Here is a 57671-nt window from a genome sequence, read left to right as displayed (position 1 = left end):
AAGCAGCCGTATCTTTGCTCCTCCCTTTTTACATAATGTACTCTCGGAATCTCTCTGTGCCTGATTTTGTGAGATAATTTTTTGTCAGATGTGCACAAATTTATGAGGCGTACGTGGAACGTACGTTGATTAAATTTGGGCGCCTCTGGCGGAAAATCAGCCGCAAAGGCAGGCGCAGAGAGATTCCGAGAGTACATCATATCATTACGCAGCATATTATATCCTATCATACACACTATACGGACAGGCGGATCTGAATTTAAGGATCCGTCTGCCCCATCTCTGTCCGGCCGCCGCGCCGGCGATCCGGAGCGGCAGAGTCACATCGTGCAGCATTTTCTGCTGCTGAAATAACATCAGGCGCTCATTTTTCCCGGAATCATGTTATTTTTAGTCGAATCATGTATGATATATTATCAATATATGGAAAAAAATGGATAAATAAATTGACTTGACATAACTTCAATGTTAAAATGTTTTTATAATACATAAATGCGAATCGCCACAATTTTACCTGATGGCTGCGCCGTTTTTTTGGCATATTTCATATATATATTTGCGCTCCATAAAGCCAGCAGGGGAGAGGAACAAAAGGATGAAAATTATTAAGCAGACCAACCGGACCATTCTGTTTGACGTGATCAATCCGGAGCGCCTGGATTTGATCAATCTCATGGCAGGGATAGAGACCACGGGCAAGAGCCTGACGGACGAGAAGATCAAGGAGATCCACAGCCATCTGCTGGTCCACAGCTTCGACGAATTCTTAAAGAAGTTTGCCCCGACGATCTACAGTTATTTTGACGCGGAGAGCAAGCGGATGGTTTATACGCTGGAGCGTCCCATGGGGATTCCGGCGCAGTTTGTGAAGGAGATTGTCATTGACAGGAACAACGGTTTCTTAAAGACCTTCATGCGGCTGATTGATGAGAAGCGCAGCTCGAATAAACCGAACGTGACCTTTAACTATGATTCCATGCTGGAGATGCTGTCTCCTCAGAAGACATTAAGCGATATGAAGCGCTTAAGCAAGGACGTGAATTATCTGGCGAAGGAGAGCATGAAGCTGGAGAGCGATTCGCCGGCCAGGCTTAAGCGCTTAAAGCTTTTATCCAAGAAGATCAATGAGACGGAGAATTTTTATAATGAATTCCCGACGCAGATTGCCCTGATGATCGGCACGATCCGGGAGAATCTGGTCGCTATAGAGGCGGCCGGGCAAAAGGGCGGGGGAACTCCTGTTCCGGCTCTTCCCTATTTTGACGGCGAGGGCGAGATGAAGACCATTACGTTCAACCCGGCGGAGGGGGTTCCGCTTCTGGAGGCCGATGATCAGGCGACGGCGCTTCTGGTCTCGGAGATCGAGGATCGGTATGACTTAATCGAACAGCGGCGCAAGAACGCGGTGGGCGCTCCGGCAGAGCAGGAGAGCGGTGCGGACCGGGTGTCTTCCCTGATGCAGGAGCTGGTGGTTTCCGCCTTCACGAACAAGATGTCCTCCAAGCTGGCAGTGATGGAGACCGGCAAGAAGGTGGAGCTGTTCAACAACTACAGCGCGCTTTACAATACGTGGCAGAAGGATTTTATCAAGGTGGCGAAGCCCATCTTTGAGCGCATCCTGGGCGTAAAGGCGTTCTTTGATTCCTATACGCCGAAGATTAAGGGCATGGCGCCGTCCCTGCTGGTGACGAACCTGCCCATAGAGGAGCTGGTGGAGTCCCAGAATATGGAGAAGCTGAAGCTGTATCTGGAGACGGTGAACAATAAGACGGATTATACGGATACCATCTGGTTCGGCATCGTGCCGAGGATTGAGCTGCAGCGCGAGATGCCGCTCGACGATTATACGACGGAGATGACGCTTGATTTTGCGGAAAAATGGGGCTATTCCGGCGAGTATGACGAGGACGATCCGGTCTTCTTCTCCTCCATGGACACGCTGCAGAACCTCCTGGATGGGATTAAGAAATATAAGATACAGACGTTTTTCGGGTTTGAGACAGGGGAGGAGTCTACGTTTTCGAGGATGGCCACGGACGGGGCTGCCCCTTATATGGATAAGGCGGAGGAGATCGCGGGGAATGTATACGATGAATATGCCATTGCCTGTTTCCCGAATGTGACGGTGGTCCCGGAGGACAAGTCGAGAGTGGTCACCTCCAGGGGCGCGAGGCTTTCGGAGAACGGGACCGTGGAGTTCCCGAAGGGCCTGGAAAATGACGTGAAGTTCTGGATGAAGGGCGTTTATGTGGGCGCGGAGTTTGTGGCGGCCGGGATCGTGGCCGCGTGCCAGTGCCCCAATTTCCTGAAGACATACTTAAAGAAGGTTTACCCGGATTTCCCGGGCGTGCGGTTCGACCTGGAGGAGAATGAAAATGCGCTGCGCCTGCCGATCGTGTTTGCAAAGGAGATATCGGGCTTTACGAATGATGTGAAGGAGGAGATTGACCAGAACAAGTTTGGCTTTGTGTTCTCCTCTGATAATTATACGCTGGACGGCAAGATTGTCAGCGGCATTACGGTCATGAGCGCCAGAAGCATGCATATGGACCGCCGCACGTACCGGAGCGTTTTCCAGACCACCAGGCGCACCTACATTGAGCGCATGATGGCCGCGCAGCTCCGCAGCAAGGATGAGCGCAGTATCCGCGCGTATTTTGAGCCGAGCGGGCAGATCAGCGAGTGGATGAAATTCGGGACCTGGGATAATTCGATTATACGGGAGGGAGAGAGCGTGGAGCTTGAGAATATCGCGGAGGGCCTGTGCGATATCCGCATCGAGTCCAAGGGCGTGTCCGAGAGCTTTACGATCAATATTACGGAGAATGAATAGGCCTGTGGACCGGACAGGCGCAGCAGAGAGTTTTAAGCCCCGCTTGTGAAAGCTTCAGCGAGTAGATAGATAGTTCAGGTAAATAAGGAGAGGAGATTCAAATGGCTTTAACGACAGTGCAGGCAAACAGCTTAAAGATTGCGGATATCGCAGAGATCACGGAAGGCATTTCCTATGTGGAGTTCACATCCACGATTGACGAGCATTCCTATGCGCGTTCTTCGGATATCTACTGCACCCTGATGATTCAGGGCGTGATCAACATGGATTCCACGAAGAAGATTCTGGGCGACGAGTCCAAGAAGATGCTGGAGTGGTCTCTGGTGGCGTCCAACCATGCGGACTGCTACAAGGCAGTGGAGGTATCCTATACGCATAACGACGTAACGACCAAGTATAAATTCAGCCACGCCTTCCCGGTTTCCTACAAAGAGGAGAATGCGGATCAGGAGAAGAGATTCACCCTGGTGGTAAGGCAGAAGAAGGATCGTCTGGCTGATATTGTTGTAGAGTAAGAGAACGCGGCCGTCCGGTGCTTCCGGGCGGTGTCTGACGGGCGGGCAGCCCGGTTTCGGCGGCGGGGAGGAAAGCCGAGCCGCCGCCGCTTTCATAAGACGGGGCATTTATTTTTTGGAAAGCGCGGCAGCCCAGCCAGGCTGGGCCGCCGCGGAACAGTTGTATAGAAGGCTAGTCAGCACAGGAGAGGGTTTCGCTTTATGAATTCTCTCCTGAATGCGGTTAAGGATGGGAGGGCCATATGGCGGACCAGGGTGCGGTGAACCTTTTTATGGTGGTTTCCATGATTGCTTTGTGGGTGATGGTCGCTGGCCTTACGGGTATTCACATTGCGGAATATCTGAAAAAACGGACCCGGATGAGGGCTGTGATCCTGGACAGCCGGGGAGAGGCGCGGGACGAGCATGAGCTTGGAAAACAGAAGGAATTGCTGATAGGGAAATCTGCGCCTGCGAATCTGGTAAATATTGACTTTTCTGATTCCGCCTACGCCGCCTCGATCGAGGAGGATCACGCGGCTCTTGTGCGAAACGGCGCATACTGGTATGTCTGCGCAAGGGCGAACAACGGCATGGTGGGGCTTAAGCAAAAGGGCGGTGAACCGGTCTATAAGCTGCAGAAGGGGATTTTGTACCGGATTCAGCGAGGCGATACGATATATATTTCATATGAGAAGATTGTGATTCAATGAGGACGTTTGAGAGGATGCGGGATTGACATGGGCTTAATCAGGTGTGAAAACGGACATTTATTCAGCGAAAAGCGGTACGGGACCATCTGCCCGTACTGCAGTACGGCTGTGAATATAGCCAGGAAGAAGGGGGAGGATGTGGACGGCGTCCTGCGGGACACCACATATCTGGAGGAGCTGGAGGTGATGCATCCTGTGGTCGGATGGCTTGTCTGCATTGAGGGGCCTTCCAAGGGCAGGGATTACCGGATGATTGCGGAGAAGAATTTTATCGGCAGGAGTCCGGAGATGGACATCCGGATCCTGGGGGACAATCATATTTCCTATAAGAATCATGCCATTGTCTCTTATGACGGAAAGAAGCGGGCGACGTTTCTACTGCCCGGCGACGCGCAGGGGCTTGTCTACCTGAACGGGGAGGCAGTCTATGCGCCCACACAGATGGAGGCCTTTGACCAGATTGAGCTGGGAAAGAGCAAGCTTCTTTTTATCCCCCTCTGCGGGGCGAATTTCGAGTGGGAAGAGGAAGATGAGTAGACGTTACGGCAATGCCCAGACCATAGGCAGCCTTGTGCATCAGAATACGTATTTTATGACAAAGCAGGTCGGGGAGGGGTTTCTGGCTGTGCTGGCGGACGGCGCGATCGACAGCGTGACAGGGGCTTACGGCGCGATTCTGGCGTGTGAGACAGTGGCCAGGGGGTTTGTTTCCCTGGAGGATGTGGAAGGCCAGTTCACGGCGCAGTTTGCCCGCGCCGCCGCGCTTTTGCATGAGCGGATTTATAAGGGCCGCCCTCCGAGGGTTTCCCTGCTCGCCGCCTGCTTTATCGGGCATGATATGTATTACCGGAACGTGGGCGGGCTGTCCCTGGCGAGCTTTAACGGCAGGGAGCTGTCCCTGGCAAAGGAGGAGAGCGGAAGGCTGGACAGGAGAGGCATTACGACCCTTTTGTGCAGCCAGGGCGTATGGCAGGCCCTGACGGAGGTGGATGTGGAAAAGCTCCTGTCAGGCAGGGCGCATCCGTACAGGAAGGCCCAGAACATGATTGAAGCGGTGAACCGCCGGAATTTAAAGGATCAGAGAAGCGCATTGGCGGTGATTGTGGCGTGATACGCGCCGGCTTACCTGCGGATGGAAAAGAGGAACCATATGAGAAAGTTGAACAGCCAGTTCATTACCACATTTGTATCAGAGGCAGGCTTAAACGGGCAGAACGGGACATATTACGGCTTTGTGGAGATGGATCGCTATTATTGCATGGCTGTGGCCGAGGGCTATGACGGGGACGGCGGCCGGGAAAGCGCGAAGCTGGCGGTCGATGCGGCGATGGAGGCGTTTGTGCAGAAGCCCGGGATGTCGGCAGGGCGGATCCGGGCCTGCCTTAAGAGGGCGCACAGATGCCTGGCGGAACAGAGCGTGCGCATCCGGCTGAAGGCCGGGATCCTTGTGCTGGTCTCGGATTATACCCGCTTCCGGTACGGTGTGTGCGGCAATGTGATGCTTTATGCGTTTCGCAGCGCGGGGATCTACCATCAGAGCGTGACGCATACGGTGTACCAGAATATGTCCGGGCAGGCGGCAAAGGAGGGAACCGGACCGAAGGAGGAGACGGGGAATGTCGTCCATTATCTGGGCGGAAGCGGGAGGACGGCTGTCTCCGGCAGGCTGAGGCTTGAGGACGGGGATGTGCTGTTAGCCGTCACGGAAGGCTTCTGGAGCCGTATCAATAAGGTGGAAGTTCTGGACGCGTATGAGTCCATCCAGTCCGTGGAGGAGTTTCTGGGAGATCTGCAGGAGCTGTATCTGAGGGGCAGCACGGAGGGGATTCCCTGCTGCTGCCTGGCCGCGGTGGAGGTCAAAAAGGCGTATAAGGAAAACAGGGCCCTGAAAAAGAAGATCCTTACGTGGTGCCTGATTCTTTTCCTGATCCTTCTGGCCGTCTCCCTGATCGCGGCTGTGGTGTTCCGGGTCAGGCGGCGAAAGCAGCGGGAGGTACAGGATACGGTGGCCGTGTACGAAGAAACAGGGGATCAGTATATGGCTGATTTGAGCTGTACGCTGGCGAAGCAGGAGTATGAGAAGGCGGCGCAGGAAAGCAAAAAGATAAGTAAAAATGGAGAGAGGCTTGCAAAGGAAAAGGAGCTGTCGGAAAAGATTGGGCTCAGCGAGATGCTGAAGGAAGCGGACGACGCTTATGGCGCCCGCAGCTATGCCCAGGCCCGCGAAGGATATAAGAAGGTCCTGGAGCGGGCGAAGCAGTATAAGGAGCTGTCATCCCTGACAGGCGTGCTTGAGAGGCGGATGAAGCTTGCCGGGACCGGGATGGAGATTGACAATTATATGCAGGCCGCGGCCCTTAAGGAGGCGGAGGGAGATCTGGAGTCCGCCGCTGTTTTGTACGGCCGCGCGGAGGCGATGCTGCGGATCGTGGAGGATCCGGAGCTCTTAAAGGAGGCGCAGCTCGCCCTTCTGCGGATCGAGGGGCAGGCCAGGGAGGAGGCAAAGGCCGAGCGCGCGAAGGCGCGGGATGAGGTCATCATCGACGCGGATAAGGAGGCGGCTCTGAATGCGATCCTGGCAGGGGATCTGGAGACGGCCATTGCGCAGTATACGAAGATCAGGGATTCGTATATTGCCCTGGAGGACAATGAGAAGGCAGAGGAGACGACGCAGCTCATTCTGTCCCTGCAGAAGCAGGCCATGGAGGAAAAGGATCTGAAAGAGGATGCGATCGAGGAGGACAGGCAGGCGGCTTTTGACGCGATCCTGGCCGGAGATACGCAGGAGGCGCTCGCGCTTCTTGAGAAGGCGCGCGATGCATATACAGAGCTGGAGGATGCGGAGGGCGCGGCGGAGATGGAGCAGATGATCGCTTCCCTTAAGGCGCAGGATGCCCAGGATCCGGGAGAGGATACGCTTCCCGGGGACAGCGGGGAAGAGGACGGGGAAGCGGCCGGTCCCGCGGGAGAGACAGGGGATGGCCCGGCCCGGGGCGCGGGCAAAGAGGCAGCCGGCCGGGCGGGCGCCTCAGGGCGTAAGAACGCGCCCGGCGCGGATGAAAAGCGGCCCGGGCCGGGAGGTGACACGGATGGATGAGAGCTTTATCTATGAGCGCTTAAAGGCGCTGAGCGGCGGCCTGGAGCGGGAGGGCTACCGGGACATCAGCAAGGCGTTTGAGGAGGTCGTCCGCTATAACAGACAGGCGCTGAGGGAGCTGGAGACGAAGCTGAATGAGGAGCTTCGGGATATTTCAGAGCGCTTTTATCTGTACGGGGCCGTGGCAGCGGCCGGGGATACGCCGATTGTGAATGATTTTCTGTTTCCCATGGATGAAGGGAGCGAGCCGGAGAGCCTGGCCACCGTGTTCTGCCCATGCGCGAAGAGCCGGCTCAGGGAGCTGTTTGGCCAGCCTCATGAGCTGGAGATTCAGACGGACGCGGGAACCGTCACGCGAAAGGCGCGCTTTGCGCCGTGCAGGCGCTACCAGAGAAGGATCGGGGAGCTGCGCGATGTGTATTATGAGAACGGCGTTTACTGGAGGACGCCGTATCTGCCGTATGTGGATCGGTTCGCGGATGTCTTCTGCGAGGAGCAGGGGGCCGGGCCTGAAGGTGAAATTCGTTTCATCCGTATGAAGGATCTGGATCTTCCTCTGAGTCTCGGCCTTGTGCCTCTGTGGAATGTGGAGCCGGTAAAGCTCAAATGCACGGTGTTCCCCATCCCGGCGATTGACGAGCGGTATTTCTGCCATACCTTACGCCTGCCTTTCCCGCAGGACGGCTATGTGGTCCGCCGGGAGAGGGGGATCCGGAACATGTATATGAGCGCGCGGGGGATGGAGGTCATCACAGAGGAGCGGGGGCAGAAGGAGTTTGCTCTGTACCGGATCGCGGTCCGCCGGGATGTGAAGGTTCCCCATTATCCCCTGACCTCGAACATGCGCCGGATGCGCCATATTGACCGCCAGGCGGACAATGCGGCGGGCCGGCTCTGTACCAGGGCGGAGATAGGCCGCATCGCCTCTGTCTATGAGGCGTCGGAGGGCCTTAAGCTGGTGGAAATCCGGGAGGACAGACAGGGGAGCGCGGAGGGGGAAGGCGGCCGTTACCGCTTTGCCCCGCCGGGCCGGGAGCGCCTGTGCCTGGCGTTCCGGGCAGAGGAACGCGGGTTTCTCACAGAGGATCAGGTTTCCTTTCTCGCGGAGGAGGTGCAGGGCGCTTTTCCCCAGTTTGCGGTTACGGGGGAGATCGTATAGGGGCAGCCGGGCGCAGAGCGCCGCGGCGTATGGTTTACACGGGACGGGAAAGGGAGGTCAGGCATGAAACGGCTGTGGCAGGCGGCGATGGAGGTTCTGGAGAACGGCATACGGGAGAATGATCTGTTTTTTGACGTGACGGACACCAGTTCTCCTTATGGGGAGGCGACAGTGAAGAACGCCTACAGCCCCTTTGGGCCGGATGTGGGAACTGTGGCTGTGAACCCGTATTACAGCTATGAGGCGATTTTTACCCATCTGCTGAAGCCGGGGCGCGTCCCGGAGCTTACCCGCTTTTTGTGCGATCTGATCCTGCGCCATCTGTGGGAGACGGATGCCTGCGCCGGCATGGATCTGGAGGCGTTTTATGTGCGTTTTTTGGCGGAGGATATCCGAAACGGGGCGTTCGGCCCTGAATTTTTGGTCCGGGATTTTTCGGAAAAGGAGATCCGCCGGATCGCCTGGCATTACTTAAGGCTGTGCCGGACGGGGGATTATGAGCGGTGCTTCTGCGATGCGCTCTGCCGCCTGTACAGGAATGCATGGGTGAATATGCGGGAGGACGGGAGCCTGGTGCTGATTGTGAATGAGCCTGCTTCGCCGCTCCATGAGCGCAGAGTGACGGCGCTGCGGAGCGTGTTTCTGCAGGCGGGGAGGACGTGCCGCATTTTCTGGGATATCCCTCCCGGGATCGTGGAGTGTGAGGAGACGCCGCTCGGCGGCTTTGTATTGTTTTGAAAGTATGTTCGGTAAATGATGGTTTTGAAATGGCAGTTTTGGTTTAGTTGAGGGGGACGGGGTGTGTCGTACAGGTACAGGCTGTTTAAGGATGGCAGGCAGACGGGCGGGCGGCGTTATACGCTGGATGAGCTTCGGGAGATGGGAACCTTTATGCTGCGGGATCTCTGCGTGAGCGAGCGGATTATGACAAGATCAGCGGGCCTTGATCCGAAGCGCCTGAAGCGGGAGGAGCTGATTGAGCTGCTGTTCCGCTACAGAGGGAAGGAGGAGGAGCTCCTGGCGGATGATTTTTCCGAGGATTCTGTAAGCATCATAAAAAGCCTTTCGGCGCGGGCAAAGCTGGCCCCGGAGCGTCTGACTGCGCCGGGCCGTCTGGCTCTGAAGAGAGGAACGCCTGTTTCGGAGGCGGAGGACATCTTTCTGGAGCACGGTTTTTCCGGGACGCATTTTGTGGGGATCATCTCGGACGGGGACGGCGCGGTCCTGGCCGTGTTTGAGGTTCAGGAGAACCGGCTGACGCTGTCGCCGCGGCGGGTGTCGCCGTCCCTGGGCGCGGGTGTTTACCGGGATCTGAGCGTGCTGCTCTTTGACGCGCCCTCCAGCCTGCGGGTGATACGGGCTTACAACAGCCAGCGCGCCAATCCGGCGGGAGAGCGGGATCTGGCGGCGGCCATGGCGAGGCTTCCGATTCTGACCGTGGAGGAGCCGGGCGACTGCGGCGAACCGCTGACGATCGATTTCGGGGCGGGATATACCTGCGCCGCGTCCGGGGAGCCGGCCGGCATGGGTAAGGCCGGGATCCGCGCGGTCGTGTTTGAGGGGGGCAGCCGTTTATGCCCCAGTGCGGCGGCTGTCCGGCGCTGCGTGTCCGGGGAGGTAAGGTTCTGCTTCGGATATGAGGCCTGGCGGCTTTTGAAACAGGGAGGCTGCGCCGGGGGGATGACATTTTTCCACAGCCTGAAGCGGTATCTGTTTGAAGAGAGGACGCTGGAGGTGTGCGATGCGGACGGGAATGCGGCTCTTGTCTCCTCAGACGCGCTTCTGAAGGGATTTCTGGAATATCTGGTCGGCGTGGCTCAGGGGGAGCACGGGGTGAAATATAAAAAAATCTGCTTTCTGCTGCCGGAGAAGCGGGCGGGACTGGCGCTTGACCGTTTCCGGGCCCTGCTGCCGGATTATGAGGTGGAGGGCGTCTGCTCGGAATCCGTGAACAGTGTGTATGATGCGATCGCCCGGCAGGCGGGCTCTGCGGACGCCGGCTCTGCCCGGGTGCTGGCGTTTCACTGCGGAGCCGGTTCTTCGTCCCTGACGTCCTGCGAGTATGAGACGGATAACACGCGCGTGGCGTACCGGGTCTGTTTAAAGGAACGGTATTTAAACGGGGACAGCAGCTTTGGCGGAAACCGCCTGACGAGCCTCATTTTCATGTACCTGAAAATAAGGGTGATGCTTTCCGTGACGGGTTCAGAGGAGGAAGCGCTGGACGAGGGCTTTCTGGACGCGTATTCCCTGGTGGATCAGTACGGCGGCACGGAGAAGATCTACGAGCGCTTTACGGCCCTTTATGAGCGGGCGGAGGAGACGGTTCCCACCCGGTTCGGAAGGCTGCGTGAGTCAGCGGAATATAAACGCCAGAATTTCTACCGGCTCTGGCTTCTGGCGGAAGGGCTGAAAACCGCTTTTTTCTCCGGCGTGCCTGTGAACACGATTGCGCTGCCGGATCGCTTTGCGGCCATCAGCGCGGCGCATGTGCGCACGCCGGAGGGGCTTGCGGAGCGCCGCCTTGATTTCACGGTGCATAAGGATGCGCTGGAGCTTTTGCTGGCCCCGGAGATTTACCGTGTTGTGAAGCGTCTGATTGAGCCTCTGTGCGATGAGGACGGTATTCTGTCGGGATATGGGATCCGGTTTACGGGGATGAGCTGCCAGATCCCGCTGTTCCGCGATGCGCTCCGGGAGTTCACGGTGGGGCGCAGGGCCAGGGTAAAGAATGGGGCAGACGAGCTGAAGCTGCGCGCCTTAAACGGGGCGATTATTCGGGGACAGATGCAGGAGAGCGGGCGGATGATCCCTGCGCTTGAGAAGGAGGAGGCTGCGATCGCATATTCCGTTACCACGCAGGCCCACGACGGCTCCGTGGTGAGGATCGTGTCCGACAGGGACGCAGGCCGGGAGGTGTTCGGCTGCGTGACGCGTCATGCGGCTACCCGCAGAGTGGTTTTTGCGATCCGGGACGCGCTGGGAAATGCGGCCGGGGAGCGCGAGGTTTCCCTGGATATCCGGTTATTTGAGGAAACCACCTATGACAGACTTTTCGGGGCGTATCCGGCGTTCCTCCCGTATCAGGGGGATTTTGACTCGATTGGGGAGGATGAGATCCGCCTGTTTGTGTACCGGGAGAGGGACTGGGACTTCTGCGTGCTTCCGGCGGCGAGGAAGGGCGGGACATTAAGCGTCGGAGAGGTGTCCCGTTTCCTGTTTGACAATGAGAGTCCCGATTATTTCGGCGGGTGGCTGTGAGGTGTCCGCAGAGCTTGCCGGCCAGCGTAAAGTGCGCCAGCGGACGAACCCGGCAGGAGGGACCGCTGGCCTGGGAGGTTTGACATGGAGCTGAAACAGGTGTTTCCCATATTTGAAGAGGGGCGTATCCTCAAGCGGGATGCGCTTGATCTGCTCCGCGATTATGCCCCGGAATTCGCTTCCCTTCTGTTTGAGGAGCACGGGAGCGGGGTGATGGCCGGATTTCGCATACGGGAGCAGGGCGGAACGGTTTTTGTGGGCCCCGGCATCTTAAAGGACAGAGATTCCTTTTTCTGTATGCGCCGGGAGGCCGCGGTTTCGTTTGATCAGTACGGCCGTGCGGTGCGGATCGTGCTGAGAAGGATTGGAGAGCATATGTCTGCAGATTTCAGGGAGGAGCGCTATGAGCTGTCTCTGGAGCCCGTGAGGGAATCCGGGGAGGGGGAGTATGAGCTGGGACGCTTTTTGCTGGAGTCTGGGGCAAGGCTCAGGGCCGGGGAGGATTACAGGGATTTTCACGATTTGGTCACGGAATTCAATACGCTGAATCCGGTGCATATCCGCTATGCCTGCAGGGGCGGGCATACGCTTTCACCGCTTGTGATGCGTATGTACGGGAAAGGCGTGCTGCGCGCGCCCTCGGCAGAGATGGCGGACATTGCCTTTGGACTGGCCTGTTTAAACGGGGGGCATGTGTCCGGCGAGGCGATCCGGGAGTACCTGTCGGCAAAGGGAGAGACGGCGGGGCGCGGCGGCGGGAACCGGGAGCTGTATGAGGGGCTGGCGGGGATTTATGCAAGGCTTGTGTCCGGCGGCGGGGCGCGCCGCAGGCCAAAGCAGACAGGCGGGAAGACGCTGATTGAGTAAAGCGGGCGTGAGCAGAGCGCCGTATGCTGTGCAAAGCGGTCAGATAGGTAAGGAGGAGTTTGGTATGGGACAGTCGTATGTGGTGAATGGGGCCACGCTGAAGTGTATGCTGGGGGCGGCGCCTTCGACGCTGACGGTGCTGCCGGTAAACCGGGTGGAGATTAACGGGAAGGCAAAAGCAAATATCGGGGATTGTAAGCCGATGGTGAATATCAAGCCCTTTGGGACGTGCGCGAAGATGGCCCCGCCTGTGCCGTGTACGCCTATGGTGGCCGGGGTGTGGCTGAAAGGGAAGACGAATGTGACCGTGGGGGGCCTGCCGGCGCTGATGAGTGATTCGATGGCGATCTGCTCCTGCGGGGGCGGGATTATTAAGATACAGAAGGACGGACAGTAACAGCAGAATGGGCGCGGTGAAATTAAGCGGACATTTGTAAGGCCGGGAGGGTGGATCGTGGAGTACGGAGATGAGGATTTTATTGCCTGGATGGCGGTTTTGATTGAGAGCGAAGAGGAAGAGGACGAGGGAGAGGAGGAGGAAGATGATAATTGACGTGACCAGGCTGAGCGTCAGCCCTTTTGCTGTGGAAGGAATTGTGGAGATGAAGGTGGAGCAGTCCCTGAACCAGCATGCGTCCATGTATTTGAAAGGCATCATTCCCAAAGGGGCCGGGGACTCGGTTGTGACAGACACGGATGATTCGACGGAGATTACGGTTTCCGGATCCGGGGAGGTGATTTTTAAGGGGCTTGTGCAGGATATCAGGGCTTCCTTTGAGGGGCAGGTGTATTATCTGGAGGTGTGGGCCGTTTCCTTCAGCATTAAGGCTGACACGGAGGTGGTTTCGCGCTCGTTCCAGGATGCGGGCATGAATTACCAGCAGATTGCGGACAGCCTGGCGGCCGAGGGCGGCCTTTCGGCGGGTATGGAGACAGAGGCCCTGTCCGTGCGCAATCTTCTTCTCCAGTATCAGGAGACGAACTGGGAGTTTTTGAGGCGGATTGCCTCGCACAACAGCAGCGTGCTCCTGCCGTCCGTGACGGAGCCGGCCTTTTATTTCGGCATTCCGAAGGGAAACCAGAAGGGAAGCCTCCTGTCCTACCGTTTTTCCGTGGGGAAGAATCTGAGGCGCTACCGCAGGCATTCCGGGGCGGGGGTGGACGTGGCTCCGGCGGATTCGGTTGAATACATGGTGACAGCCGACGATTCCGTGCTGTCCATCGGCGATACGGTGGATTACGGGGACAATACGCTGTTTGTGCGGGAGGCGCGGCTTCATCTGGCGGACGCGGTGCTGACCTGTCAGTATGTGCTGTGCCCGGAGAACGGCTTAAAGGTCCCGTCTGCCTGGAACCGGCATATTACGGGGCTTACGCTGCCGGGGCGCGTGCTGGAGGTAAAGGATGACACCGTAAAGGTCCTGCTGTGTGTGGATGAGAGCCAGGACACGGCGGCGGCGTATGCATTTCCCTATATTACCCCTTACAGCGCGGAAAACCACACGGGCGTTTACCTGATGCCGGAGCCGGACGATGTGGTCTGCATCCAGTTCCCGACGGAGGATGAGAGCATGGCTGTGGCCCTGTCCTCATGGCGTCAGGCGGGAAGCGACCGGACGGTGAATCCGGATGTGAAGTATTTAAGGACACCCCATGACAAGGAGATCCGGATCAGCGAGACGGAGATCCTGATTACGGCCAAGACGGGCGGGCTTTATGTAAGGCTTGACGAGAACAACGGGATCGAGGTGTTTTCCCAGCACGGGATCATGGTGAATACGCTGTCCGGCATTGACGTGACGGCGGCAGGGCATATCTCGCTGTCAGCCGGGGGAAGCATGATCTTGAATTCCGGGCTGGGCGTGAGTATTAATTCCGGCCTGGGGATCGGGGCCAGGGCCGGCAAGGAGATCCATATGACGGCCGGGACGGACGCGGTTCTAAAGAGCGGCAAGGAGATGACGTTTACCGCCATGGAGAAGATGGGCATGGAGACGAAAAAGGAGCTGGTGGTCAATTCGGATAAGGATATGACCATTGCCAGCGAGAAGAAGATCTCCCTCGCGGCCAAGGGGGATATGGCCCAGAGCTCGGATAAGAAGATGAATATCAGCGCCAAATCGCAGGTGGGGATTTCGTGTAAGGCGAGTTCGATCAAGCTGAACGGGGCGATGGATCTGAAGGCGTCGAAGATTAAGGAGAATTAAGGCTGTGATTTAGGCTTTCAGAACCGTTATGGTTTAAATGGAGTTGGAGGTGGATTGTATGGGGCAGAAAGCAGTAAAGGGAGCAAAACCCGCAAAAAAGCCGCCTGTAAAGCCGTCTGGAAATAAACCGAACGGGGGATGCGGTTGTGAGACGTTTGAACAATGCATGATGCGGCAGCCCTATGGGGTGGATGTGTGGAGCGGACCGAAGAAGAGTCAGGCTATGGGGTGTATCGCATACAGCGAGAAGAAATGTGTCATAGACAACAGCAAGATCAAACCTAAGGTGGAGAAGGCTTTGAAGAGAAGAAGGCTTCCGTTTTATGCTGAACTCAGCGACCTTATTGATACGCAGGAGAAGAGCAAAGTGATGGTGTTTCCAGCTATCAATGAGGGGTATATTCAAAGAAACATGGGTAGTCTTGCTAAAAATATTCATAACACCGCTGATTTTACAAATTTCCAGAAGTCCATGATTCTGCGCGCAAACCTGGTAAGGAACGGGATGGTTATGAAGGAGGATCCGGACGAGGATATTGAGGAAGAGGTTTCTGTTAAGTTAAAGGAACTATTGCCGTACTGCGGTGAATATACGCCTGATATGTGGTCGGTTGACCATATACGTACCCGCTCAAAAGGGGGGTGTAACCGTTTCTGCAATGCGATGGTCATAACCTTTTATGATAATCAGATAAAAAGTGACAAAGGGCCGGGATGTCCCTGTATTTGTCCCCTTAAGGAAGACGAGACGCCGGGAGACGGCCAGAAGGTGCTTAATCATGAGAAGTGGAATAAAAAAAGATATGAACTTTATGAGTGTACGGAGTATTTTCTGGCCAGGGAAAACAATGTGAAAGGGTTGCCGGATAAGCCCAGCGGCATATGCGATCCTGCGCGTGACTGCAAACTGGATAATCCGTGCGAATGGCCGCCCCCCAAAAAAGCGGCGGAAGCATGACAGCCTGCGTATACGCCGGAAGAATATGTGGTCGGTTAGGCGTTAGAACGGGCATGGATAGGAATAGAGGGGGACAGAAAAGGCGATGGATGAACAGTTTCAGAAGGAGTATTTTGAGATAAAAAACGAGGTGCTTTTCGCGGCGAATAACTGGTATTTTTCTCATGCGGACGAGATGGCGGCTTCCTTTAGGGAGGCGCTTGTGAAGTCATGCGCGCGCGTGGTGCAAATGCAGGAAAAGGGTTTCCCGGCGATGGAGTATATGGAGATCACGATGCTGCGCACGAGGCTTATAAAGGGCGATTACCGTCTTCCCGTTATGGTTTATGGGACGGACTGGTATGCTGATCTTAAGCAGGCCCAAGCCGGGGAGGCAGACGGGAGCGGGCTCTTTTCGTTTTATGAATCTCTGATTCAGCAGACGGAGGGGCTTATTAAGAAATACCGCTCAAAGCTTCCGGAGCGCATGGGGGAGATCTGTATGTGTACAGCGGCAGATCTGTTCTGGAATTACGCCTACATGGCCGGGAGGAGAGCAGTCATGGGGTTTGAGCCGGCGGGAGCGGCTATCACGGATGAATTTCAGGTGCGGGTCTGTGAATATATGGGGTATGGGATTATATGCCGTCGCTATATGCCCAGAATGAAGCCCGGGGAGCTGAAAGAATGGTTCGGGAGAGGCCCGGGGGAGGATTACCAGTACCGGGATTACAGGGGATATGACTGCTCAGGCTGGGATTTTTCAGGGTTTGATCTGGCTGGATGCGATTTTTCCGGCTGTGTGCTGGACGGGTGCTGCTTCGAGAATGCTTCATTGTCCGGCGCATGGCTGTGCAATAGCTCGGCTAAAAACGCATCCTTTCAGAATGCCTGGCTGACAGGAGCGAAATTTGACGGATCGGACCTTGAAGGGGCTGTCTTTACAATGGCATACAGTATGTGCAGGGCGAATGAGGACGTCTGGCGTAAACCGGACTATCACCGGGCGAGCTTTGCAGGATGTAAATTGAAAAATGCGGATTTTACATTCACGAGGATTGAGGCGGCTGATTTTTCTGGGGCGGATTTGGAGGGCTGTCAGTTTAACGACGCGCATAGAACCTATTACGAGGTGGATGATGAGCAGAGGGAGAGGGCCGTATGGAATACTTTTTAATGAAGCCGTATCAGGGAGGACAGGCGATCCGGCAAGTGAACCATGATAAGGAAGTCATGGTCTTTCGAGTTACGAAAAAAGGGGACGCGCCGGATTTTACGATGCGGCCCCGCCCGCTAATCAGCAACCGTTTTAAGGAACTTTTGGAACAGTACCTGCCGGACATGGAATTTATCCCATGCGTGGAAGAGGAGACGGGAGAACCCCGGTTTTGGATGTTCCATCCAAAGGAGCAGCCGCCGGAGGAGGCGCAGTTTTCGCCGGACGGATCGGTCTGCGCGGTGCGGCCGATGGGACTGACGCCCATTTTCATGGTTCCCAATTATAAAAAGGTATCGTATGTGGTGAATCTGCCTCTGGCGGAAAGTCTTCTGAGGCGCGGTTATGTAAATATGGAGCTTGAGAGGATAGAGACAGTAGAGGCAGAGGCGGATGCCGGTTGAAAACAAGACCGCAGGTGTGAAAGGAAAGGAAAAATAATATTAAATTTCCGCCGGGAGAACGGGTTCCTTACGGCGGTTGGCTTCCAGATATAATGTGGACGGTTGATTATTATGATCGCATAGATTATTATCTGGCTAAAGGAACGGTCAAGCTGCCTGCTGAGCTCTGCGGCACTTGTGATGATAAACTTAATTGTAATCAAAAAGGAGGAGCCAATGAGCGATTTTGAAGACAGGCCCATAAGCCGGTTTTCCATCAATGGGCCGGCGCTGTGGGAGGGATGTATCCTGGCATCGTGCGTGAATGCGGTGATGCTTCCGGAGTATCCGTTTATCCTGACAGAGCATGAGTGGTCCGGCGGTATCTATGTGACGCGCGGCAGCGGCGGAGCGCAGGGAGCGCTTGTGTTTGACGAAAACCATAACCTGATTTTGGGAATGTTCCGCGATTTTGGCAGCGAGCGGAGCGAGCTGGTTGTCTCCGACGAGTACGCGGCGTTCCATTACGCGGGCGCGCCGGAGGAAACGCGGGAGATGGCTGAGGCCCTGTCCATACTGTTTGAGGCAGGCGACAGGGATCTGCCCTATGTGACCGCCGGATTCTGGGGAGAGGACGGCGCGGTTTTTTCCCATGACTCCCAGGAGGAATGGCTCCTGCACGGAGGCGATATCCTCACGTCCCAGATGATGCCTTTTGAGGAGGCCATGGAGTATTACCGGATCCAGGGTTCCATGGACAGCCGCAGAATGGAAATTGCAGAGCGCATCTGGCGGGAGCGGATCAAAAGCCGGGAAGGAGAGACAGCCGTGACAAAAGAGGAAGCTGAGATATTGGCCAGCACAGGCCCCTATAATATGGACGTGTGCGAAGAGGTGTTCGGGCAGTTTGGAGTAGTGTTTGAGTAATACAGTCTGGGGCAGTTTCTATATCTATGTGGAACCAGCAGAAAGCGCTGGCGCCTGGCAGGGTCTTTCAAGACCCTGAGCGCAGGTTCATGGGATATGGAAGCTGCCCCCGGCTTTTTTTGATGATATATGGAAATATTGATGATATATGGAAATTTTGATGATGTACGGAAATTTATACAAAAGATGGATCAATTCATTGACGCCTCATCTCTTCGATGTTACAATTGAACCAGTAAAATATAAATGCGGATCGCCGTGATGCTATCCGATGACCATGCTGCTGTCCGCTGTTTTGGGATGCATCTGCACGCCTTGCTTTGCGGTGTATCTGGCCAAAATTCACGTAACGCAGCTCTCTGCGCCGCGTTCATTTGGCGCAGGTTTCCCACAAAGCGGAACGCACATCCGGCAGGACGCATGTTAGACGCGCTCGAAAGCCTGAGGGGAAAGGGGGATGAACGATTAATAAAAAGAGAACATTTTCCGCATAAGCTGCCGGAACGGAGAGCAGACGTTGGGGGAGGTAATTGCATTATTTCAGACAGTCAAAAGACAAAACACAAACATACACCGGGGAAGGAAAATAATACAATGAAAAAAATGTTTACCAGGCGTTTGTTCATTTATATGCTGACAGCGCTCATTATCACCATCAGCACGATTTTTGTACTGCAGACCGTGAGCAGCCAGGAAGAGAATATGGCTTCCAGCCGGGATAAGCTGGACATGGTAAAAGCAAAGATTGTGAGCAATGAAACGAATATTGCAAGCCTTACTGAAAATCTGGGCGAAAATAATCTGGCGAAGACGAGGGCCTTTGCAGATATGCTTGCCATCGATCCGTCGATCAATGGCGATGCTGAAAAACTGAATGAGATTAAGGACAGGCTGATGGTGAATGAACTGCATATTATTGATGAGAATGGGATCATCACCGGCAGTACAATCGATGCCTATATTGGATTTGATATGAAAAGCGGCGAACAGTCCAATGCCTTTATGGTGATTGTCGATGATCCTTCGATCGAGATTGTGCAGGAGCCCCAGGTCAATGTGGCGGAGGGGGTTGTCATGCAGTATATCGGCGTGGCGAGAAAGGATGCAGGGGGGCTTATACAGGCAGGCGTGCGCCCCGAGGTTCTGGAGGCTATGCTGGCCGGGACAGAGATACATGAGGTTTTAAAGGATATCGATTTCGGCGCAGATGGCTACGTCTATGCCATCGAAGCGCAAAGCGGGGTGATCGCAGCGCACAGGAACGAAGGGCTGATCGGAACGCCGGCCACAGAAGCCGGATTTCCCGCCGGGTTTACAGGAAACGGGAAGGCGGTGATCGATGGGGTCAGGGGCTATTATGTGGCAGAGGCATATGGAGACTGGATCATCGGAACCTTTATGCCGTCTGACGAATACTACCATGCGCGCAAGGAGCAGACGCTGGTCGTGTCGCTCAGCATGCTGGTTATTTTCGGCGTGCTTCTGCTCATGATCAATCTCATGGTGGACCGAAAGATCGTCCGGGGAATCAACCGCATCAAAAGCTCCATGAAGGAGATCGCAGACGGGAATTTTGATATGACTGTTCATGAACGGGGAAATGCAGAATTCATGCAGCTCTCGGACAGCATCAATAAAATGGTGGGGAGTATCCGCCAGAACATGCAGGAGAACGGGCGGCTTCTGGAACAGCAGGAAAAGGATGTGGAGCATAACCGCGCCATGATCCGGAATGTGAAGAACGCATGCCTTGATCTGAATCAGGTATCAGGTAAGAACCAGAAAAATGCGGACAGCATTTATTATGGGACGGGCGAACAGGAGAAAGCGGTCGGGGATTTAAAGCAGATCATGGAACAGCTCACACAGGAGCTGAACGACAGCGTGAACACATCAAACGGGGTGATGGCAGCCACCCGGGAGACGACGGAAAAGATGGAGGAAACCAGGTCCCAGATCCGATTATTGAAAGAAGCGATGCAGAGAACGAGCGATATGTCAAGGGCGATTGAAAAAATTATTGATGAGATCAACTCTATCGCACAGCAGACGAAACTGCTTTCCGTGAATGCTTCCATTGAGGCGGCCAGGGCCGGCGAGATGGGAAAAGGCTTTACGGTCGTGGCGGCCCAGGTAGGGGAGCTTGCCGCCAGAAGCTCGCAGGCTGCAAAGGAAACGAATGAACTGATCACAAATTCGATCAGGGCCGCAGAAGAGGGAAAGCTCATTACGGATCAGACGGCCGAGGCGTTTGGCATTGTTTCTGAAAATGTCGGAAAGGCGAACCAAAATGTGGAACAGATCGCGGATATGGTCAGCCGCAATGTGGATATTGTGGCCAGCGCAGTGGGACAGATTGAGCGGATTTCCGGCGTTGTGGAAGAAAATGTGCGGATTTCGCAGGATACACAAAAGGCGTCGTCCCATATGGCGGATATTGCGGGCAAATTGATGGACATTATCCAGTAATGGTCTGTGCACAGCAGCGGGCTCTGCCCTGCGCAGTGCGGAGCATAATAGAAGCGCAGCAGGCGGGCGGAAAGCCGCCCCGTCTGAACAGCGCCGCAGAAGGGGGGATCGGTTTTCGGATTCCCGGCTTTTCTATTGACTTGCCGCCAAAAAGCTAGTATAATCCACACGGATTGATTGTCCGTGACAGAACCGAAAAACAACCGAAAAAGGAGAGAAAACGATGGCAAAGGTAGGAATTGTAATGGGAAGCGACTCAGATATGCCGGTGATGGCTCAGGCCGCGGATTTTCTGGAGAAGATGGGGATTGAGTTTGAGATGAGAGTCATCTCGGCGCACCGGGAGCCGGATATTTTCTTTGAATATGCAAAGAGCGCAGAGGCTAAGGGCTTTCAGGTGATCATAGCCGGGGCCGGAAAGGCCGCCCATCTCCCGGGCATGTGTGCGGCGCTGTTCCCGATGCCGGTGATCGGGGTTCCGATGAAAACCTCGGATTTAGGCGGGGTGGATTCCCTTTATTCGATTGTGCAGATGCCGTCAGGCATTCCGGTGGCGACCGTGGCTATCAACGGAGGAAAGAACGCCGGCATCCTGGCCGCGAAGATCCTGGCCGTCTCGGATGCGGAGATTCTGGCAAAGCTGAAGGCCTATTCGGAAGAGATGAAGAATGAGGTGGCGGGCAAGGACGAGACGCTTGCGCGGATCGGATATAAAGAATATACGGCACAGATGAAATAAGCAGGGTACAGAAAACGGACTGTAACGGTTGCGGACTGTACATATTTGGAGGACAGGGATGGATTACAGGAATGCTGGAGTAGATATTGAAGCCGGATACCGCTCTGTAGAGCTGATGAAGGAGCATGTGAAGAAAACGATGCGTCCGGAGGTGATGGGCGGACTGGGCGGCTTTTCAGGGGCGTTCAGCGCGGCGGCGCTTAAGGGCATGGAGGAGCCGGTTCTTCTGTCCGGGACGGACGGAGTGGGAACAAAGCTCAAGCTCGCCTTTCTGATGGATAAGCACGACACAGTGGGGATTGACTGCGTGGCCATGTGTGTGAACGATGTGGCGTGCGCGGGCGGAGAGCCCTTATTTTTCCTGGACTATATTGCATGCGGAAAAAATGTGCCGGAGAAGATAGCCGCGATTGTGAGCGGCGTGGCAGAGGGCTGCAGGCAGGCAGGGGCGGCCCTGATCGGCGGCGAGACGGCGGAGATGCCGGGCTTTTACCCGGAGGACGAGTACGATCTGGCGGGCTTTGCCGTGGGAGCGGCGGACAAAAAGGATCTGATCAGCGGGGACGCCTTAACCCCGGGCGATACGCTGATCGGCATGGCGTCCTCCGGCGTACACAGCAACGGTTTTTCGCTGGTGCGCAAGGTGTTTGAAACGGAGATGACAAGGGAGGGCCTGCATACCTGGTATGACGCGCTGGGCGGGACGCTGGGCGAGGCGCTGCTTGTCCCGACCAAGATATATGTAAAGGCCCTGAGAGCCGTGAAGGAGGCCGGCGTGACGGTCAAGGCGTGCAGCCATATCACAGGCGGCGGTTTTTATGAGAATGTACCGCGCATGCTGCGGGACGGCACGCATGCCGTGATTAAAAAGAGCAGCTATGAGATTCCGGCCATTTTCCGGCTTCTGGCCGAAAAAGGCGGGATCGAGGAGCAGATGATGTACAATACATTTAACATGGGAATCGGCATGGTGACAGCCGTTGCGCCGCAGGACGCGGATAAGGCGATGGAGGCCATGCGCGCGGCCGGCGAGGTTCCGTACATCATCGGTTATGTGGAGGCAGGAGAAAAGGGAGTGACCCTATGCTGAGAGTGGCAGTGATGGCGTCCGGAGGCGGTACGAACCTCCAGGCGATCCTGGACGCGATCCGGGACGGGGCCATAACGAACGCGCAGGTGACGGCTGTGATCTGCAATAATGCAGGCGCGTACGCCGTGGAGCGGGCCAGGCGGCACGGTATCCCGGCCTTTATCGTGAGCCCGGCGGCGTATGAGAGCCGGGAGGCGTTTAACGAGGCGCTCTTGCAGACCGTGGACGCATGCCGGCCGGATCTGGTCGTGCTGGCCGGATTCCTGGTAAAGATTCCGGCGCCAATGATCGAAACATACAGAAACCGGATCATTAACATCCATCCGTCCCTGATCCCGTCCTTCTGCGGCGTGGGTTATTACGGGTTAAAGGTTCACGAGGCGGCCCTGGCGCGGGGCGTCAAGCTGACGGGCGCTACGGTCCACTATGTGGACGAAGGGACGGACACCGGTCCGATTTTACTGCAGAAGGCCGTGGAGGTGCGGCAGGACGACACGCCGGAAAGCCTTCAGAGGCGCGTGATGGAGGAAGCTGAATGGGTGATTCTCCCGGAGGCGATCGACCGGATTGCCAATGGCCGGATATAAACACACAGAGGAGCATAGCATGAAGGTATTGATAGTAGGAAGCGGCGGCCGCGAGCACGCCATTGCCTGGAAGGTTTCAAAGAGCCCGAAGGCGGATAAGATATACTGCGCGCCGGGCAACGCCGGGATCGCGGAGTTTGCAGAGTGTGTGGAGATCGGCGCCATGGAATTTGACCGGCTGGCCGATTTTGCAGAGGAAAAGAAGATCGACTTAACAGTGATCGGCATGGACGACCCGCTGGTGGGCGGCGTGGTGGATGTATTTGAGTCAAGGGGCCTGCGCGTGTTCGGCCCGCGCAAATGTGCGGCCGTTCTCGAAGGCTCCAAGGCATTTTCCAAGGATTTGATGAAAAAATACCATATTCCAACCGCGGCGTATGAGGTCTTTGACGACGCCGGGGAGGCGCTTCAATATTTGAAGACAGCCCCTATGCCGACGGTGCTCAAGGCCGACGGCCTGGCGCTGGGAAAGGGCGTCCTCATCTGCCAGAACCGGGAGGAGGCCGAGGCCGGCGTGCGGGAGATCATGACAGATAAGAAATTCGGGGCGGCCGGCAATAAGATAGTGATTGAGGAATTCATGACCGGCCGCGAGGTATCGGTTCTGTCCTTTGTGGACGGGGAGACGATCCGGATCATGACCTCCTCTCAGGATCACAAGCGCGCCATGGACGGCGATCAGGGGCTGAACACAGGGGGGATGGGGACCTTTTCACCGAGCCCCTTTTACACGGACGAGGTGGACGCGTTCTGCAGGGAGCACATCTACCAGGCCACGGTTGACGCCATGAGGGCCGAGGGACGCGCCTTTAAGGGGATCATTTTCTTTGGCCTGATGCTGACCGAGCAGGGCCCGAAGGTGCTGGAATACAACGCCCGCTTCGGTGACCCGGAAACCCAGGTCGTGCTTCCGAGGATGAAAAACGACATTGTGGAGGTGTTTGAAGCCTGTGTGGACGGCACGCTCGACAAGATTGAACTGGCGTTTGAGGACAACGCGGCGGTCTGCGTGGTCCTGGCCTCGGACGGATATCCGGTGAAGTATGAAAAAGGCTTTGCGATCCGCGGCCTGGAGGCATTTCAGGGCAAAGAGGGCCGGTACGCGTTCCACGCGGGAACCAAATTTGGCGCGCATGGGGATATTGTGACAAACGGCGGCCGTGTTCTGGGGATAACGGCCCTTGGCAGCGATCTGAAAGAGGCCAGGGCCAATGCCTATGAGGCGGCGGAATGGGTCGATTTTGAAAATAAATACATGCGCCACGATATCGGGAAAGCGATTGATGAGGCATACATTAATTAAATTTGGGCGCATCTGGCGGAACATACAGCGGTGCAAAAGAGGTATATGCGACTGGCATTTACCATGATATTTGCAGGATTATAAAAGTTGTTTGCGGTAAGGAGAACCATCTGCCGGCCACATTGCAGAATGGGGGCGTCGCCCCCATTGAGCGGCCTGTTCCCGGCACAGTGTGGTTCTCCCTGCTTCATCCCATCCGCTTATGGCTTATCAGGGCATTTCTTTTTTATCCACAAAGTTCTTCAGGAGAACGGCTGACAATGCCGATAGGATCCTTGCGAAAATCGTACTCCACAGGACGGGAACAATGCAAATTCATACGCCATTTTCCTTGTGCTTTTCAGCCTGTCAAACGGTTTCTCTCCGTAATGCCGGCTGAGTAGCGGCTGGCATCCGTCGCCTACTCCCTGCAGTATCAGATATATTATGCAGATAACATAAGCGATGCAGGCATAGGTAGCGATCGCAGGCTCTCCTCCATAGGATACAGAAAAACGATTTATAATAATCGGTGCGAAATTTGCACAAAAATTGTGCGAATTTTGAGCGGGGATGATTGCATTGGGTAAAAGAACTGTTGCTGGCGTTTTTTCAGCGTCACAGCATGGGAATAATTGAGAGGTTCGGGAAGGAGATGTGTATATGGGATGTCTGGGAAATCTGATTTGGTTTATCTGCGGCGGCGCGCTCAGCGGTTTGAGTTGGTGCCTGGCAGGATGCCTTTGGTGTATTACGGTTGTGGGGATCCCGGTGGGAATACAGTGCTTTAAGTTTGCTTCGCTTAGTTTTTTCCCTTTTGGGAAAGAGGTGGTATACAGCGGCGGGACGGGATCGTTTCTTGTGAATATGATCTGGCTGCTGGTGTCGGGGCTGCCGCTGGCGCTGGAACATTTGGTAATCGGGATTGCTCTCTGTGTAACGGTTGTGGGGATCCCGTTTGGCTTACAGCAGTTGAAACTGGCAAAGCTGGCCCTGATGCCGTTTGGGGCGGAGATTATTTTCAGGGGCTCCGTATTTTAAAGAAGGGGATGTTTTTGAAAGGGAATCACAGGGATTTATCAGCCTGATATGGCGGCGCAGGCCGGGAACAGCAGGCTGACAGGGGAGGTTCCGGTAACGTATCTGGAGAAGCTTGTGAAAATCGGGCAGGGACAGCTCTTTCCTGCCCGAATTCAGTGCAATAAGTTCGACAGACGGAACGGTTGCAATGCAGCTATTTTAAAACCCGGAAAGTCTTGATGATATCATCGCGGATATGGTATGCATTGTAGCTGATTTCACTCTCTTTGCAGGCTTCAAAGCAGATAAGCCACTTTTTTGAGCCGGCGGGCGCAACCGGAATGTAGACGGAGATGTCTAAAAAGTCGCCGGCGCCTTCACACAGGAGGTAGTTGTGATGTTCTGTCTGGAATGCTTTTGTGGTCCATGTGAGGATGCTTGTATCCATCTTCAGGCGGTCATTCAGTTTCCCGCTGTCCACAAAAGCCTGTATGGCTTCCGGGGAGCTTAAATCTTCTGAATCCGCGACAGGCATAACCATGATGCTCCCGTAATCTCTGGCAGGGTCAGGTGCTGCGTCGGAGCGCTCGTCACGGATGCTGACCTGGCCAAAGGAGGTCCAGATGATAATCGAAGCCACGGCTTCCCCATCCTTTCGCAGGAAATAAACGAGAATGCCGTCATCGTTTGTCTGGTTATCAAACTGATATCCTGAGCTGCTGCGGATATTCAGAACCTGCTTCAGATACGGATCAAGGCCGCCGTTTCGCACGTACCGGTCAACCTGCTTCCCGGAGCCGGACAGAGAGGCATCCACAAAGGTTTCAAAGTTGTGGATAGTTTTTTGCACTTCGGAATCATCGTAGAAGACGATGGGACAGATTTCGCTGGAGCCGAAATACCAGGTTCCGGGGTATTCGATGTAGAACAGGTCGTTGTTCAGGCAGTGATATGGGACGCCGTCCGGCCCGGTTCTGCCCTCTGAGAAGCCAATCGCGCAATACTCAAAGCAAACAGGAGGATCCGAATCCTCTGTTACATCTGCGTGAACAGGTAAAACGCCAAGGGCTGCAGACAGAAGGCCGCATGCGATCATGGCTGAGAATGCTCTTCTCCAGGACGTTTTCATAGTAAAATCCCCCTTTATTGTGTTTATAGACGTTTAAATAATCAATTATAACAAATATATCAGAAAAAATGTGGGATTACAAGCTGTTTTGCGGATGAATTGATTGGCTTGGAATCTGTCATCTTTTATAATGATATTATGAATTTTTTTGCATGTGTAAGATATAAATGGAATCGCTGTGAAAGGGGAATGTAAACATGGGAAGATATTTGAACAGCATTTCTCAACCCGATTCTTTACAATATAATAACCGGGTGCTATAATATAAAAACATGTTTCAGGATAACTGGTTCGAGGACCTCCCAGTATAAAAAAACAGGCGCATGAAACAGGTATCACAGTCTGTACATCTGAGCTGTTATGGATATGCATGGCTGCAGGGCCGCACTGCATTTTTTTGCACGCGGCGGGTCCTGCTGTCCCGGCGTATGCCGGGGAATGCTGTTCTTGCCGTGTGGGGGAGGTTCCGGCGCAAAACAGAATGAGGAGAGAGGATGTATGGAACAGAAGATCAAACGAAAGGTTGTTATTGACTGTGATCCGGGGATTGATGACAGCCTGGCCCTGATGCTTGCGGTTTCCTCGGAGGAGCTGGACATACGGGGGATCACGATTGTCTGCGGCAACGGGCCGGTGGATATGGGCTTTGGGAATGCGAAAAAGATTTTAAATCAGATGGGCCGCCTCGACATCCCGGTCTTTTTGGGGGAGGAGAGGCCGCTAAAACGCGCGTATCAGGATGCGCTCGATACACACGGGGCGGATGCGCTGGGGGAGAGCTTTCTTCCGGAGGTTCCCGGCTATGAGAACGCGCAGTCCGCAGTAGACTTCCTGATTGCCGGGGCGAGGGAGGGCGGTTTATCCATCATCGCCTTAGGGCCGCTTACGAATCTTGCGAGGATGCTTGAGCGGGATAGGGAGGCGTTCTCCATGCTGGAGGAGATTGTGTCCATGGGCGGGAGTTTCCGGAGCCACGGGAACTGTTCGCCGGTGGCGGAATACAATTACTGGGTGGATCCGGATGCGGCGGCGGCCGTTTACGCGGCGGCGGGGGAGCTCGGAAAGGAGATTGCCATGGTGGGCCTTGATGTGACGCGCCGCATTGTCCTGACTCCGAATGTCCTCTCATATATGGAGCGGATGAATCCCGAAATAGGTGGATTTATCGGGAGAATCACGAAATTTTATATGGATTTCCACTGGGAGCAGGAAAAGCTGATTGGATGCGTGATCAATGATCCGCTGGCTGTGGCGTATTTCCTGGACAGAAGCCTGTGCGGCGGTATCCGGGCCTACACACAGGTGGAGACGGGCGGTCTGTCGGCAGGGCAGACGATTGTGGACGCCGCGGGCTTTTACAGGCGGGAGCCGAATGCGCTCATCCTTACAGAAACGAATCCGCCCCGGTTTTTCAAGCTGTTTTTAAGCAGGGTTTTGAAGATTGGGGAGAGGGAGCTGGAGTGGCTTGATTTTTTGCCTGCGGTCAGCCGCGGGTTCGGGATACCGCAGATGGGAGGTGAGTTCGGGCAATGAGACAGACAGAGGAACATGGACGCGGGCCGCGGACGCCGCAGCCGCTTATCCGGGAGGCCGGGCAGGGAGAAAAACCGCGTATAACCGCATTTCAGATATGCCTTTTGGGCATGGCGGTCTGCATCAACATGGCAGGCGGGCAGATTGCCCTGTTTCTGCGCCTTCCGATTTATTTAGACAGTATCGGAACCATACTGACCGGGGCGCTGATGGGGCCCTGGTTCGGCATGCTCCCGAACCTGCTCAGCGGCCTGATTCTGGGGATGACGACAGACATTTATTCTCTGTACTTTGCCCCGGTGGGAATGGCAGTGGGACTGATGTCCGGTCTGGCGTTTAAAGGAAAGGATGTGAAATGGACCGGCCTTTTATGGCCGGCGGCGGTGATAACCGTTCCGGGGACGCTTTTAAGCTCCGCTATCTGCGCCGGGCTGTTCGGGGGGATTACCTCCTCCGGCTCCACTATCCTGGTCCAGCTTCTCGCCAAAACGCCGCTGGGGCTGACGGGCAGCGTCTTTGCAGTTCAGATTGCGACGGATTATCTGGATCGCGTAATCAGCCTGTTTGCAGTGGTCTGCATCCTGCGCGCCATTCCGTCTGAGATGAAGCGTTCGTGGAAAGGAGGGCGCCGCCATGGGAGTGCCGGAGGAGCGGTATAGCCGCATCACCAATAAAAACAGGAGGGAGATCTGTCTTCTGCGCTCCTTCCCCTGTGCCTGGGGAAAATGCGCCTTCTGCGATTATACGGATGATAACGGAACGGACGAGGCGTCTATGATCCGCCTGAACCGGGAGACGCTTTCCAGAGTGACAGGGGAGTTCGGGGCATTGGAAATCATCAATTCCGGGAGCTGTTTTGAGCTTCCGGAGCAGACGCTTCTCGATATAGAAGAAACGGTCAGGAAGAATACAGTGAGTAAGGTGTTTTTCGAGGCGCACTGGATGTACCGGAACCGGCTGGGGGAGATGAGAAAACGCATCCCGGCGCAGGCGCTGTTTAAGATCGGGGTGGAGACGTTTGACAGGGAGTTTCGCGAGAAGGTTCTCTGCAAGCACGCTGATTTTTCCGGGCCGCAGGAGGTGGCGGCCTGGTTTGACTCCCCGTGCCTGATGGTGGGGATACGGGGGCAGACGAGAGACATGATCGCATATGATATAGACTGCCTGAAGCGGTATTTTAAGCTGGGCACTGTAAATGTATACAATAATAATACCACGCCCATCCGGCGGGACGAAGAGCTGACGGCCTGGTTTATGGAGGAATACCGCTGGCTCTTAGACGATCCGGCGGTGGAAGTCCTGTACGAGATCACGGACTTTGGGGTGGGCTGACGTCGCTGCCGCCTGCTCCCGCCGTTTAAGGCGCGTGATGCAGCTCCTGTAAAAGCTGCACGTCCTCCTCTGAGTAAAAGACAAGCACGCACGACGGCCCCTCTGCGGTGAAAATGCGCACCCGGAACGTCTCTTTTATGTGAACCGGCAGGCGCGCCGCACAGAGGAGCTTAGCAAGGACAGGCGTCAAAAGCCCGGGCAGCCGCCGTACCTTTATAATGGAAGAAACCGGCAAAAGCAGCAGGCGGTCCGGATCCAGGGAGATCACATATCCGGGCGTCAGACAGAGGGCGCGGGTCTGGCTTAAGACGGTATGGCGCATCTCCAGTTCCGCCTTTGCCAGGTGCAGGCGGAGATTTTCCGGGCTGCCCAGAAAGCGGAAGGCCGGGGAATATTCCGGAAGCAGGAGATAAAAGAGGCTGCCAAGAAAATCGGACAACCCAATCGCAGCGCCGAGCCCGGCTGCCAGGCGGAAAATGAGATCCAGATAAAACGGATAGGGCAGGGTTGACACCGCATAGGGCGCCGCCATGCGCTCCATGGAGGAGACGGTCCAGTTGAGATCCTCTGCCATAAAGGATAAAAGCATCCGGTATTCCTTGGGGTTAAGCCTTACGAGCCGTCCCTTTAAGGTCCCGCCCGGGCGCAGGGGGAGCGGCTCCTTCCCGTACGGCGCGTCAAGCAGATAGAACTGGCAGAAGCCGTCATGTAAGGTATAGTAATAATACCCCTCTGTCAGGCCGTTTACCGTATAGCGGCATCCGGTGTAGGAGAGCTCAGGAACCGTAACCGTGACGTAGGGAAGGTCGCGGTTGTAAAAATTTTCGTAATGGCTTTTGCAGTTTAAGGGCCTTGGAAAAAAATAATTCCCTCCCGGAAACCAGAAGCCGAGCCCTGTGGAAAACATAAAAAGCAGGGCGGATGGTATAAGGCGTACGCAGAATGTCCTGCGCATTTTTTTTATAATCAGGTTGTTGTTCATAGGCTTGTGGAGACAGCGCAAAAACAGGCGCGTTGTCGGTAGCGGGATGTATGAGTGTCATGGTATAGTATACCCCAAGATGGGGGGAATGATCAAGAAGAGGTTGAGGGGAATCGCCAAAATCGCTTAAATTGGGAGTGAAAAGGCCGTGGTTACTGTTTATGGCTTCGCCGGGTATAGTTTGTGAATAGGGCCGTCAGTGACAGGTTCTATATCCAACGGAACCCCGCTCCCGCTCAGAGAAAAGCGGGGGTTCGTCGGATATATCGCCTGCTTCCGGCGGCCCTCTCACAAATTTATTTCGCTATACAGTTATTATACAGTTATTCTGTAATTCAGATCAAACGAAAGGAAAGGAACAACTATGGATGCATATTCCGGCTTTGCCGCTGTTTATGATATGTTTATGGACAATATCCCCTACGATGAATGGTGCGCCTGCCTGCGCGGCTGTCTGGAGGAGCGCGGGATCCGGGACGGGCTTGTGCTGGATCTGGGGTGCGGGACGGGGAGTGTGACGGAGCGGCTGGCCGCGATGGGGTATGATATGATCGGGGTGGACGCGTCGGAGGAAATGCTGCAGGCGGCGATGGAAAAGCGGGAGAGGTCAGGGGCGGATATCCTTTATTTGCAGCAGGATATGCGGGAATTTGAGCTGTACGGGACCGTGAGGGCCGTGGTCAGCGTGTGCGATTCGATGAACTATATCCTGGATTATGCGGATTTAGCCGGGGTATTTAAGCTGGTCAATAATTACCTGGATCCGGGCGGGGTGTTTATTTTTGATATGAATACGGAGTATAAGTACCGGGAGCTTCTTGGGAGCGGGACGATCGCCGAGGAACGCGAGGAGGGAAGTTTTATCTGGGAAAATGAGTACGATGAGAAGGAGCGGATCAATGAGTATGACCTGACTTTGTTTGTGCGGGAGGAGGGGGAGCTGTACCGGAGATATCAGGAAACGCATTTTCAGAGGGCGTATTCGTTTGAGGAGGTGGCGCGGGCGCTTTCAGAGGCGGGGCTTGAGCTGGAGACGGTCTGTGACGCGTTTTCAGGCGATGCGCCGGGGGAAACGAGCGAGCGGGTATGTTTTATTGCCAGAGAGCGGGAAAAGGCGAAACGGGGACAAGAAAGGTGATAGAAAGGAAGATGGAGATGGACAGGATGGATGGAAACATGGATTATATGATTCGGGCTACGGCGGCTGACGGGCAGATTCTGGCTTTTGCGGCCTCGACGAGGGGGCTGGCGGAATATGCCAGGCAGGCGCACAATACGAGCCCGGTTGCGACAGCGGCCCTGGGACGCCTTCTGACGGCCGGGGCCATGATGGGGACGATGATGAAGGGAGAAGACGATCTCCTGACCATCCGCATCGAGGGGGACGGGCCAATCCGGGGACTGACCGTGACGGCTGACAGCAGGGGCCGTGTCAAGGGCTATGCGTTTGAACCGTCTGTTATGCTGCCGCCCAATGCAGAGGGCAAGCTGGATGTGGGCGGCGCGCTGGGAAACGGCGTGCTGAGCGTTATAAAGGATATCGGATTAAAAGAGCCCTATGTGGGCCAGACAGAGCTCATAAGCGGTGAGATCGCAGAGGATCTGACGTATTATTACGCCACGTCGGAGCAGACGCCTTCCGCTGTGGCGCTGGGCGTTTTGATGAACCGGGAGAATACGGTGCGCCAGGCGGGCGGCTTTATCATCCAGCTTCTCCCGGGCGCGTCGGAGGAAATTATAGAAGGGCTTGAAAAGAAGCTTGCCGGTATGCGGCCTGTGACCGCCCTCCTGGACGCAGGGTATACGCCGGAGCAGATCCTTGAGGAAACGCTGGGCGGGTACGGGCTGGAGGTCTCGGAGCGCGCGCCTCTGGCGTTCTACTGCAACTGCGACAAGGCGCGGGTGGAGAAGGCTCTTGTGAGTATCGGGAAAAAGGAGCTGGATGAAATGATCCGGGAAGGAAAGAGTATTGAGGTCAACTGCCATTTCTGCAGCCGGAATTATGAGTTTTCGGTGGAGGAGCTGAAAACGCTTTACGAAAAAGCCGTGCGGTAGATCGTGATACAAAGAGAGCCATCCCCCTGGATGACTCTCTTTGCAATCATTTTACAGTTCAATATAGCTTATTCACAAAATATAAAAATATTATGGAAACAGGTACACTGGAAAGTTGATGATTAGAGCTTTGTTACATTGGTTGCCTGGGGTCCCTTGGCGCCGTTTACAACTTCAAACTCTACCTGCGCGCCTTCTTCGAGTGATTTGAACCCTTCCATATTCAGGCCGGAATAGTGAACAAAAACGTCATTACCCTGCTCGTCACTGATGAATCCGTAGCCCTTCTGGTTGTTGAACCACTTTACCGTACCTCTGTTCATTCTGATACCTCCGAAAATATTTGAAAAAAGTGTTATGACCCTGCTGATTCAAGGCCTGATCTCAGAATACCATAGTTTGGATGGCCTGTCAAACGTTTTTCGTCAAAATTTCTGGAAATTCAGACATCTTTTTAGGAGCATATGCGAGGTTGATAAAATGCCTGAATTGAGTTACAATAAAAAAAGCTGGTCATTTCCCCTTGGAAACAGGGGATTTGTGTTAAAAAAATGTTAAAAATATGGAAGAGGAAAGGTGCTTATGAGTCTGCTCAATGCGGTCCGTCATTTCCGGACCATTACGAAACATAAAATGCTGGTGATGAAAGGCTGCTTTCAGGTCGGGCTGTTTTGCCAGGGGCTTTTGCATGATTTGTCAAAGTATTCGCCGGAGGAATTTGTGACAGGGGTGAAATATTTTCAGGGAACCAGGAGCCCGAACGCGGCGGAAAAGGAGGTAAAGGGGTATTCCGCGGCCTGGCTCCACCACAAGGGGCGCAATAAGCATCATTTTGAATACTGGATTGACTTTGCGCCGGATCGCTCGGGACGGCTTGTGGGGAACAGGATGCCGCTTTGTTACCTGATTGAGATGGTGATGGACCGGATTGCGGCCTCCAAGGTGTATAAGGGGGCGGATTACACGGATGCCTCGCCCTGGGAATATTATGAGAAGGCGAGGCATATTGTGGTCATGCATCCGCAGACGAAGCGGCGGCTCGAGTATCTGCTGCTGATGCTGAAGGAGCAGGGGGAAGAGAGGACATTTGCTTATATCCGGAAGCTTTTGCGGAAGCACAGGTAAATGTTCTCTCGCAAGCTCCCGCGGGAGAACTACATAAGCCCGTTTTCTGCGAGGATAGCGGCCAGATAGCGGCCTGCCTCCCCGGGCTCCGGGAAAAGCTCTTCCTGACAGGGGATATAAGCCGTTTTATCGCGCGGCGAAGCCTTAAGAAGGCGCTGCCCGTCCGTCTGCCATCCGGGAGGCACAGGAAGAAAGAGACCCGGGACGCGGGTATAGCAGTTTTTAGGGGAGGCCTGCCGTCTGGCCGCTTTTTCCACGTACTGCCCGACGCTTTTGTGGATAGCGTGATCCTCATAGATGAGATAGTAATAATTTTGATAATCCGGATAAAAGTATTTGAGCTCTCCCTCGTACAGGGGAACCGACAAAGCGAGGCAAAAACCGTCAAGCGCAAGGCCGATCGGCACGGAACCCGGGCCGGCGTTTAAGAGGGACTTTACCGGCTTCGGAAGGCAGACCCCGCTTTCATAGGCCAGGACAGCCGTCCTTTGCGCCGCCGGCGCCGCCCCTGCTTCCGGCCCCGGTTCGGATGCCGCCGGCGCCGCGTCCCCGTTTTTGAGGGTATATCCCTGAAACGAAAAAGAACCGCAGAGGAAATCGCGGTAGCACAGGGCCGGAAGGACAGACAGCATCCCGGTTAAGTCCTCTTCGTTGTGCAGGATCAGCGGGCCAAAGAGAGAGTCCTCTCCGGATATCAGGTATTGTTCATACAGATGAATCAGCTCCCCTCCGGAAAACGGATCCTCCCGGCAGACGCCGAGAAAGCGTTCCAGATCCTTTTGCGTAAGCCCTTCAAGGCCCCAGAGCTTCTTAAACGGCCGCACGCTCCGGTATAAGTCAAGGCTGGCCACAGAGCCAAAGGAAGCGTCAAAGCCGTAAAAAGCGCAGCGCTTTAAAAGAAACGGAAGGTCAAAACGGTCCCCGTTAAAATGAATGAGGATCCGGAAGTTTTGGAGGAAATCAAAAAAGGCGCGCAAAAGCTTTGGCTCAGAGTCCGGCGTGTCGGCAAACCACTGTGTCAGCCGCCAGCCGCCGCGCTCAAAGCAGACGGCCCCAATCAGATACACGCCGCAGCGTTCGCCGGAAAAGCCGGTGGTTTCAATATCAAAAAACAGGAGATCTTCAGGACGGCCGATCCGCTCTACGGGGTAGGATGGGGTAAACGGGAGGTTTTTATGTATGGTTATCATGGGTATGGGCTCCTTTGCAGTTGGGGTGGTTTGAATGACATTATATATAGAAATAAGCGAAAAGTAAAGGGCGGGCCGGCAGGGGATTGTGAGGAGGGGGCCGCCAAGGCCGGGTTCTATATCCAACGGAAACCCGATCCCGGCGGCCCCCTTGCGCTCCCCTCCGTCCAGAGTATAATTACATATGCCATAGCAACATACTGCCTGATTTTCTTTTTAAGCAGAATATTTGTTCGATACCTGTTGCAATGCCCCTCCTCGTATGTTATAATTTCGACATAGACACTGACCGCGCCGCATCTGCCGCGCGCCGTTTCACGTTGTAAATCCGCAGGAAAAGAGGAAAGACGCATTGATTTCATATATAAAAGGCATTCTCACGGACAAGGACAGAGATATGATTGTAGTGGAGGCCGCCAATGTAGGCTATGGCATCTACGTTCCGGTTTCCGTCTTAGAGCTCCTTCCCCCTCTGGGAAAGGAAGTGCAGATCTATACATATCTCCAGGTGCGGGAGGATGATCTGAGCCTCTTTGGCTTCCTGGCGCGTCCGGATCTGGAGATGTTTAAGCGCCTGATCAGCGTAACCGGCATAGGGCCCAAGGGGGCTCTGGGGATTCTGTCGGCCCTGCGGTCGGAGGAGCTGCGGCTTGCGATCCTGACCGGGGACGCGAAGGCGATTGCCCGGGCGCCCGGCGTGGGCGCCAAGACGGCGCAGAGGCTGATTCTGGATTTGAAGGACAAGGTGAAGGCAGACGAGACGTTACAGCTTTTGCCGGGCGCTCCGGCCGGGAAGGAGGCGTCGCCTTCTGTTTCCGGGGAAGCGGCGAGGGAGGCGGTGGACGCCCTTGTGGCCCTGGGATATACGAATCTGGAGGCGGTGAAGGCGGTCCGGAGCGTGGAGATGACGAAAGACATGGATGCGGAGGCTGTGCTGAAGGCATCGCTTAAATATCTGGCGTTTTTATAATACGGAGCAGGGATGAGCAGGAGAGTCATTACAACAGAGATTACGGAAGAGGATAAGCGGATCGAGAGCAGTCTGCGGCCTCTGTATCTGAATGAGTATATAGGGCAGGAGAAGATTTGTTCTGTGCTGAAGGTCTTTATTGACGCCGCGAAGTCGAGGGACGAGGCGCTTGACCATGTGCTGTTTTACGGGCCTCCGGGCCTTGGCAAGACGACGCTGTGCGGCATCATTGCGAATGAGATGGGGGTAAAGATGAAGGTGACGTCAGGGCCCGCCATCGAAAAGCCGGGCGAGATTGCGGCGATTTTAAACGGGCTTCAGGAGGGGGACGTCCTGTTTGTGGATGAGATTCACCGCTTAAACCGTCAGGTGGAGGAGGTTCTCTATCCCGCGATGGAGGATTTCGCAATTGATATTATGCTGGGCAAGGATTCCAGCGCGCGCTCGATCCGCCTGGAGCTTCCGCGGTTTACGCTGGTGGGGGCCACCACGCGGGCGGGGCTTCTGACCGCGCCGCTGCGGGATCGCTTTGGGATCATACAGAAGATGGATTTTTATACGCCTGAGGAGTTAAAGACGATCGTGATGCGCTCCGCGGGGGTTCTCGGGGTGGAGATCGACGGGCAGGGGGCGTATGAGATTGCAAGACGGTCCAGGGGGACGCCAAGGCTGGCCAACCGGCTCTTAAAGCGCGTGCGCGATTTTGCGCAGGTGAAATATGACGGGGTGATCACCGGCGAGGTGGCTGAGTTCGCCCTCGATATCCTGGATGTGGATAAGCTGGGGCTGGATCAGAATGACAGGGCGATCCTGACCATGATTATTGAGAAGTTTTCCGGCGGCCCTGTGGGGCTTGACACTCTGGCGGCGGCTCTGGGAGAGGATTCCGGGACGCTGGAGGACGTCTATGAGCCGTATCTTTTGATGAACGGCTTTTTAAACCGCACCCCCAGAGGGCGGGTGGCCACAGAGGCGGCGTACCGCCATATGGGGCTTTCGTGAAAGCGGGGAGATTTTGCGAGATAATTCGCACAGGCGCAGTTCACAGGCCCGGGTTCGGCCGGGGCGGCGCTTTTTGGCGCTTTCCGGCGGGGATGTGGACAGGACTTACGGATGACAGAAAGAGAAGATGGAGAGATGAATTCCAAACATTATACAGATGTCCTGATCGGAGGAAAGATTTACACGCTGGGAGGATCGGAGGAGGAGAGCTATCTGCAGCAGGTGGCGAGCTATCTGAATGAGAAATATTCGCTCCTGCGCCGGCAGGAGGGCTTTTCCAAGCAGGCGGAGGATTACCAGAACGTGATGATATGCTTAAATCTGGCGGACGATTATTTCAAGGAGAAGGAGAGAGCGGCTCTTTTGGAGGCCCAGAGGGAGGAGCTTGAGAAGGAGACATACCGGCTCAAGCACGAGCTTGTGAGCACGCAGATGAAGCTGGAGTCCGCCAGGGACGAGCTTGCGCAGGCGAAGGCCAAGGGAGAGCCCGATAAAAGCAGGGCAAAGAAGCAATGAAAAAAAAGGTGGAAATTTTGGCGCCGGCCGGCTCCTATGAGAGCATGAAGGCGGCCGTGGCGGCGGGGGCGGACGCGGTATATATCGGCGGCAGCCGCTTCGGCGCGCGCGCCCATGCGGATAATCCGGGAGAGGATGCGCTTCTGGAGGCGATTGATTATGCGCATCTGCACGGCTGCCGGCTGTATCTGACAGTCAATACCCTGGTAAAGGACCGGGAGCTTTCAGAGCTTCCTTCGTACCTTGCGCCGTACTATGAGCGGGGGCTGGACGCGGCGATTGTCCAGGATATGGGCGTGTTTTCACTGATCCGGGCGTATTTTCCGGATCTTCCCATCCATGCCAGCACGCAGATGACCGTGACGGGTGCGTTTGGAGCGGCGCTCACAGAGCGCATGGGCGCTTCGCGCATCGTGCCCGCCAGGGAGCTTTCCCTGGAGGAGATCCGGCGGATGTACGAGGAGACGGGGGCGGAGCTGGAGTGCTTTGTACACGGCGCGCTGTGCTACAGCTATTCCGGCCAGTGCCTGTTCAGCAGCCTGATCGGCGGGCGCAGCGGCAACCGGGGGCGCTGTGCGCAGACGTGCCGTCTGCCCTTTGAAGTGAAACGGGCGGGAAACACGTTAAATAAAAGGGACGAACGCTATGTGTTAAGCCTTAAGGATCTGTGCACGCTCGACATTTTGCCGGATATTCTCGAGGCGGGCGTATATTCCTTAAAGATTGAGGGAAGAATGAAGAGTCCCAGGTATACGGCCGGCGTGGTGAGCATATACCGCAAATATGTGGATCAGTACCTGGCCCTTGGCCGGGCCGGATACCGTGTGGAGGAAACGGATCGGAGGGCGCTTCTTGATCTGTTTGACCGCGGCGGGCAGACCGAAGGCTATTACCGCAGGCACAATGGCCGCGATATGGCAGTTTTGAAGGAGAAGCCGGCCTTCCGCGAAGAAAACCGGGCGCTGTACGCCTGGCTGGACGAGACATTTGTGGAAAAAGAGGTAAAGGCGCCTGTTTTTGGCGCCTGCGCCGTGCGCGCGGGAAGCCCGATTTCCCTGACGCTTTCGTGCCGGGACAGGCTGTCAGGAGGACAGGAGAGGGCCGTGACCGTATATGGAGGCGCGGCGCAGGAGGCGAAAAGCCAGCCAGCCACGAAGGAGAGCATCCTGCGCTCCCTGCAAAAGACGGGAAACACGCCGTTTGAATTTGCGGATCTCAAGGTGGAGCTTGAGGGAAACGCCTTTGTCCCGGTTAAGGAGTTAAATGAGCTGCGCAGGGCGGCCTTTGAGGCGCTTTTGCAGGAGCTTTTGTCTCCGTACCGGCGGGAGGACGCGCAGGCGGCGGGGATTGCAGAAGCGGGCGGCAAAAAGAGCGAAGCTGCGGGCGGGCGAAAGGCGTCGGACGCGGGCGGCCCGTACCGCCTGAATGTTCTTCTGGAGCAGGCGGATATCCTTGGAACGGTTCTGGATCACCCGGATGTGGATACCGTGTACCTGGACAGCGCGGGATTTGACGCTTCGGACTGGGCGGATACGGCGAAGCGCTGCCACAGCGCGGGAAAGGCGTGTTTTCTCGCCCTTCCGTTTATCTTCCGTGACCGGGCGCGGGAATATTTTGAGGAAAACCGCGCGCGCTTCTTTGCGTCCGGCTTTGACGGGGCGCTGATTCGCTCCTGGGAGGAGATTGAGCTTCTGAGGATATGGGGCTGGCGGCTTCCTGTGGTATTTGATTATCCGCTTTATACCATGAACCGCCGCGCGGAGGATTTTATCCGGGGCATGGGGCTTAAGCATCCGGAAAACCGCTTTACGCTTCCGGCAGAGCTCAATAAAAGGGAGCTTTCGGAGCGCGGCTGCGCGGGGGCGGAGCTTCTGGCTTACGGGGCGCTCCCGGTGATGGTCACGGCCCAGTGCATGAAAAAGACGGTGGAAGGCTGCGGCGGGAGACAGGAGCTTCTGCGCCTGCGCGACCGGATGGGCAAGGAATTCCCGGTTAAAAATCATTGCCGGTTCTGTTATAATGTGATCTATAATTCCAGCCCGCTTTCCCTGCTGCAGGAAAAGGAGGCGATCGACCGCCTTGGGCCGCGCTCGCTGAGGCTCATGTTCACAACAGAGGGCAGAAAAGAGGCCGCGGCCGTGCTCCGGGCGTTTGCAGGGCGTTTTCTCCAGGGAGAGAAGACCGTCCTTTCCGGAGATTATACGAGAGGTCATTTTAAACGTGGAGTAGAGTAGGTGAAAACTTGGTTAATCTTGTGACGGCATTATCAAAGTACCTGATGATCCTCCTCATGGCAATCTATACGTATTATAATTTTCGCTATCTGGCCATGAAGGAGGAGGATTCGAGAAAAACGGTGTTAAGGCTGCAGACCGCGGCTTTATTTCTGCTGCACATTCTTGCCTTTTTGGTGCTGTATCTGCGCATGCAGGAAGAACGGCTCTTCATGTTTTACGGGGCCCAGCTCCTCTTTTTTGCGCTGTATCCGGCCTTTTATAAGCTGTTTTACCATAACTGTTCCAGGCTTCTTCTGAATAACGCCTGCCTGTTTCTGTGCGTCAGCCTGATTGTTTTAACCAGGATTTCTTTTGAGCGGGCCCTCCGCCAGTTCGTGTTTATCCTGCTGGGAGCGGCGCTTACCCTGATCATTCCCTTTATCGTCGAGCGGGTCTTTCAGCTCGCGTATATCCCCTGGTTTTACGGATGCCTGGGGCTTAGCCTTCTTGTGGCGGTCTGCCTGTTCGGGGACAAGAGCTATGGGGCGCAGCTCTCGCTGAAAATCGGGACTCTTTCCTTCCAGCCCTCGGAATTTGTGAAAATCAGCTATGTGTTCTTTGCAGCGGCGATGTTCCACCGCTCTGTGTCGTTTCAGAATGTCGCGGCCGCCACGGCAGCCGCGGCCGCGCATGTGCTGATTCTGACGCTCTCAAAGGATCTGGGGAGCGGGCTGTTGTTTTTTGCGTCCTATCTCCTGATGCTGTTTGTGGCGACGTCCAACTGGTTTTATCTCGGGGCCGGGGCAGGCTGCGGGGCTGCGGCTGCGGCTGCGGCTTACCGTCTGTTCTCCCATGTGCGCGCGCGTGTCGCGGCGTGGCAGGACCCATGGGCGGATATTTCCGGAAAGGGCTATCAGGTTTCCCAGTCCCTGTTCGCGATCGGCACGGGCGGATGGTTTGGGATGGGGCTCTGCCAGGGCATGCCAAAGGGTATCCCGGTCGTGGAAAAGGATTTTATTTTTGCCGCGATATCAGAGGAGCTTGGCGGCGTTTTTGCGCTCTGCATCCTTCTGATCTGTCTGGGGTGTTTCCTCCAGTTTATGATGATTGCGGCGAGGATGCAGGCCCTGTTTTATAAGCTGACTGCCTTTGGCTTAGGGGTTATCTATGTGATTCAGGTGTTCTTAACAATCGGCGGCGTTGTCAAATTTATCCCGTCCACGGGCGTCACGCTTCCCTTTGTCAGCTATGGCGGGAGTTCGCTGTTTGCCACCTTTATTTTGTTTGGCGTGATCCAGGGGCTGTATGTGCTCAAGGGCAATGAGGAGGAGGCCGGATATGAAGAGGGATGATACGGCTGCGGGCGGTAAAGGGCGGCCCGCAGGCTTCGCGGGTTTTAAGGGCTTTAAGGGGAAAAAGGCAAAAAAGGAAAAAAAGGAGATAAAGGGCAGGGCGGACGGGAAGATTATGGGAATCGCCTATATGGTGACCGCGGTCTTTATCGCTATGGCCGTTTATTTCGGCTGGTTTATCCAGTTTGAGAGTGAAAATGTGATCGGAAGCCCGTATAATGCCCGGCTGGACCGCTTTTCGGATCGCATTGTGAGGGGCCGTATCGTAAGCAGCGACGGTCAGACGCTGGCGGAGACAATCGTGGCCGCGGACGGGACGGAGACGCGGGGCTGCCCGTTTGGCAGCCTGTTTGTGCACGCCGTGGGCTATTGCGGCTTAAACGGACGGACCGGGCTGGAGGCCCAGGCGAATTATTATCTTCTTTCCTCGCATGTGAACCTGCTTGAAAAGGTGTTCCGTGAGCTGAAGGGGGTGAAAAGCCCGGGCGATCAGGCAGTCGCCACCCTGGATGCGGATCTGCAGAGGGCGGCCGCCGACGCGCTTGGGAGCCATGCGGGCGCGGTGATCGCCATGGAGCCGGATACGGGAAAGATTCTGGCAATGGTTTCCCAGCCGGGATTTGACGCCAATCAGGTGGATGAGATGTGGGAAGCGCTCATTTCCCCGGACAATACGTCTGCCCAGCTTTTAAACCGCGCCACACAGGGACGCTATCCGCCGGGCTCGACCTTTAAGATCCTGACCGCGCTGGAGTATATGAGGGAGAATCCGGATACATGGCAGGATTTTACCTTCCACTGCACAGGCGTTTTTCAGAGCGGCGGGTACGCGATCAAATGCTTTCACAGCGAGGCGCACGGGGATCAGAACCTGATTCAGGCATTTGCCAACTCGTGCAACGGCGCATTCGCGCAGATCGGCCTTTCACTGGATGCGGGCCGCTTTAAGAGCCTGGCGGAGAGCGTCCTGTTTAATTCGCCGCTTCCCTATTCCATGCCGTATAATGAGAGCTCCTTTGTGATGGATGAGGGAGCGGATGAGTGGGAGCGCTTACAGACTGCGATCGGGCAGGGAAAGACGCAGATGACGCCGCTTCACAACCTGCTGCTGATCGCCGCGATCGCGAACGGAGGGACGCTCATGAAGCCGTATATGATTGATCATGTGGAAAATGTGGGGGGACAGACCATCCGCAAATTCCTTCCTTCGGCATATGGCAGCCTGATGTCCGCCTCTGACGCGGCGTTTCTTGCTGAACTTTTAAAGCAGGCCGTGGAGAACGGGACGGGATCCGCCCTTAAGACGGATCGCTATACAGCGGCCGGAAAGACCGGATCCGCGGAATTTGAGACGGGAAAAGAGACGCATTCCTGGTTCGTGGGATATGCCCCGGCTGATAACCCGGCGATCGCCATCTGCGTGATCGCAGAAACAGCCGGCTCCGGGGGGCGGGTCGCCGCTCCTGTCGCGAGGGCTGTATTTGACGCGTACTTTGCAAAACGGCAGGGAGGAGGCGGGTAGAGCGGGAAGAAAGGAAACGTCTCCCCTGCCCGGACGCACAGATCCATGCGGCAAAGATATACTGTTTATGCGGCGCGCGGGGCGGGGAAGAGGGATCTTCCCCGCCCCGGCCGGGACTGTGTGCGCAAAGCTTTCCTGACAGCCCCCTAAGCGAACGGCAGAGCGCGTTCTGACAGGATCAGAAATATTTTTTATTTCCCCAGAGATTACTCTTCTTTAAATCGAGATATTCGTTGTAAGCCTTCTCCAGTATCTGCTTTTCATTTGAAAATTTCAGCAAATGGTATGCTTCGTAGAATTTGTAATATCCGGAGTCAAGGAAATATTCCTCACGCTGTGGTTTACTGTAATAGCTGTCCGCCATCATCAGATACCAGTGAACATCCTTTTCCACCATGTCCTGGGACGTATTAAAGGAATACTGGCTTTTGCCGATGTATTTGATGATGGAGGCCGCGACGCCGGTCTCCTCCCTGACCTCGCGCAGCGCTGTTTCTTTATAGTCTTCTCCTGCTTCTACAGTTCCCTTGGGTAAAACCCAGCCTTCATATTTGTTCTTGTAATTCTTATACAGAACCAGAATTTTACCGCGAAAAATAACCACACCGCCGCAGCTCGTTGCTTCAATCATTGCAATTCCTCCTGGTGTGTGAGTTCCTGTTGGAACAAGTATAACGCTTTTTGGGGTATTATGCAAGGTATGTACTCTCGGAATCTCGCTGCGCCTGATTTTGTGGTTACTGCCCGCACATCAGACAATCCGAATTTTTTCGGTTTGTGTGCATCGCGAAGCGTGTTACTGGGCACAGCCCGGCAGGGATGTGAACAGTAACATTTTGTGAGATTCCGGGAGTGCACAGGCGGGAGGATTGTTTGCGCCGTGAAAAAGGCGGGGGCGCTGACAGCGCAGCATCTAAATATTACGATTTAACATATATTTTTAACGGAAATGACATATATTAGTAAAAAATAGAAATAATAAAGTGTGTAAAACGCAACAGTAAAGTAATAAGGATGGTTGCAAAGAAGAGAAAAGGAGCCATATGTTAAAAATTATGTTAAAGAAAGTAATATGCATCATCTGCGCAGTCCCCCTGCTGGCTGTGCTGAGCCTTGCGCCTTTGAGGATTCTGGCTGAGGAGGACGGCGGATACGGGCAGGCCGGGGCGTGTGCGGAGAATGGGATTTTGGATGGGGAAGCGGGAGATGGGAGCGCTGTCAGAGAGGATATGTTAAGCGGGCCTGCCGGGAACGCGGCGGCCCAGGAGGAAGCGGCCGGGAACGGCGGCTCAGGGGAAGGGGAAACAGTGGACGGCATGGCGGATGGCGCCGGGTCCGGAGAGGGGGCGTCCGAAGGAGCTGACAAGGTTTTTGGCGCAGGGGACGCGGGAACGGGCGCGCTTTCGTATACGGAGGATGATTTGTATGTGATGGCGCATGTCCTGGCCGGGGAGTGCCAGAGTTATCCGGATGAGGAGCAGCTCTACGTGGGCTCTGTGGTTTTGAACCGGAGAAACCATCCTTCGTTTCCGGATACGGTGAGAGGGGTGGTGTTTCAGAAGGGGCAGTATACGTGTACGCGGGACGGGAATTATTACAGGGAGCCGACGGGAAGGAACTGGGAGAATGCGAGAAGGCTCCTGGAATCGGGGAGCGTGCTTCCCGGACATGTGATCTGGCAATCCGGGAGGAGACAGGGGCGCGGGGTATATATTAGGACGAGATGGCATTATTATTGTTATTGAGCCAAAGCTTCCGCTCCGATTTGTAGCAAATATGTAACGATTAAGGCCGTCTGGGCCGTTTGATTATTTTCCACATTTTTTTTAAGAAATGTGATATACTAATGGCGATTAATATTCACTTACATCAAAGGAGATGAACAAAATGAACAGAGCATTTGAGAGGTTCGAGGCTGTGATGGAGAAGGCGATGGCCCTTCAGGCGGCGATGACCTTGTTTGAGTGGGATAATGAGACGCTGGCGCCAAAAGAAGCGGATGAGTATACGGCCAAAACCATTGGTTCACTGTCGGAGCAGTACCGTGAGATGATGGTTTCAGAGGAGATGAGAGGGGCCGCAGCGGCGTGCTGCCGGGAGGGCGGTCTTTCAGGGACGGAAGAGGCTATGCTTAAAGAGGTTAAGGAGGAGATGGAGCGGCTCTCCTGCATACCGGCCGGGGAGTACCGGGAGTTTGCAAAGCTTCGGGCGGTTGCGACCGGGGTTTGGGCAAAGGCAAAGGAGGAGCAGGATTTCCAGAAGTTTGCCCCGATGCTGGAGACGATCGTGGAGTATCAGAAGCGGTTTGCCTCCTACCAGGCAAAGGAGGGACAGAAGCTCTATGATGTGATGCTTGACTCGTATGAAAAGGATTTTTCCATGGAAGCGCTGGATGCGTTCTTTGGGGAGCTCAGGGAAGCGCTTGTGCCGCTGCAAAGAAAAGCGCAGAAAGCGTGCGCGGATGTGGACGATTCATTTTTGTCAGCGGATTATCCGCTTCACGCGCAGGAGGAGGCCGCGCGCTTTCTGGCAGAGTATGTGGGCTTTGATTTTAACAGGGGCGTGATGGCGGTGAGCGCCCATCCCTTTACGACGAACCTGCACAATCACGATGTGCGGATTACCACGCACTACAGAAAACGGATCGATTCGTCGATCTTTTCCGTGATCCATGAGACGGGGCATGCGCTGTATGAGCTCGGGATCCGGGATGATCTGACGCAGACCGTGCTGGGGCAGGGTTCGTCTATGGGCATGCATGAGTGCCAGTCGCGTTTTTTTGAAAATATCATCGGGAGAAGCAGGGCCTTTTGGGAGCCGATCTATGGGCGGGTGACAGAGATCTTTGGGGAACCGCTTAAAAGCGTGGCCCTGGACGATTTTCTGGCGGCTGTAAACCGGACCGCGCCGGGCCTTATACGGACCGAGGCGGACGAGCTGTCGTATTCGCTCCATGTGCTGATCCGGTATGAGATCGAAAAAATGCTCATCGAGGACGATGTGCCGGTAACGGATCTCCCGGAGATCTGGAACCGGAAATATGAGGAATATCTGGGCGTGCGCCCCGGGAACGATGCGGAAGGGGCGCTGCAGGATATCCACTGGTCGCAGGGGTCGTTTGGCTATTTCCCGTCCTACGCGCTGGGGAGCGCCTTTGGGGCGCAGATATATTTCCACATGAAAAAGGAGATGGATCTGGACCGGCTCTTGCGGGAGGGAAGGCTGGATGTGATCCGGGCGTATTTAAGGGAGCGCATCCACCAGTACGGAAAGCTGAAAACGAGCCGCGAGCTTCTGAGAGAAATCACAGGAGAGGATTTTTCACCGAAATACTATATACAGTACCTGAAGGACAAATATGGGAGATGATGCTGCGAACGCGCAGCCATCCAGATGTACTCTCGGAGAAAGGGGAGGAATGCCGATGATTTTTTGTGTAGAGGATGACAGCAGTATCCGTGAGCTGATGATCTATGCCCTGCGCAGCGCAGGGCTTGAGGCAGCCGGCTTTTCGGAGGCGGGATCATTCTGGGCGGCGCTGCGGGAGACAAAGCCGGATCTGGTGATGTTAGATATCATGCTCCCGGGCGAGGACGGGATCTCGGTTTTAAAGCGGATGCGCGCCGATCCGGCCGCGGCGCAGATTCCGGTCATCATGGCGACCGCGAAGGGAACGGAGTATGACAAGGTGATGGGGCTTGACCTTGGCGCGGATGATTATCTGTCCAAGCCGTTTGGTATGATGGAAATGGTTTCGCGCGTGAAGGCCGTGCTGCGCCGCTCGCGCCCGGAGCCGGAAAAGGAGGCGCTGCGGGCAGGCGGGCTCGTGCTGAACGAGAATGAGCACACAGTAAAGTGGAACCATGAAGAGGTAAATCTGACAAGAAAGGAATATGAGCTGCTTTTAAAGTTCATGAGGCATCCGGGGCGGGTATTTACCAGGGAGGAGCTTCTGTTCAGCATCTGGGGCGCGGAGTTTGCGGGCGAGACGAGGACGATCGACGTACATATCGGCACGCTCCGCACGAAGCTTCAGGACGCCGGCGCGTATATAAAGACCGTCCGCGGCGTGGGCTACCGGATGGAGGGGCCGCGATGACGAGACGTATTTTCCAGTCAATCTGCGTTGCCTCCATCAGCGTGTTTCTGGCCTCTGCCGCGGTCATACTGGGAGTGCTGTACGACGATTTTTCAGAAATCCAGATGAACCGCCTGCGGGCGCAGACCGAGCTGGCGGCGCAGGGCGCCGCCCATGAAGGGGCCGCTTATTTTAGGGATTTGGAGGCCGGGATTTACCGCATCACCTGGATCGGACCGGACGGAGCGGTGCTCTACGACACCGGGTCAGATGCCGCCGGGATGGACAGCCACCTGGGGCGCGAGGAGATCGCGGCCGCCCTGCGCGACGGCTATGGCGAGAGCGTCCGCTACTCGGACACATTAACGGAACGCCTGTTCTATACTGCCAAGCGGCTTCCGGACGGCAGCGTGCTGCGGCTGGCGGATACACAGTACACGGTATGGATGCTGCTCGCGGGCGTCCTGGATAAGGTGCTGATCGTTGCGGGCCTGGCTGTCCTTCTTTCTCTTTTTCTGGCCTTCCGCCTCTCAAAAAGCATTGTAAAGCCGCTCAATGATCTGAATCTGGACGAGCCGGCGGATCAGGGGAGTTATCCGGAGCTGCGGCCGGTGCTGGAACGCATTGCCAGCCAGCAGAGGCAGCTAAAACGCCAGGCATTGGAGCTGCGCCAGCGGCAGGCCCAATTTAACGCGGCCGCGGACAATATGAACGAGGGGCTGATTCTCTTAAACGGGAAAGGGGTAGTTTTAAGCGTCAACCACGCGGCGTCCCGGCTTCTCGGCCTTCCGGCGTCCTGCGCAGGGGAGGACATCCTCGCGGCGTGCTTTTCCACCGGACTTAAGGCGCTGTTAGAGCAGGCAAAATCCGGTGAATATGCGCAGACCGTAATGCGGGCCGGCGAACTGGAATATCAGATCAACGCGAGCCCGATTGTCACCGGGCAGACGGTGGCCGGTATTGTGCTGCTCATCTTTGACATTACGGAAAAACAGAGCGCGGAGCAGATGCGCCGTGAGTTTACGGCCAATGTCTCGCATGAGCTCAAAACGCCCCTGCACTCCATTTCCGGTTATGCGGAGCTTTTGAAGGAAGGACTTGTAAAGCCGGAGGATATCGCCGCCTTTTCAGAGCGGATCTGGCTGGAGGCGCAGCGCATGATTGCCCTGGTGGGGGATATTATCAGCCTGTCCCATTTAGACGAGGGGACAGGCGATGTAAAACGGGAAAACGTGGATCTGTACGAGCTGGCCGAAAGCATGGTGCAGAGGCTTAAGCCCAAGGCAGAGGCGGCGGGGATCCGCCTGACATTATGCGGAAGCGCCGCTCCGGTGTACGGCGTTTTGCAGCTAATCAGCAGCATTATTTTTAACCTCTGTGACAATGCGATCCAATATAACCGGGCGGGCGGCGAGGCGGAGGTCAGGGTGTTTAACCGGGAGAAGGAGGCCGTCTTATCCGTGCGCGATACGGGGATCGGGATACCGGCAGAGCATCAGGAGCGCGTGTTTGAACGGTTTTACCGCGTGGACAAAAGCCATTCCAGGGAGATCGGCGGGACGGGCCTTGGCCTCTCGATTGTCAAGCACGCGGCAAGGCTGCATCACGCCCGGATCGAGCTGGAGAGCGCCCCGGGGCGCGGAACGACGGTGACGGTGCGGTTTCCGAAGGATGGGTAACGGTTCGTGTTACCGGAACCGTTACGGGACAGGGATGCGGCGGGCGCGGATAGCGAATTCATGCAATGCTGCGCCAGATACTTTACACAGATTTTACAAATCCCGGATAACAAATTTGATATTTGCATGATACCATGGTTCCATAAAATCAGGTTCCTGTTTGCGTGACGGCCTCTGCGGCCGGGCAGCGGACGGGAATCAAATACGAAAAAAGAAAGGATTGGATTTTATGGATATATTTCATGCGCTGACGATGCTGGGAGGCTTGAGTCTGTTTCTGTTCGGCATGAATCTGATGGGCCAGGCGCTGGAGCGCCGGGCGGGCGGGAGCCTGGAAGCGCTTCTAAAAAAGCTGACAACAAACAAAATTGCCGGGCTTCTTACCGGGCTGGGGGTTACGGCCGTGATCCAGAGCTCCTCCGCGACAACCGTCATGGTAGTCGGTTTTGTAAGCTCCGGGCTCATGACGCTTAAGCAGGCGGTCCATGTGATTATGGGCGCGAATATCGGCACAACGGTCACGGCATGGTTTCTCAGCCTGGCCGGGATCGACGGGGGCAGCATGTTTGTGAGGCTGCTCAAGCCATCCTCGTTTACCCCGGTTCTGGCATTTGCCGGGATGCTGCTCTATATGTTTTTTAAGGAGGAAAAGAAGAAGGAAACGGGCCTTATCCTGCTCGGATTTGCGATTCTCATGTCCGGCATGGAGCAAATGTCCGGCGCTGTCTCGGGACTGAGCAGTGTTCCGGCCTTCCAACGCCTCTTTATCATGTTCCAGAACCCGATCCTGGGCCTTCTGGCCGGCGCGCTCTTAACGGCCGCCATCCAGTCAAGCTCCGCTTCCGTAGGGATCCTGCAGGCGCTGGCCGCCACAGGCGCCGTTACCTACGGCGCGGCCATTCCCATTATCATGGGCCAGAATATCGGAACATGTGCGACCGCGATGATTTCCTGCGTGGGAGCGGGGAAGAATGCAAAGCGCGCCGCATTGGTGCATCTGTCCTTTAATGTCATCGGTTCAGCGGTCTGCCTGACGGTGTTTATGGCCCTGCGGGCGCTTTACAGCCCCCTGTTCCTGACAGAAGCGGCCTCCCTGACTGGCATCGCCGCGGCCCACACGGTATTTAATGTCCTGTGCGTGCTGCTGATGCTGCCGCTGTCCGGATTTCTGGAACGGCTGGTCCGCCGCCTGATCCCGGACGGCATGCCGGTAAAATCAGCCGGACGGCTGTTTGGGAAGCGGTATGCGCTGAATCCACCCAATGATCTGCCCGGATAAGAGGACGGTTAAGACGGAATAGCCGATTTTCCGGATCGGGATATAGCTTAAGGACAGGCCAAGGACGATGAAGTCAGTCAGGAGGTAAACCCGCTCAATCTTCCATTTGGTCAGGTGCGACAGGCTCATGGCCAGGGCGTCGTCCCCGCCCGGCGCGCCTCCGATCCGCACGCATACGCCGGCGCCGGCGCCGACAAACACGGCCCCGTAAAGGGAGGCGAAAAGAGGGACATCCGCGAGCCAGGGCCACAGGGGTTCGGTCTGCTCGCACAGTTTGTAGGAAATGGAAAAGCCTGCGGATGCGATGGCGGAATAGCCGATAAATTCCTTTCCAAGCAGACGAAAGCCCAGAGCATAGCAGGCGATATTCATGACAAGGCCGGACACGGCCGGGGATATGCGGGCCCAGCGCTCAAGAAGAAGCGTCATGCCCAGGACGCCCCCTTCCGTGACGCCGGAAAACGAATGCACATGATAGAGCCCAAAGGCCAGAAACGCGCTGCTCAGGAATGCGGCGGCGCAGGAGAGAGGGTTGAGGTTTGGGAGCTTTGGGGACAACTTTTGGAACAAGATAAAATCTTCCTTTCTTATATGTTTCCAGCCGCTGGCTGTTTTATTCCCGCGAGCAACGAGCCAAGTGGGCATGCTTGCATGCACATTTGGCGACTGCCGCGAGGGTCAAATACCCCGCTGCTCTGCAGCGCTGCAAGTTTGACGCCCCGTTGCTTGCAGCGGGGTTGTTGACTTTCTCCATGAACTATAATATGAATGCAGGCGGAAGTCAAGCGCGGCTGAGTTTGTGGATCTGCGGAATGATATTCTGTCATGTCCGGGTAAGTTAAGCCGTGAAGGGGCCGTTTGCTTCGCACTATCTGGGCTGTTACTATTGAAAAACTTATAGAGAGCCGGTATAATCCATACATAAGGATCCTTCTGTGGCCATTGAGACACAACGTATAAAAAGCTTTTGAAAACAGAATGATCCTGTACAGATGGAACATGATTTTTGAAAGGAGCGCTGTATGGCAAGATATTTTAATGTAAGCGCGGCATGTAAGCCGGAACTTCACTATATGGTAGATTTCACGGATAGGCTTAAGCAAATCCGCTCCATGGTGGATGCATGGCAGTATTTTACCATAAACCGAGCCAGGCAGTATGGGAAGACGATGACTCTGCGGGCGCTGGGGCGCTTTTTAAAAGAGGATTATCTTGTCATCAGCCTCGATTTTCAAAAAGAGATGAGCGCTGCAAAATTTTGCAATGAACATGCTCGGCAGTGTTTGCGAAGTCATTTTTAATGAAGATTGAGGGGGGCGGGACGGATTTAAAAATGTTCTGGAAGACTTTAAAATGAGCCTGCAAAGAGACGAGGGAGGGCTGGATTTGGTTGAGTTGTTCCGCTATTTGAGCGCGGTATGCAGGGAGGCGGAAAAACCGATTGTTTTGATGATTGACGAGGCCGACAGCGCTGCCAACAATCAGGTATTTATAGATTTCCTGGCACAACTGCGAGGGTATTATATCGACCGGGATGAAACGGCGACATTTTGTCTGTCATTTTAGTGAGGCGGCGTAGGTTGTTTTAAAACAGGAGGGCGCGTGTTTATGTCCCAATAAACAGGAGTGTGTGTGCTGGGCAGGAATAGATGAGGGAGAAGCCAGGCGTCTGAGTCAAATGAACGGCTCAGGCGCTTTTTATTGACTGGAAACGGATGCCAGGTTTCGTAGAATACCTTGAGATTCAATCCTTATATTTCTCCCAAATCCGCCGATATTCCAACTGGAGTTTATGCATATGCCTGACAGGCGGTGCGTTTAACAAAAAGAGGAGAGATTGGTGTGAGAATCGCAGTGATTGGAACCGGATATGTGGGCCTCGTGACAGGCGCGTGTTTTTCGGAGATGGGCAATAAAATCTGGTGTGTGGATGTGGATGAGAAAAAGATTGAAAATTTAAACAACGGGATCATCCCCATTTTTGAGCCGGGTCTTGCGGATATGGTGGCGAGGAACCAGAAGCAGGGACATCTGCGCTTTACGACAGGCATTGAGGAAGCGCTGGCGCAGTGCGAGATTTGCTTTATCGCGGTGGGGACGCCGATGGGCGAGGACGGGAGCGCGGATCTGCAGTACGTGACGGCTGTGGCAAAGGACATCGGCCGTTATATGGCGCGCCACATGTATGTGGTTGATAAATCAACGGTTCCGGTGGGGACGGCCGCGGCGGTGCGGGAGGCGGTACAGGAAGAGCTTGACAGGCGCGGCTCGGATCTGACGTTTGACGTGATCTCCAATCCGGAGTTTTTGAAAGAGGGATCGGCGGTAAGCGACTGCTTAAAGCCGGACCGCATCGTGATCGGCGCGGACAGCGAGGACGCGGCTGAGCTGATGAAAGAACTCTATAAGCCGTATGTGATGAATACTGAAAATTTTATTGTCATGGACGTGGCCAGCGCGGAGATGACGAAGTATGCGGCAAACTGTATGCTTGCCACAAAGATCTCGTTTATGAATGAGATTTCCAATATCTGTGAGCGCGTGGGCGCGGATGTGAATAAAGTGAGGATGGGCATTGGCAGCGACAGGCGGATCGGTTATTCCTTTATTTACCCGGGCTGCGGGTACGGCGGAAGCTGCTTCCCCAAAGATGTGAAGGCGCTGATCCGCACCGCGGGCCAGTACGGCTACCATACAAGGCTTTTGCAGGCTGTGGAGGACGTGAACCAGGCGCAGAAACGGGTGCTGGTGGAGAAGATCACCGGGCGTTTCGGAGAAGATCTGTCGGGAAAATGTTTTGCCATCTGGGGGCTTGCGTTTAAGCCGGATACGGACGATATGCGCGAGGCGGCGGCGCTGACGATCATCTCTGAGCTGACGGCGGCGGGCGCGGCGGTGCAGGCATATGACCCCAAGGCCATGGCGGATGCAAAGGAATTTTACTTAAAGGGAAATGATCGCGTGACCTATTGCGACACCAAGTATGAGGCGCTTAAGGGGGCGGACGCCCTGGTGCTGGTTACGGAGTGGAAGGAGTTCAGGAGCCCTGATTTTTATGAGATTAAGGCCCGGCTCCGCGAGCCGGTTATTTTTGACGGCAGAAATCAGTACAGCCCGAAGCGGATTGCCCGGTACGGCCTGGAATATTACCAGATTGGCGCGCGCCCGGTGATCGGCAGGGAGGAAAATTGAACCGGGTGCTTGTGACCGGGGGAGCCGGATTTTTGGGTTCCCATCTGTGCGAGCGGCTTGTGCGGGAGGGAAATGACGTCATCTGTGCGGACAACTTATTTGTGGGCAGAAAGGATCACATCCGGCATCTGCTCGGCAATCCGTACTTTGAGTTCATCCGTCATGACATCACCGCGCCGCTTTACGTGGAGGTGGATCAGATCTATAATCTGGCCTGTCCGGCGAGCCCGGTCCATTATCAGTACAATCCTATCAAGACGGCCAAGACCAGTGTGCTGGGCGCGATGAATATGCTGGGTCTGGCCAAGCGGGTCCATGCGAGGATTCTGCAGGCATCGACCTCCGAGGTGTACGGAGATCCGCAGATCCATCCGCAGGAGGAGAGCTACCGGGGCTGTGTGAACCCCATTGGGGTGCGCTCGTGCTATGACGAGGGCAAACGGATGGCGGAGAGCCTGATGTTTGATTACCGCCGCTCGCACGGCGTGGAGATCAAGGTGATCCGTATTTTTAATACCTACGGGCCGCGCATGAATCCGGACGACGGCCGCGTGGTCAGCAATTTTATCGTACAGGCCCTGAAAAACGAGAATATCACGATTTATGGGGACGGCACGCAGACGAGAAGCTTCTGCTATGTGGACGACCTGATTGAAGGCATGGTGCGGATGATGAATTCCAGGGCTGATTTTACGGGGCCGTGCAATATCGGGAACCCGGGTGAATTTACGATTTTGGAGCTGGCGCGCAAGGTAGTTGAGCTGACAGGGAGCCGATCGAGGCTGGTCTATAAGCCTCTGCCGCCGGATGATCCCGCGCAGCGGCAGCCGGTGATACGGCTTGCGAAGGAGGAACTTGGCTGGGAACCGTCAGTCGGGCTGACAGAGGGACTTGAGAAGACAATTGCATATTTCAGGGGAATCATTCAGGAGGGATAACAGATGGAGACAGGCAGGACGGACGGCGGCAAAGAGAACGGGAAGATTCTGGTAACCGGCGGGGCGGGTTTTATCGGCTTTCATTTGAGCAGGGCGCTTTTAGAGGAAGGCTTTTCGGTGACTGCCATAGACAATTTAAATGATTATTATGAGGTCAGTTTAAAGGAGGCGCGCCTTGCGATCCTCAGGGAATATCCGGAATTTTCGTTTGAGCGGATTAATTTGGCGGATATGGAGGGGGTGAAGGCGGTGTTTGAGCGGGAGCGTCCGGGGATTGTGGTAAACCTGGCGGCTCAGGCCGGCGTGCGCTACAGCATTGACCACCCGGAGGCATATGTGGAGTCGAACCTGATCGGCTTTTTTAATATACTGGAATGCTGCCGCCGTTACCCGGTAAGCCATTTGCTGTTCGCCTCATCGAGCTCTGTGTACGGGGCAAATAAAAAGGTTCCCTATTCGACACAGGATAAGACGGATCAGCCGGTGAGCCTGTATGCGGCGACCAAAAAGTCGAATGAGCTGCTGGCGTATTCATACTGCAAGCTTTACGGGATTCCTGCCACGGGCCTTCGCTTTTTCACGGTTTACGGCCCTTACGGTCGGCCGGATATGGCGTACTTTTCCTTTACGAGGAAGATTTTAAATGGGCAGGCGATCCAGATCTTTAATCATGGCGATATGTACCGCGATTTTACGTATGTGGATGACATCGTGAAAGGGATCCGGGCTATGCTTTTTGCTGCGCCGGGAGAGGATGAGAACGGCGTTCAGTATAAGGTCTACAATATCGGAAACCACCACCCGGAAAAGCTTCTGGATTTTGTGGCGATTCTGGAGGAATGCCTGGGGAAGAAGGCGCAGACGGAGCTTTTGCCCATGCAGCCGGGGGATGTGTACCAGACGTATGCGGATGTGGAGGATCTGACGCGCGATTTCGGCTTTGCGCCGGATACGGGGCTTAGACACGGGCTGGAGCAGTTTGTGGAGTGGTATAAAACGTATTATGGAGAGCGCCCGGATAGGCAGGTGTAACGGGTGATATGTGCGGGCCATCAATGTAGGAGATTGCTGGCCCGCTGCTTTTTTGCGGTAATTACGGCCTGTAATACTTCGCTATTGGGGTTTCTTAAGTAAATAAGACATCGGAGCGCAGGACATAACCGATGTTTGACGTCTAATGACAGCCTGGATTTTTGTAAGGATTCTGTGGATTATTTTTTCTCAGCGATGTTGGTGATTTTATATAAAAGGGAATAAATACGGCAAACCATATCACAGGCGCTTCGTAGAATAACGTATTCTAAGAAATTTCATTCATTATACTACGGTTTTCCCCTGATTTCAATAGCAGTTTCTCTCAAAAATGTTTTAAAATTCTATAAATATTCTTTGTGAATTTCTTAATTAAAAATCACTGAAAAGTAAATCAGACAATTAAATAAATTTCAACACAGTTCCCTTTCGTAGATTACGTTATTCTACGAAATCCATAGACGGCTGTAATGCCAGAAGAGGTATGTCAAATGGAGCAGTGGTATGTGTTAAAAACCGTCCCGGGAAGGGAACAGAAAGCGGCTGAGCTTGTACAGCGGGCCGTAACGCCCGGCCTCTTTAAGGAGTGCCGGGTTCTCAGGAAAGTAAAAGTATTCCGCTCCGGCGGGGCGCTGCGCTTTTTGGAGGATGTGTTGTTTCCGGGGTATATATTTGTCCGTACGGCTTGCCCCGGGGCGCTGGAAAAAGAGCTTAAACGCTCCGGGGATTTTCCGCAGTTTCCGTCCGTCACTCCCGTGGAGCCGGCTGATCTGGCGTTTTTGAAGCATGTATGCGGCAGGGATCTGAACCAGCCCATGGGCGTGACCAGGCTGACCCTGGACGGGGACAGCCGGATTGTCCGGGCGGACGGGGTTCTGAACGGCTATTTAAACCGGATCATAAAGCTGAATCTCCATAAACGGTTTGCGCTGGCGCAGGTAGAGCTGTTTGGCCGGATTCAGCCCGTGCTGTTCGGCGTGACGCTGGAGCAGGACGGCCGGTTTTGTCCGGTGCGCACAGTTCGGGCCGGGTGAGGCGGAAATTGTATAAAAGAACATTTGGTAACCCGTGTGTGGTCTTATGCCATGGGCGGGGGAAGAGTGGGACACAGGGCGGCATGGATTTTGTATACATTCGGACATGGGAAAGGAATCGTATACAAAACAGCCATGGAGCCGGGGAGGGAAAGAAGGCCCGGGGGCCGGAATCGCTTCCCGGATGGCGGAGCCTGCCCGGGCGGGAAAGGGACGTTTCGATGTGGTATGTTATCCAGACCATGACAGGAAAAGAGCAGGAGGCGGCGGACGCCATCGACCGGGTCCTGGAAGGGAGCTGCTATGAAAAATGCTTCGTGATCCGCCGCGAATGCGTCTGGCGGCTGGAGGGGCGTTTGCGCGTCCATGTGGAACCGCTCTTTCCCTCGTATGTGTTTGCGGAAATCGATGAGACGAAAAAGGCCGGGGCAGCGGGCGAACTGTTCCATGCGCTGAGACGCGTCCCCAGGCTGACAAAGCTGCTGGGCGGCGCGGGAGGCGCGGACGGCGCAGGAGGGGCGGGCGGTGGGGCCCGTGTGAAAGGCGCGGCCGGGGCGGGTCCGGACCATGAAAGCTGCGTATTCCAGGCCGTGGAGAGCGGGGAGGAACAGCTCCTTAAGGAGATGGCGCAGGGGGATAAGGACTTTATCATCCGGCGCTCCCCGGTTAAGGTGGATGAAGACGGGGAGATCCTATGGGCGGGCGGGGCGCTTACGGCCTATACGGACCGGATTGTGAAAAAGAGGCTGCGCAAACGCTATGTCGTGGTGGAAATCCCGTTTCTTGGGAGCGCAAGGCGGGTTCAGATGGGGATCCGTCTGGAAGGGGATCCGTGAAGCAAGACGGGAAGGAATATGAGATATAAAGGGATATTCACTTATTCGATATAAAGGGCTGTAAGTTATGAGAAAAACCGATATGCAGGACAGAAAAAAGCTGCGGTACGAGCGCTGCGCGGTATGTAAGAGGGAAACGGATGTGCCGGTGGACTTAGAAACCAGCCGGCGGCGTTTCTATATAGAAGGCGCAGGCCAGCTCTGCCCGGCGTGCTACAGGGAATTGTACGGGTAAAGAACTGTCACAAAATCGCAGCAGGAGTGGATACAAATGCAAAAATACGAACAATACAAACGGATGCTCCGGTTCCTGCTGTCGCTGCTGTTCACAGCGGCGCAGGCCGGGGTGTTTTACTGCACATGGATGGCCTGTTACAACGGGCTGATGGAGAGCCCGTTCCAGCGGAAGGGCAACTGGCTGATGGCCGCGTTCTACACGCTGCTCATCCTCCTCTTTGCCCATATGTACAGCGGCTGGCGGATCGGGGCGCTGAAAGCCTTCCACCTGATCTGGTCCCAAAGCCTAAGCCTCCTCTTCGCCAACGCGGTGATCTACCTGGTAATCACGCTCCTGACGAAACGCTTCCAGACCTTCATCCCGCTGCTGGGCATGTCCGCGGCCCAGTGCGTGTTCACCGCCCTCTGGGGCATGGCCAGCACAGCGTGCTACCTGCGGGCCTATCCGCCGCGGCGGGTGCTGATGGTGTACGGCGACCGCCCGAACCTGGGGCTGGTGCGGAAGTTTCACAGCCGTGAAGACCGCTATATCATCTGTGAAACCATACATATATCCGAGGGCATGGAACGCATCGCGGAGCGGATCCGGGAATATGAAGGCGTCGTGATCGGGGACATCCCCACGCCGCCGCGCAACCGGATCCTTAAATACTGCTATGAGACATCGGTGCGGACGTATACGAGCCCCAAGATATCGGACATCTTAATCCGCAGCGCGGAGAGCCAGCACTTGTTTGACACGCCGATCCTGCTGTCAAGGAACAGCGGCCTGACCTTTGAGCAGCGGGTGGTGAAGCGGGCGGCGGATATCGTGTTCTCGCTGGCGGCAGTTGTACTCCTTTCCCCGCTTATGGCGCTTACGGCGCTGGCGGTGAAGCTGGAGGACGGCGGCCCGGCCCTCTTTAGACAGAAACGCGCCACCTTAAACGGCCGGGTCTTTGAGGTGCTTAAGTTCCGCAGCATGGTGGTGGACGCGGAGCGGGAGGGCGCCCCGGTCCCGGCCACGGGGCGGGACGCGAGGATCACAAAGGTGGGCCGTATCATCCGCGCGTGCCGGATCGACGAGCTCCCCCAGCTTTTCAACATTTTAAAGGGGGAAATGAGCCTGGTGGGGCCCAGGCCGGAGCGGCTGGAGCATGTGGAGAAATATTCGCGCGACAT

Annotated in this window: 54 protein-coding genes; 48 read left to right on the top strand and 6 right to left on the bottom strand. The window is 55.4% G+C overall.

Annotated elements, in window-relative coordinates:
- Positions 1 to 595 precede the first annotated feature (595 nt).
- The 22 genes from NFS31_RS00270 (at position 596) to NFS31_RS00165 (ending at position 25302) form a co-directional block, all read left to right on the top strand.
- Positions 596 to 2833, top strand: a complete 2238-nt coding sequence (locus tag NFS31_RS00270; protein ID WP_160226980.1) for a hypothetical protein — start codon at positions 596 to 598, stop codon at positions 2831 to 2833.
- A 101-nt stretch (positions 2834 to 2934) separates the two neighbouring features.
- Positions 2935 to 3348: a hypothetical protein gene (locus NFS31_RS00265; protein ID WP_160226981.1), complete on the top strand. Its 414-nt coding sequence runs from the start codon at positions 2935 to 2937 to the stop codon at positions 3346 to 3348.
- 242 nt (positions 3349 to 3590) lie between these two features.
- Positions 3591 to 4040, top strand: a complete 450-nt coding sequence (locus tag NFS31_RS00260) for a hypothetical protein (protein ID WP_160302792.1) — start codon at positions 3591 to 3593, stop codon at positions 4038 to 4040.
- 27 nt (positions 4041 to 4067) lie between these two features.
- Entirely contained in the window at positions 4068 to 4577 is a 510-nt protein-coding gene (locus tag NFS31_RS00255; RefSeq protein ID WP_160226983.1) for an FHA domain-containing protein, read from the top strand.
- The gene (locus tag NFS31_RS00250; protein ID WP_160226984.1) at positions 4570 to 5151 is read left to right on the top strand and encodes a hypothetical protein; all 582 of its coding nucleotides are present in this window, start codon (positions 4570 to 4572) and stop codon (positions 5149 to 5151) included. Before NFS31_RS00255 ends, NFS31_RS00250 begins: the two co-directional genes overlap by 8 nt.
- Positions 5152 to 5190: 39 nt before the next feature.
- Entirely contained in the window at positions 5191 to 7137 is a 1947-nt protein-coding gene (locus NFS31_RS00245; RefSeq protein ID WP_251490336.1) for a hypothetical protein, read from the top strand.
- Positions 7130 to 8296, top strand: a complete 1167-nt coding sequence (locus tag NFS31_RS00240) for a hypothetical protein (protein WP_251490334.1) — start codon at positions 7130 to 7132, stop codon at positions 8294 to 8296. The genes NFS31_RS00245 and NFS31_RS00240 overlap by 8 nt, the downstream gene beginning before the upstream one ends.
- Positions 8297 to 8359: 63 nt before the next feature.
- Complete coding sequence (locus NFS31_RS00235) at positions 8360 to 9034, top strand: hypothetical protein (RefSeq protein WP_251490332.1); 675 nt, start codon at positions 8360 to 8362, stop codon at positions 9032 to 9034.
- Between the two features lie 63 nt (positions 9035 to 9097).
- Positions 9098 to 11557, top strand: a complete 2460-nt coding sequence (locus NFS31_RS00230) for a hypothetical protein (protein WP_251490330.1) — start codon at positions 9098 to 9100, stop codon at positions 11555 to 11557.
- 84 nt (positions 11558 to 11641) lie between these two features.
- On the top strand, positions 11642 to 12424 hold the full coding sequence (locus NFS31_RS00225) for a hypothetical protein (protein ID WP_251490329.1): 783 nt from the start codon (positions 11642 to 11644) through the stop codon (positions 12422 to 12424).
- Between the two features lie 64 nt (positions 12425 to 12488).
- Complete coding sequence (locus NFS31_RS00220) at positions 12489 to 12821, top strand: DUF4280 domain-containing protein (RefSeq protein ID WP_160226990.1); 333 nt, start codon at positions 12489 to 12491, stop codon at positions 12819 to 12821.
- A gap of 145 nt (positions 12822 to 12966) precedes the next feature.
- The gene (locus tag NFS31_RS00215) at positions 12967 to 14631 is read left to right on the top strand and encodes a DUF2345 domain-containing protein (RefSeq protein WP_251490328.1); all 1665 of its coding nucleotides are present in this window, start codon (positions 12967 to 12969) and stop codon (positions 14629 to 14631) included.
- A 58-nt stretch (positions 14632 to 14689) separates the two neighbouring features.
- On the top strand, positions 14690 to 15589 hold the full coding sequence (locus NFS31_RS00210; RefSeq protein ID WP_251490327.1) for a hypothetical protein: 900 nt from the start codon (positions 14690 to 14692) through the stop codon (positions 15587 to 15589).
- Between the two features lie 85 nt (positions 15590 to 15674).
- The gene (locus tag NFS31_RS00205) at positions 15675 to 16745 is read left to right on the top strand and encodes a pentapeptide repeat-containing protein (RefSeq protein WP_251490326.1); all 1071 of its coding nucleotides are present in this window, start codon (positions 15675 to 15677) and stop codon (positions 16743 to 16745) included.
- Positions 16730 to 17188, top strand: a complete 459-nt coding sequence (locus NFS31_RS00200; protein ID WP_251490324.1) for a hypothetical protein — start codon at positions 16730 to 16732, stop codon at positions 17186 to 17188. Before NFS31_RS00205 ends, NFS31_RS00200 begins: the two co-directional genes overlap by 16 nt.
- A 216-nt stretch (positions 17189 to 17404) precedes the next feature.
- On the top strand, positions 17405 to 18094 hold the full coding sequence (locus tag NFS31_RS00195; protein WP_251490323.1) for a hypothetical protein: 690 nt from the start codon (positions 17405 to 17407) through the stop codon (positions 18092 to 18094).
- Between the two features lie 594 nt (positions 18095 to 18688).
- A complete protein-coding gene (locus NFS31_RS00190; RefSeq protein WP_251490322.1) occupies positions 18689 to 20563 on the top strand; it encodes a methyl-accepting chemotaxis protein in 1875 nt (624 codons plus the stop codon).
- A gap of 223 nt (positions 20564 to 20786) precedes the next feature.
- Entirely contained in the window at positions 20787 to 21302 is a 516-nt protein-coding gene (purE, locus tag NFS31_RS00185) for a 5-(carboxyamino)imidazole ribonucleotide mutase (RefSeq protein ID WP_160302800.1), read from the top strand.
- Positions 21303 to 21360: 58 nt separating this feature from the next.
- A complete protein-coding gene (gene purM / locus NFS31_RS00180) occupies positions 21361 to 22392 on the top strand; it encodes a phosphoribosylformylglycinamidine cyclo-ligase (protein WP_251490321.1) in 1032 nt (343 codons plus the stop codon).
- Entirely contained in the window at positions 22386 to 22979 is a 594-nt protein-coding gene (purN, locus tag NFS31_RS00175) for a phosphoribosylglycinamide formyltransferase (protein ID WP_251490320.1), read from the top strand. The genes purM and purN overlap by 7 nt, the downstream gene beginning before the upstream one ends.
- A gap of 19 nt (positions 22980 to 22998) precedes the next feature.
- A complete protein-coding gene (gene purD / locus NFS31_RS00170) occupies positions 22999 to 24282 on the top strand; it encodes a phosphoribosylamine--glycine ligase (protein WP_251490319.1) in 1284 nt (427 codons plus the stop codon).
- 642 nt (positions 24283 to 24924) lie between these two features.
- A complete protein-coding gene (locus tag NFS31_RS00165) occupies positions 24925 to 25302 on the top strand; it encodes a YccF domain-containing protein (protein WP_251490318.1) in 378 nt (125 codons plus the stop codon).
- 193 nt (positions 25303 to 25495) lie between these two features.
- Here NFS31_RS00165 and NFS31_RS00160 read toward each other — a convergent pair whose 3' ends face one another.
- Entirely contained in the window at positions 25496 to 26410 is a 915-nt protein-coding gene (locus tag NFS31_RS00160) for a hypothetical protein (protein ID WP_251490315.1), read from the bottom strand.
- Positions 26411 to 26908: 498 nt separating this feature from the next.
- Here NFS31_RS00160 and NFS31_RS00155 point away from each other — a divergent pair, with 498 nt between their 5' ends.
- The 3 genes from NFS31_RS00155 to NFS31_RS00145 are packed head-to-tail and all read left to right on the top strand — an operon-like array spanning position 26909 to position 29275.
- Positions 26909 to 27943 (top strand): nucleoside hydrolase, encoded by a 1035-nt coding sequence (locus tag NFS31_RS00155; RefSeq protein WP_251490312.1) that lies wholly within the window; start codon positions 26909 to 26911, stop codon positions 27941 to 27943.
- Positions 27940 to 28602 carry an ECF transporter S component gene (locus NFS31_RS00150; RefSeq protein ID WP_251490309.1) on the top strand — a complete coding sequence of 221 codons (663 nt, stop codon included), beginning with the start codon at positions 27940 to 27942 and terminating at the stop codon, positions 28600 to 28602. Before NFS31_RS00155 ends, NFS31_RS00150 begins: the two co-directional genes overlap by 4 nt.
- On the top strand, positions 28577 to 29275 hold the full coding sequence (locus tag NFS31_RS00145) for a radical SAM protein (RefSeq protein WP_251490306.1): 699 nt from the start codon (positions 28577 to 28579) through the stop codon (positions 29273 to 29275). The genes NFS31_RS00150 and NFS31_RS00145 overlap by 26 nt, the downstream gene beginning before the upstream one ends.
- A gap of 25 nt (positions 29276 to 29300) precedes the next feature.
- Here NFS31_RS00145 and NFS31_RS00140 read toward each other — a convergent pair whose 3' ends face one another.
- A complete protein-coding gene (locus NFS31_RS00140; RefSeq protein ID WP_251490303.1) occupies positions 29301 to 30230 on the bottom strand; it encodes a hypothetical protein in 930 nt (309 codons plus the stop codon).
- Between the two features lie 391 nt (positions 30231 to 30621).
- On the opposite strand from NFS31_RS00140, the gene NFS31_RS00135 reads away from it, so the two are divergent.
- Positions 30622 to 31395, top strand: a complete 774-nt coding sequence (locus NFS31_RS00135) for a class I SAM-dependent DNA methyltransferase (protein WP_251490301.1) — start codon at positions 30622 to 30624, stop codon at positions 31393 to 31395.
- A gap of 38 nt (positions 31396 to 31433) precedes the next feature.
- Positions 31434 to 32312, top strand: coding sequence for an Hsp33 family molecular chaperone HslO (gene hslO / locus NFS31_RS00130; RefSeq protein ID WP_416389413.1), 879 nt, complete (start codon positions 31434 to 31436; stop codon positions 32310 to 32312).
- A gap of 122 nt (positions 32313 to 32434) precedes the next feature.
- On the opposite strand, the gene NFS31_RS00125 is transcribed toward hslO, so the two are convergent.
- The gene (locus NFS31_RS00125; RefSeq protein WP_160227006.1) at positions 32435 to 32635 is read right to left on the bottom strand and encodes a cold-shock protein; all 201 of its coding nucleotides are present in this window, start codon (positions 32633 to 32635) and stop codon (positions 32435 to 32437) included.
- A 259-nt stretch (positions 32636 to 32894) separates the two neighbouring features.
- Between NFS31_RS00125 and NFS31_RS00120 the strand changes: the two genes are divergently transcribed.
- A complete protein-coding gene (locus NFS31_RS00120) occupies positions 32895 to 33437 on the top strand; it encodes a DUF5662 family protein (RefSeq protein WP_251490298.1) in 543 nt (180 codons plus the stop codon).
- Between the two features lie 29 nt (positions 33438 to 33466).
- Here the strand turns inward: NFS31_RS00120 and NFS31_RS00115 are convergent, their stop codons facing one another.
- Positions 33467 to 34627, bottom strand: coding sequence for a ribonuclease H-like domain-containing protein (locus NFS31_RS00115; protein ID WP_251490295.1), 1161 nt, complete (start codon positions 34625 to 34627; stop codon positions 33467 to 33469).
- A gap of 352 nt (positions 34628 to 34979) precedes the next feature.
- On the opposite strand from NFS31_RS00115, the gene ruvA reads away from it, so the two are divergent.
- The 6 genes from ruvA (at position 34980) to NFS31_RS00085 (ending at position 42205) form a co-directional block, all read left to right on the top strand.
- Entirely contained in the window at positions 34980 to 35597 is a 618-nt protein-coding gene (gene ruvA / locus NFS31_RS00110; protein WP_251490292.1) for a Holliday junction branch migration protein RuvA, read from the top strand.
- Positions 35598 to 35609: 12 nt separating this feature from the next.
- Positions 35610 to 36599: a Holliday junction branch migration DNA helicase RuvB gene (gene ruvB / locus NFS31_RS00105; RefSeq protein ID WP_251490291.1), complete on the top strand. Its 990-nt coding sequence runs from the start codon at positions 35610 to 35612 to the stop codon at positions 36597 to 36599.
- 111 nt (positions 36600 to 36710) lie between these two features.
- Positions 36711 to 37115 carry a cell division protein ZapA gene (locus tag NFS31_RS00100; RefSeq protein WP_251490288.1) on the top strand — a complete coding sequence of 135 codons (405 nt, stop codon included), beginning with the start codon at positions 36711 to 36713 and terminating at the stop codon, positions 37113 to 37115.
- Entirely contained in the window at positions 37112 to 39349 is a 2238-nt protein-coding gene (locus NFS31_RS00095) for a U32 family peptidase (RefSeq protein WP_251490285.1), read from the top strand. The genes NFS31_RS00100 and NFS31_RS00095 overlap by 4 nt, the downstream gene beginning before the upstream one ends.
- Before the next feature lie 8 nt (positions 39350 to 39357).
- Entirely contained in the window at positions 39358 to 40683 is a 1326-nt protein-coding gene (locus tag NFS31_RS00090; RefSeq protein ID WP_251490282.1) for an FtsW/RodA/SpoVE family cell cycle protein, read from the top strand.
- Complete coding sequence (locus NFS31_RS00085; protein ID WP_331482383.1) at positions 40670 to 42205, top strand: peptidoglycan D,D-transpeptidase FtsI family protein; 1536 nt, start codon at positions 40670 to 40672, stop codon at positions 42203 to 42205. The genes NFS31_RS00090 and NFS31_RS00085 overlap by 14 nt, the downstream gene beginning before the upstream one ends.
- A gap of 178 nt (positions 42206 to 42383) precedes the next feature.
- Here NFS31_RS00085 and NFS31_RS00080 read toward each other — a convergent pair whose 3' ends face one another.
- Entirely contained in the window at positions 42384 to 42836 is a 453-nt protein-coding gene (locus NFS31_RS00080) for an NUDIX hydrolase (protein WP_251490278.1), read from the bottom strand.
- A 412-nt stretch (positions 42837 to 43248) separates the two neighbouring features.
- Here NFS31_RS00080 and NFS31_RS00075 point away from each other — a divergent pair, with 412 nt between their 5' ends.
- The 5 genes from NFS31_RS00075 (at position 43249) to NFS31_RS00055 (ending at position 49241) form a co-directional block, all read left to right on the top strand.
- Complete coding sequence (locus tag NFS31_RS00075) at positions 43249 to 43950, top strand: cell wall hydrolase (protein WP_251490276.1); 702 nt, start codon at positions 43249 to 43251, stop codon at positions 43948 to 43950.
- A 142-nt stretch (positions 43951 to 44092) separates the two neighbouring features.
- Positions 44093 to 45574, top strand: coding sequence for a carboxypeptidase M32 (locus NFS31_RS00070; protein WP_251490273.1), 1482 nt, complete (start codon positions 44093 to 44095; stop codon positions 45572 to 45574).
- A gap of 55 nt (positions 45575 to 45629) precedes the next feature.
- Entirely contained in the window at positions 45630 to 46304 is a 675-nt protein-coding gene (locus NFS31_RS00065; protein WP_251490271.1) for a winged helix-turn-helix domain-containing protein, read from the top strand.
- Positions 46301 to 47962, top strand: a complete 1662-nt coding sequence (locus tag NFS31_RS00060) for a sensor histidine kinase (RefSeq protein WP_251490269.1) — start codon at positions 46301 to 46303, stop codon at positions 47960 to 47962. The genes NFS31_RS00065 and NFS31_RS00060 overlap by 4 nt, the downstream gene beginning before the upstream one ends.
- A 229-nt stretch (positions 47963 to 48191) precedes the next feature.
- Positions 48192 to 49241, top strand: a complete 1050-nt coding sequence (locus tag NFS31_RS00055; RefSeq protein ID WP_331482382.1) for a Na/Pi cotransporter family protein — start codon at positions 48192 to 48194, stop codon at positions 49239 to 49241.
- On the opposite strand, the gene NFS31_RS00050 is transcribed toward NFS31_RS00055, so the two are convergent.
- Positions 49179 to 49811, bottom strand: coding sequence for a YitT family protein (locus tag NFS31_RS00050; protein ID WP_251490265.1), 633 nt, complete (start codon positions 49809 to 49811; stop codon positions 49179 to 49181). The two genes, NFS31_RS00055 and NFS31_RS00050, sit on opposite strands and share 63 nt — an antisense overlap.
- 452 nt (positions 49812 to 50263) lie before the next feature.
- Between NFS31_RS00050 and NFS31_RS00045 the strand changes: the two genes are divergently transcribed.
- The 9 genes from NFS31_RS00045 to NFS31_RS00005 all read left to right on the top strand — a co-directional run.
- Positions 50264 to 50542: a hypothetical protein gene (locus NFS31_RS00045; RefSeq protein ID WP_251490262.1), complete on the top strand. Its 279-nt coding sequence runs from the start codon at positions 50264 to 50266 to the stop codon at positions 50540 to 50542.
- 52 nt (positions 50543 to 50594) lie between these two features.
- Positions 50595 to 50807, top strand: a complete 213-nt coding sequence (locus tag NFS31_RS00040) for a hypothetical protein (protein ID WP_251490259.1) — start codon at positions 50595 to 50597, stop codon at positions 50805 to 50807.
- 276 nt (positions 50808 to 51083) lie between these two features.
- Positions 51084 to 52433 (top strand): UDP-glucose dehydrogenase family protein, encoded by a 1350-nt coding sequence (locus NFS31_RS00035; protein ID WP_251490255.1) that lies wholly within the window; start codon positions 51084 to 51086, stop codon positions 52431 to 52433.
- A gap of 5 nt (positions 52434 to 52438) precedes the next feature.
- Positions 52439 to 53371, top strand: a complete 933-nt coding sequence (locus NFS31_RS00030; RefSeq protein ID WP_251490964.1) for a UDP-glucuronic acid decarboxylase family protein — start codon at positions 52439 to 52441, stop codon at positions 53369 to 53371.
- A 3-nt stretch (positions 53372 to 53374) separates the two neighbouring features.
- Complete coding sequence (locus NFS31_RS00025; RefSeq protein ID WP_251490253.1) at positions 53375 to 54403, top strand: NAD-dependent epimerase/dehydratase family protein; 1029 nt, start codon at positions 53375 to 53377, stop codon at positions 54401 to 54403.
- 491 nt (positions 54404 to 54894) lie between these two features.
- Positions 54895 to 55437 carry a transcription termination/antitermination NusG family protein gene (locus NFS31_RS00020; RefSeq protein ID WP_251490251.1) on the top strand — a complete coding sequence of 181 codons (543 nt, stop codon included), beginning with the start codon at positions 54895 to 54897 and terminating at the stop codon, positions 55435 to 55437.
- 83 nt (positions 55438 to 55520) lie between these two features.
- A complete protein-coding gene (locus tag NFS31_RS00015; RefSeq protein WP_251490248.1) occupies positions 55521 to 56273 on the top strand; it encodes a transcription termination/antitermination NusG family protein in 753 nt (250 codons plus the stop codon).
- Positions 56274 to 56355: 82 nt separating this feature from the next.
- On the top strand, positions 56356 to 56508 hold the full coding sequence (locus tag NFS31_RS00010; protein ID WP_251490245.1) for a hypothetical protein: 153 nt from the start codon (positions 56356 to 56358) through the stop codon (positions 56506 to 56508).
- A 36-nt stretch (positions 56509 to 56544) separates the two neighbouring features.
- On the top strand, positions 56545 to 57671 hold a 1127-nt coding region (locus NFS31_RS00005), incomplete at its 3' end, for a sugar transferase (RefSeq protein ID WP_251490242.1).

It is taken from the genome of Otoolea muris (genome assembly GCF_943193115.1).
GTDB lineage: Bacteria > Bacillota > Clostridia > Lachnospirales > Lachnospiraceae > Otoolea > Otoolea muris.
Note: the sequence above shows the minus strand (reverse complement) of the source record. Positions and strands in the feature narration are given on the sequence as shown.

What these genes read in the sequence shown, in the direction of transcription:
- NFS31_RS00055 (WP_331482382.1), top strand. Translation starts at nt 48,192, where the DNA reads ATGGATATATTTCATGCGCTGACGATGCTGGGAGGCTTGAGTCTGTTT.
- ruvB (WP_251490291.1), top strand. Translation starts at nt 35,610, where the DNA reads ATGAGCAGGAGAGTCATTACAACAGAGATTACGGAAGAGGATAAGCGG.
- NFS31_RS00195 (WP_251490323.1), top strand. Translation starts at nt 17,405, where the DNA reads ATGAGCGATTTTGAAGACAGGCCCATAAGCCGGTTTTCCATCAATGGG.
- NFS31_RS00165 (WP_251490318.1), top strand. Translation starts at nt 24,925, where the DNA reads ATGGGATGTCTGGGAAATCTGATTTGGTTTATCTGCGGCGGCGCGCTC.
- hslO (WP_416389413.1), top strand. Translation starts at nt 31,434, where the DNA reads ATGGATTATATGATTCGGGCTACGGCGGCTGACGGGCAGATTCTGGCT.
- NFS31_RS00135 (WP_251490301.1), top strand. Translation starts at nt 30,622, where the DNA reads ATGGATGCATATTCCGGCTTTGCCGCTGTTTATGATATGTTTATGGAC.
- NFS31_RS00215 (WP_251490328.1), top strand. Translation starts at nt 12,967, where the DNA reads ATGATAATTGACGTGACCAGGCTGAGCGTCAGCCCTTTTGCTGTGGAA.
- NFS31_RS00155 (WP_251490312.1), top strand. Translation starts at nt 26,909, where the DNA reads ATGGAACAGAAGATCAAACGAAAGGTTGTTATTGACTGTGATCCGGGG.
- NFS31_RS00120 (WP_251490298.1), top strand. Translation starts at nt 32,895, where the DNA reads ATGAGTCTGCTCAATGCGGTCCGTCATTTCCGGACCATTACGAAACAT.
- purD (WP_251490319.1), top strand. Translation starts at nt 22,999, where the DNA reads ATGAAGGTATTGATAGTAGGAAGCGGCGGCCGCGAGCACGCCATTGCC.
- NFS31_RS00065 (WP_251490271.1), top strand. Translation starts at nt 45,630, where the DNA reads ATGATTTTTTGTGTAGAGGATGACAGCAGTATCCGTGAGCTGATGATC.
- NFS31_RS00210 (WP_251490327.1), top strand. Translation starts at nt 14,690, where the DNA reads ATGGGGCAGAAAGCAGTAAAGGGAGCAAAACCCGCAAAAAAGCCGCCT.
- NFS31_RS00160 (WP_251490315.1), bottom strand. Translation starts at nt 26,410, where the DNA reads ATGAAAACGTCCTGGAGAAGAGCATTCTCAGCCATGATCGCATGCGGC.
- NFS31_RS00080 (WP_251490278.1), bottom strand. Translation starts at nt 42,836, where the DNA reads ATGATTGAAGCAACGAGCTGCGGCGGTGTGGTTATTTTTCGCGGTAAA.
- NFS31_RS00095 (WP_251490285.1), top strand. Translation starts at nt 37,112, where the DNA reads ATGAAAAAAAAGGTGGAAATTTTGGCGCCGGCCGGCTCCTATGAGAGC.
- NFS31_RS00085 (WP_331482383.1), top strand. Translation starts at nt 40,670, where the DNA reads ATGAAGAGGGATGATACGGCTGCGGGCGGTAAAGGGCGGCCCGCAGGC.
- NFS31_RS00010 (WP_251490245.1), top strand. Translation starts at nt 56,356, where the DNA reads ATGCAGGACAGAAAAAAGCTGCGGTACGAGCGCTGCGCGGTATGTAAG.
- NFS31_RS00075 (WP_251490276.1), top strand. Translation starts at nt 43,249, where the DNA reads ATGTTAAAAATTATGTTAAAGAAAGTAATATGCATCATCTGCGCAGTC.
- NFS31_RS00125 (WP_160227006.1), bottom strand. Translation starts at nt 32,635, where the DNA reads ATGAACAGAGGTACGGTAAAGTGGTTCAACAACCAGAAGGGCTACGGA.
- NFS31_RS00140 (WP_251490303.1), bottom strand. Translation starts at nt 30,230, where the DNA reads ATGCGCAGGACATTCTGCGTACGCCTTATACCATCCGCCCTGCTTTTT.
- purN (WP_251490320.1), top strand. Translation starts at nt 22,386, where the DNA reads ATGCTGAGAGTGGCAGTGATGGCGTCCGGAGGCGGTACGAACCTCCAG.
- purE (WP_160302800.1), top strand. Translation starts at nt 20,787, where the DNA reads ATGGCAAAGGTAGGAATTGTAATGGGAAGCGACTCAGATATGCCGGTG.
- NFS31_RS00260 (WP_160302792.1), top strand. Translation starts at nt 3,591, where the DNA reads ATGGCGGACCAGGGTGCGGTGAACCTTTTTATGGTGGTTTCCATGATT.
- NFS31_RS00145 (WP_251490306.1), top strand. Translation starts at nt 28,577, where the DNA reads ATGGGAGTGCCGGAGGAGCGGTATAGCCGCATCACCAATAAAAACAGG.
- NFS31_RS00020 (WP_251490251.1), top strand. Translation starts at nt 54,895, where the DNA reads ATGGAGCAGTGGTATGTGTTAAAAACCGTCCCGGGAAGGGAACAGAAA.
- NFS31_RS00025 (WP_251490253.1), top strand. Translation starts at nt 53,375, where the DNA reads ATGGAGACAGGCAGGACGGACGGCGGCAAAGAGAACGGGAAGATTCTG.
- NFS31_RS00265 (WP_160226981.1), top strand. Translation starts at nt 2,935, where the DNA reads ATGGCTTTAACGACAGTGCAGGCAAACAGCTTAAAGATTGCGGATATC.
- NFS31_RS00190 (WP_251490322.1), top strand. Translation starts at nt 18,689, where the DNA reads ATGAAAAAAATGTTTACCAGGCGTTTGTTCATTTATATGCTGACAGCG.
- NFS31_RS00015 (WP_251490248.1), top strand. Translation starts at nt 55,521, where the DNA reads ATGGATTTTGTATACATTCGGACATGGGAAAGGAATCGTATACAAAAC.
- NFS31_RS00205 (WP_251490326.1), top strand. Translation starts at nt 15,675, where the DNA reads ATGGATGAACAGTTTCAGAAGGAGTATTTTGAGATAAAAAACGAGGTG.
- NFS31_RS00235 (WP_251490332.1), top strand. Translation starts at nt 8,360, where the DNA reads ATGAAACGGCTGTGGCAGGCGGCGATGGAGGTTCTGGAGAACGGCATA.
- NFS31_RS00255 (WP_160226983.1), top strand. Translation starts at nt 4,068, where the DNA reads ATGGGCTTAATCAGGTGTGAAAACGGACATTTATTCAGCGAAAAGCGG.
- NFS31_RS00220 (WP_160226990.1), top strand. Translation starts at nt 12,489, where the DNA reads ATGGGACAGTCGTATGTGGTGAATGGGGCCACGCTGAAGTGTATGCTG.
- NFS31_RS00045 (WP_251490262.1), top strand. Translation starts at nt 50,264, where the DNA reads ATGGCAAGATATTTTAATGTAAGCGCGGCATGTAAGCCGGAACTTCAC.
- NFS31_RS00270 (WP_160226980.1), top strand. Translation starts at nt 596, where the DNA reads ATGAAAATTATTAAGCAGACCAACCGGACCATTCTGTTTGACGTGATC.
- NFS31_RS00100 (WP_251490288.1), top strand. Translation starts at nt 36,711, where the DNA reads ATGACAGAAAGAGAAGATGGAGAGATGAATTCCAAACATTATACAGAT.
- NFS31_RS00060 (WP_251490269.1), top strand. Translation starts at nt 46,301, where the DNA reads ATGACGAGACGTATTTTCCAGTCAATCTGCGTTGCCTCCATCAGCGTG.
- NFS31_RS00200 (WP_251490324.1), top strand. Translation starts at nt 16,730, where the DNA reads ATGGAATACTTTTTAATGAAGCCGTATCAGGGAGGACAGGCGATCCGG.
- NFS31_RS00150 (WP_251490309.1), top strand. Translation starts at nt 27,940, where the DNA reads ATGAGACAGACAGAGGAACATGGACGCGGGCCGCGGACGCCGCAGCCG.
- NFS31_RS00115 (WP_251490295.1), bottom strand. Translation starts at nt 34,627, where the DNA reads ATGATAACCATACATAAAAACCTCCCGTTTACCCCATCCTACCCCGTA.
- NFS31_RS00245 (WP_251490336.1), top strand. Translation starts at nt 5,191, where the DNA reads ATGAGAAAGTTGAACAGCCAGTTCATTACCACATTTGTATCAGAGGCA.
- NFS31_RS00225 (WP_251490329.1), top strand. Translation starts at nt 11,642, where the DNA reads ATGGAGCTGAAACAGGTGTTTCCCATATTTGAAGAGGGGCGTATCCTC.
- NFS31_RS00250 (WP_160226984.1), top strand. Translation starts at nt 4,570, where the DNA reads ATGAGTAGACGTTACGGCAATGCCCAGACCATAGGCAGCCTTGTGCAT.
- purM (WP_251490321.1), top strand. Translation starts at nt 21,361, where the DNA reads ATGGATTACAGGAATGCTGGAGTAGATATTGAAGCCGGATACCGCTCT.
- NFS31_RS00070 (WP_251490273.1), top strand. Translation starts at nt 44,093, where the DNA reads ATGAACAGAGCATTTGAGAGGTTCGAGGCTGTGATGGAGAAGGCGATG.
- NFS31_RS00040 (WP_251490259.1), top strand. Translation starts at nt 50,595, where the DNA reads ATGAGCCTGCAAAGAGACGAGGGAGGGCTGGATTTGGTTGAGTTGTTC.
- NFS31_RS00240 (WP_251490334.1), top strand. Translation starts at nt 7,130, where the DNA reads ATGGATGAGAGCTTTATCTATGAGCGCTTAAAGGCGCTGAGCGGCGGC.